33 protein-coding genes and 1 tRNA gene are annotated in these 45,818 nt (G+C 32.1%); 14 read left to right on the forward strand and 20 right to left on the reverse strand.

Annotated features, from left to right (window positions below; translation table 11 throughout):
* Positions 1–126 precede the first annotated feature (126 nt).
* Positions 127–759: a response regulator transcription factor gene (locus ABD766_RS14055; RefSeq protein WP_344817275.1), complete on the reverse strand. Its 633-nt coding sequence runs from the start codon at positions 757–759 to the stop codon at positions 127–129.
* A gap of 259 nt (positions 760–1,018) precedes the next feature.
* Here ABD766_RS14055 and ABD766_RS14060 point away from each other — a divergent pair, with 259 nt between their 5' ends.
* The gene (locus tag ABD766_RS14060) at positions 1,019–2,335 is read left to right on the forward strand and encodes an OmpA family protein (protein ID WP_344817276.1); all 1,317 of its coding nucleotides are present in this window, start codon (positions 1,019–1,021) and stop codon (positions 2,333–2,335) included.
* Between the two features lie 45 nt (positions 2,336–2,380).
* The gene (locus tag ABD766_RS14065) at positions 2,381–3,421 is read left to right on the forward strand and encodes a hypothetical protein (protein WP_344817277.1); all 1,041 of its coding nucleotides are present in this window, start codon (positions 2,381–2,383) and stop codon (positions 3,419–3,421) included.
* Positions 3,422–3,464: 43 nt separating this feature from the next.
* Here the strand turns inward: ABD766_RS14065 and ABD766_RS14070 are convergent, their stop codons facing one another.
* Positions 3,465–6,263 carry a choice-of-anchor D domain-containing protein gene (locus ABD766_RS14070; RefSeq protein ID WP_344817278.1) on the reverse strand — a complete coding sequence of 933 codons (2,799 nt, stop codon included), beginning with the start codon at positions 6,261–6,263 and terminating at the stop codon, positions 3,465–3,467.
* Between the two features lie 409 nt (positions 6,264–6,672).
* Between ABD766_RS14070 and ABD766_RS14075 the strand changes: the two genes are divergently transcribed.
* From ABD766_RS14075 to ABD766_RS14095, 5 genes are all read left to right on the forward strand, one after another.
* A complete protein-coding gene (locus tag ABD766_RS14075) occupies positions 6,673–6,975 on the forward strand; it encodes a hypothetical protein (RefSeq protein WP_344817279.1) in 303 nt (100 codons plus the stop codon).
* Between the two features lie 725 nt (positions 6,976–7,700).
* Positions 7,701–7,910, forward strand: coding sequence for a KTSC domain-containing protein (locus tag ABD766_RS14080; RefSeq protein ID WP_344817280.1), 210 nt, complete (start codon positions 7,701–7,703; stop codon positions 7,908–7,910).
* Positions 7,911–8,027: 117 nt separating this feature from the next.
* On the forward strand, positions 8,028–11,267 hold the full coding sequence (locus ABD766_RS14085; protein ID WP_344817281.1) for a type ISP restriction/modification enzyme: 3,240 nt from the start codon (positions 8,028–8,030) through the stop codon (positions 11,265–11,267).
* A 308-nt stretch (positions 11,268–11,575) separates the two neighbouring features.
* On the forward strand, positions 11,576–11,911 hold the full coding sequence (locus ABD766_RS14090) for a GIY-YIG nuclease family protein (protein WP_344817282.1): 336 nt from the start codon (positions 11,576–11,578) through the stop codon (positions 11,909–11,911).
* 482 nt (positions 11,912–12,393) lie between these two features.
* Complete coding sequence (locus tag ABD766_RS14095) at positions 12,394–12,729, forward strand: GIY-YIG nuclease family protein (protein ID WP_344817282.1); 336 nt, start codon at positions 12,394–12,396, stop codon at positions 12,727–12,729.
* Between the two features lie 380 nt (positions 12,730–13,109).
* Here the strand turns inward: ABD766_RS14095 and ABD766_RS14100 are convergent, their stop codons facing one another.
* From ABD766_RS14100 to ABD766_RS14110, 3 genes are all read right to left on the reverse strand, one after another.
* Positions 13,110–13,850 carry a hypothetical protein gene (locus ABD766_RS14100; protein ID WP_344817283.1) on the reverse strand — a complete coding sequence of 247 codons (741 nt, stop codon included), beginning with the start codon at positions 13,848–13,850 and terminating at the stop codon, positions 13,110–13,112.
* 370 nt (positions 13,851–14,220) lie between these two features.
* On the reverse strand, positions 14,221–14,469 hold the full coding sequence (locus ABD766_RS14105; protein WP_344817284.1) for a GIY-YIG nuclease family protein: 249 nt from the start codon (positions 14,467–14,469) through the stop codon (positions 14,221–14,223).
* Between the two features lie 48 nt (positions 14,470–14,517).
* Positions 14,518–14,597, reverse strand: a tRNA-Leu gene (locus ABD766_RS14110).
* Positions 14,598–14,876: 279 nt separating this feature from the next.
* Between ABD766_RS14110 and ABD766_RS14115 the strand changes: the two genes are divergently transcribed.
* Both ABD766_RS14115 and ABD766_RS14120 read left to right on the forward strand, forming a co-directional pair.
* Positions 14,877–15,818 carry a ribose-phosphate pyrophosphokinase gene (locus ABD766_RS14115; RefSeq protein ID WP_344817285.1) on the forward strand — a complete coding sequence of 314 codons (942 nt, stop codon included), beginning with the start codon at positions 14,877–14,879 and terminating at the stop codon, positions 15,816–15,818.
* Positions 15,819–15,848: 30 nt separating this feature from the next.
* Positions 15,849–16,457: a 50S ribosomal protein L25/general stress protein Ctc gene (locus ABD766_RS14120; RefSeq protein ID WP_344817286.1), complete on the forward strand. Its 609-nt coding sequence runs from the start codon at positions 15,849–15,851 to the stop codon at positions 16,455–16,457.
* A gap of 46 nt (positions 16,458–16,503) precedes the next feature.
* Here the strand turns inward: ABD766_RS14120 and ABD766_RS14125 are convergent, their stop codons facing one another.
* Positions 16,504–16,656 carry a hypothetical protein gene (locus ABD766_RS14125; RefSeq protein WP_344817287.1) on the reverse strand — a complete coding sequence of 51 codons (153 nt, stop codon included), beginning with the start codon at positions 16,654–16,656 and terminating at the stop codon, positions 16,504–16,506.
* A 49-nt stretch (positions 16,657–16,705) separates the two neighbouring features.
* Between ABD766_RS14125 and pth the strand changes: the two genes are divergently transcribed.
* Together pth and ABD766_RS14135 are read left to right on the forward strand one after the other, a co-directional pair.
* Complete coding sequence (gene pth / locus ABD766_RS14130) at positions 16,706–17,326, forward strand: aminoacyl-tRNA hydrolase (RefSeq protein ID WP_344817288.1); 621 nt, start codon at positions 16,706–16,708, stop codon at positions 17,324–17,326.
* A 44-nt stretch (positions 17,327–17,370) separates the two neighbouring features.
* Positions 17,371–17,901 carry a hypothetical protein gene (locus ABD766_RS14135; RefSeq protein ID WP_344817289.1) on the forward strand — a complete coding sequence of 177 codons (531 nt, stop codon included), beginning with the start codon at positions 17,371–17,373 and terminating at the stop codon, positions 17,899–17,901.
* Positions 17,902–17,945: 44 nt separating this feature from the next.
* Here ABD766_RS14135 and ABD766_RS14140 read toward each other — a convergent pair whose 3' ends face one another.
* The 3 genes from ABD766_RS14140 to ABD766_RS14150 form a co-directional block, all read right to left on the reverse strand.
* Positions 17,946–20,594: a reprolysin-like metallopeptidase gene (locus tag ABD766_RS14140; protein WP_344817290.1), complete on the reverse strand. Its 2,649-nt coding sequence runs from the start codon at positions 20,592–20,594 to the stop codon at positions 17,946–17,948.
* Between the two features lie 125 nt (positions 20,595–20,719).
* Positions 20,720–21,955 carry a M43 family zinc metalloprotease gene (locus tag ABD766_RS14145; protein WP_344817291.1) on the reverse strand — a complete coding sequence of 412 codons (1,236 nt, stop codon included), beginning with the start codon at positions 21,953–21,955 and terminating at the stop codon, positions 20,720–20,722.
* A gap of 79 nt (positions 21,956–22,034) precedes the next feature.
* Positions 22,035–25,400: a zinc-dependent metalloprotease gene (locus tag ABD766_RS14150; protein WP_344817292.1), complete on the reverse strand. Its 3,366-nt coding sequence runs from the start codon at positions 25,398–25,400 to the stop codon at positions 22,035–22,037.
* Between the two features lie 180 nt (positions 25,401–25,580).
* Between ABD766_RS14150 and ABD766_RS14155 the strand changes: the two genes are divergently transcribed.
* Together ABD766_RS14155 and bioB are read left to right on the forward strand one after the other, a co-directional pair.
* Positions 25,581–26,510, forward strand: a complete 930-nt coding sequence (locus ABD766_RS14155; RefSeq protein ID WP_344817293.1) for a bifunctional riboflavin kinase/FAD synthetase — start codon at positions 25,581–25,583, stop codon at positions 26,508–26,510.
* Positions 26,511–26,569: 59 nt separating this feature from the next.
* Positions 26,570–27,655, forward strand: coding sequence for a biotin synthase BioB (bioB, locus tag ABD766_RS14160; RefSeq protein WP_344817294.1), 1,086 nt, complete (start codon positions 26,570–26,572; stop codon positions 27,653–27,655).
* A gap of 69 nt (positions 27,656–27,724) precedes the next feature.
* Here the strand turns inward: bioB and ABD766_RS14165 are convergent, their stop codons facing one another.
* Positions 27,725–32,731 (reverse strand): T9SS sorting signal type C domain-containing protein, encoded by a 5,007-nt coding sequence (locus ABD766_RS14165; protein WP_344817295.1) that lies wholly within the window; start codon positions 32,729–32,731, stop codon positions 27,725–27,727.
* A 172-nt stretch (positions 32,732–32,903) separates the two neighbouring features.
* Between ABD766_RS14165 and ABD766_RS14170 the strand changes: the two genes are divergently transcribed.
* Entirely contained in the window at positions 32,904–33,332 is a 429-nt protein-coding gene (locus ABD766_RS14170) for a regulatory protein RecX (protein WP_344817296.1), read from the forward strand.
* A gap of 40 nt (positions 33,333–33,372) precedes the next feature.
* Here the strand turns inward: ABD766_RS14170 and ABD766_RS14175 are convergent, their stop codons facing one another.
* The 10 genes from ABD766_RS14175 to ABD766_RS14220 form a co-directional block, all read right to left on the reverse strand.
* Positions 33,373–34,533 carry a beta-ketoacyl synthase N-terminal-like domain-containing protein gene (locus tag ABD766_RS14175; protein WP_344817297.1) on the reverse strand — a complete coding sequence of 387 codons (1,161 nt, stop codon included), beginning with the start codon at positions 34,531–34,533 and terminating at the stop codon, positions 33,373–33,375.
* A gap of 97 nt (positions 34,534–34,630) precedes the next feature.
* On the reverse strand, positions 34,631–35,902 hold the full coding sequence (gene bioA, locus ABD766_RS14180) for an adenosylmethionine--8-amino-7-oxononanoate transaminase (RefSeq protein WP_344817298.1): 1,272 nt from the start codon (positions 35,900–35,902) through the stop codon (positions 34,631–34,633).
* A gap of 130 nt (positions 35,903–36,032) precedes the next feature.
* On the reverse strand, positions 36,033–36,650 hold the full coding sequence (gene bioD, locus ABD766_RS14185; protein WP_344817299.1) for a dethiobiotin synthase: 618 nt from the start codon (positions 36,648–36,650) through the stop codon (positions 36,033–36,035).
* Between the two features lie 85 nt (positions 36,651–36,735).
* Positions 36,736–37,893 carry an aminotransferase class I/II-fold pyridoxal phosphate-dependent enzyme gene (locus ABD766_RS14190; RefSeq protein WP_344817300.1) on the reverse strand — a complete coding sequence of 386 codons (1,158 nt, stop codon included), beginning with the start codon at positions 37,891–37,893 and terminating at the stop codon, positions 36,736–36,738.
* 102 nt (positions 37,894–37,995) lie between these two features.
* Positions 37,996–38,427 (reverse strand): hypothetical protein, encoded by a 432-nt coding sequence (locus ABD766_RS14195; RefSeq protein WP_344817301.1) that lies wholly within the window; start codon positions 38,425–38,427, stop codon positions 37,996–37,998.
* Between the two features lie 62 nt (positions 38,428–38,489).
* Positions 38,490–38,771, reverse strand: a complete 282-nt coding sequence (locus ABD766_RS14200; RefSeq protein WP_298307422.1) for a F0F1 ATP synthase subunit delta/epsilon — start codon at positions 38,769–38,771, stop codon at positions 38,490–38,492.
* An 85-nt stretch (positions 38,772–38,856) separates the two neighbouring features.
* On the reverse strand, positions 38,857–40,368 hold the full coding sequence (atpD, locus tag ABD766_RS14205) for a F0F1 ATP synthase subunit beta (RefSeq protein ID WP_298307419.1): 1,512 nt from the start codon (positions 40,366–40,368) through the stop codon (positions 38,857–38,859).
* A gap of 225 nt (positions 40,369–40,593) precedes the next feature.
* Positions 40,594–42,015, reverse strand: a complete 1,422-nt coding sequence (locus tag ABD766_RS14210) for an SGNH/GDSL hydrolase family protein (protein ID WP_344817302.1) — start codon at positions 42,013–42,015, stop codon at positions 40,594–40,596.
* Between the two features lie 35 nt (positions 42,016–42,050).
* Complete coding sequence (locus tag ABD766_RS14215) at positions 42,051–44,894, reverse strand: TonB-dependent receptor (protein WP_344817303.1); 2,844 nt, start codon at positions 44,892–44,894, stop codon at positions 42,051–42,053.
* A 281-nt stretch (positions 44,895–45,175) separates the two neighbouring features.
* A partial coding sequence (locus ABD766_RS14220; RefSeq protein ID WP_344817304.1) for an SIS domain-containing protein occupies positions 45,176–45,818 on the reverse strand: 643 nt, incomplete at its 5' end.

Raw genomic sequence — 45,818 nt, forward strand, 5'->3', positions numbered from 1 at the left:
TCTCAATAGTAAAAAAACAAAGAAAAATTAATCAAGCAAACTAAAATAAATTTAACCTTTATTAACAACAAGAATGCCCTAAAGAATTAGAAACTCTCTAGGGCATTTATATTTTATTATAAGAATTTATTGTAAAACACGAAGAAACTTTGCAATATCAATAACATTAGAAGAATTGGTCTTTTTAAATAATCGTTTTTTATAAGTGCTTATTGTACTTGGAACTATATTTAATTTATCAGAAATTTTAGTTGTAGAATAACCTTGTACCATTAACATTGCAATTTCAAATTCACGTTGTGAAAGAAGATTACTCTTTGATGACTCAACCTTCACTTTTTTAATTGTTTTTAGTTCGGGAATATTCAAACGCAAACCTTTTGAAAAGTAGGAATCCCCAAACAGAGCTAAATTTAAAGCCGCAACCAAATAAACCTCAGAACAATTCTTTGACAATAAAAAATCCACTTTTCCTTTTGAACATTGAATTTTAAAATCATCAGAATCTATTTCGCTAAAAACAAAAAGCTTTGATTGAGGTTGTAGCTTTTTTATTCTTTTTAAATCCTTAAGACTAGTAGTTTTAATATATTCAAAATCAAAAATCACAATATCATACCTTTTTTTACTACATTCTTCCAAAAAAATAATACTACTAAAAACTAAAAAAACATCAAAATCAGGAAAATTACTTTTTATAACAGCATGCAAACCTCTGGCATAAAAAAACTGACTTTCATAAATTAATATCTTTTTCATAATTCAAGAGTTCTAGTTTAATGTATTTATCAAGTTTGTTAAATTTTTCTTAAAAAATTAAACGCCCCGAAACAAAAATTAAACTTTCATAATTCTCTAATTAAACTAATGTAGTAAATGATGAAAATGATGTTATAAATGAAATCAAACTATTTCCAGTTGTGTATTATTTAAACCATTTATGAAATAAAATACACTGTTATTACTTAACATGTATGTGTATTTAAAGATTGAATAATTTTGTTCTAAATTTAGAAAAATGAAAAAAGCACTAGTACTCTTATCTTTAGTGAGTTCAATACTTTTATATAGTCAAAAAAACATAAAAGAAACAGACTCAACACAAACCACTTTTAATAAATGGACTTTAGAAATTTCAGCCGGTCAATTAAAAGGAACTACTCCATATGCCGATGGATATTATTCAAGTAATCCTGGGACATTTTTTGGATCTATCGATATAAATAGTTTTTCCATTGCAGGTAGATATTCTTTTGGATCAAAATTTGGTGTTAAAGTAGGTCTTCAATATGACCAATTAAAAAACTTAAGCACAAATAGTTTACCTTTCAATATGCAACAAATAGGGATTTCTATACAAGGAGTAACCAACCTAAATAGGTTATTCAACATAGAAAATAAATTGAATAGGTTTGGTATATTACTACATGGTGGTTTCAAAATTGACCAAATGAAATCAAAAACAGCTAACACCTTAACTAATGGTAATTACAATAAGAAGGAACTTAATGGCGGCTTAGTTGTTGGAATTACACCTCAATATAGGATATCAAATAGAATTTCAATCTTTGGTGATGTTACAGTACAAAACAATTTCAGACAACATTTTAATTGGGATGGTAGTTACTCTAATTTATCTTCAAATAACATGAAAGGACAATCTGTAGTAACATCTCTAGGCTTATCTTTTTCTATTGGAAAAAATAAAATGCATGGTGATTGGTCAATAATTAAACCAGAAGAAACAAAGAAAATTGAAGTAATAAATAACCGAATTGAGGAGATAGAAACCTTAATGAATGATACAGACAAAGACGGAGTAGCAGATTATTTAGATCAAGAAAACAACTCTGTAGCTGGAGTCGCTGTGGATTCAAGAGGAAAAATGGTGGATGTTAACCGCAATGGTGTACCAGATGAAATAGAAAGGTATATATCATCAAAAGTTGAAAAAGAAAAATCATCTGAAGATTTAAATAAAAGCACATTGCAAACATTAATTGATGATGAATATATAGCCGTGTTTTTTGAAACTAATAAAACTATTCCGACAAATGTATCTACAGAAGGTCTTAACTTTATCAGAAGTTATTTAAAATCAAATCCTAATGAATCAGTTTATGTTATTGGTCATGCAGATGAAATTGGAACTGAGGAGAAGAACAAAAAACTCTCAGAAGAACGAGCCAAAGCTACAAGAGAAATTTTAATAAAATCAGGCATCGATGGAAAAAGATTAATCATTCTTGCAGAAGGCGAAGACAATTCTGTAGATAAAGATTCAAAAAAATCTAGAGATTTAGTCCGAAAAGTTACTTTTAAAATTATTAAATAAATAAAAACCCTCTTTAATAGAGGGTTTTTTTTAATAGAAAATGATATGAAAAATTTAATTCGGCTTTTCGTACATTCTTTTTTACTGTTGAGTTTTTTTAATATAGCGGCACAAAATTACAGAAATCCAAAAGCATATATAAATGATTTTGGAAAATCTGAATTGTTTGTTAAAGAAGCTTTAATGGAATATTCAAAATCGATAATTGAGTCAAGTCCAGATGATAGAATTCAAACAACTATGGAACGCATATATATCAAACTTGAGGATATTAACAACAATTTATTAAAAAATGATACTGGAATTAATGGAGACACTACATTAAGAGATGAATTTATAAAATTAAATAGTAAAACGATTTTATTACTAAAAAATAAAGCTCTTAAGCTTAATGATTATATCGTTCAGAGTAACTCTGATTATGAAGATATTTTTAAAAATTTTTCTTATAAAGAAAAAGAAATTACTGTCTATTATTCTGATATACTATATTATGAAAAATTTAAAAAAGAGTTTGGTTTGAAATATAATATATTGATACGAAATTATACTAGTAAAAATGTATTTGAATATAATGCCTATCAAAATTTGATTTTTTATAAATTAAATGTTCTCGACGATAAATTAGTAACATTATTCACATTAAAAGATACAGAAAAAGTAAATGAATGCATTATTCATATGGATAATATCTTAAAAGAATCAGAATTTAAAACCCGTGAATTCAAAGGTGAATTTGACGATGAATCTTTAAATAATATCACCACTGAATTGATTTATTTTTTTCAGAATCAAAATGTATATCTAAAAGAGCTTTACTATAAATACATTGAGGAATACTTAACTTTTCAAGAAGCAAAAAAAAATGTTACTGAAAATGACGATGAAAAAACTATTGCAGAATATAACGAAAAAGTGCGAAAATTCAATAAATCTAAAAATGACTTTTTTGATTCATTATATGAAAACCAAATCGCAAAAAGAGATTTAATAAACAGATGGTATAAAACCAATAGCTTATTCTTAAAAAACAATATCGTTTTTGAAGACATTTACGATAACTTCATAAAACAAAAGGATAAATAAACTTTGCAACTATTTGGTAATAATTGAAACATAGCTAACACTTCTAAAAAATTATTTTCTTAGTTACCACAGATTCATTTATAAATTTCACACGAACAAGTAAACCTTGATTATTAGCAGCCAATTCTTTTATGTTTAGATTTTCAAGATTGATTTCTTTTTTATCAATCAAAACTCTTCCAAGTAAATCATATATAATAATTGAATCAATTAATTCTTTACTCTTTATAGATATTACATTATCCTGCGAATTGGCAGCGATATTAAAATCCCCATGAGTAAAATTGTTATTGAGTGACAAACTAGAATTTAGATATTTAATTAGAAAACGATTATTGTAAGTGCCTGAATTGGAGAAAAACTGATAAGGACTTTGTTTTAAATTGTGAGTAATGTTTAACAATGTATCTTGTATAAATATATCTTGATTACTTAGGAATAATCCGTCCAATGCACCGATAGCTATAGTATAATTTCCACTAGTTGGTATTGAAAAACCCAATGGTATCATATCGCTATTTTCAAATGGCAAAGGCCTTCCTTGAATGCAAACTTTTTGGTCATCTATCAATGTGTAAAAATTTTGATTACCATCTAGCTTAGTAAATGCATCATAGAGAACATCTTTCTGATACGTTGCATTATTCAAATATCCAATAACAGTTCTTGTAGGATTGCCAGAATCACTAACTAAATCAAGCCAAATTCTATGTTTCTCAATAGATGAAGATATGAATTGATTTCTGTAAAATTGTGTGTTAGAATTTAATGAATTCTCTCTCATGAAATTTTTAAAAGTTACTTGAGCATTGGCTTGATTTCCTTCATTCATTAAAACAAAAAATGATTGACATGAAGCTATAAATCCATTAAATCCGTTGGGACCAGAAAGTGTAGCAGTGCCGTTATGAGTTATGTAATCATTAGCTGTATAATTATATTGATAAGAACTGTAAAAAGGGTTAACACTACTTGAAGGCAAGGTTCCGTGTGTCCACAATCTAACTGAACCTTCAATCACAGGATTATCTATAGCGTTATAAAGTAAAAAAGAATCAACGTTAAGGGCACTTGGGTAAGGGTTTCCGATTAAATTCCAATTATCATCATAAACAGAAAAAGGAACACCATTCAAGCTTGTGAAACTAGACAATGATGTTGTTGTCATTGGTCCTCTTGCTATTGTGCAATTAATCAATCCATTATTAATAGTTGACCCAGAAAATATTGACGTAAAAACTTGAGGAGTAGTTCCAAATCCGTTTGGACCTCTAACAATGTAACCCTTTCCTACTTCCATTGTATCGCCTGCAGATGGCGACCAAAAACCAACACCTCCATTAGGATTATTTAAAATCGGATTCCATTTCCAAATAAGACTTGATGGTGTATTAGGCGATATTAAATTTACTGAAAATTGTTGCAATGGTGATGACCAATAAACATAATCAAGCTTTCTAATGTTGGCGTTTCGTTTAACTGTAGCATTACCTGTATTTAATGCATAATCATCGTTTTGGATAATGACTCCACTATCTTCAACAATTAAATCTCCAAAATTAGTAATGTCACTTTCTGAGGATAAATAGGAATTAGATCCAATAACTAATGATTTTCCCGAATTAATCTGGCAGTTACATGTAGTAATATTTCCATTTAACAAAGTATCATAATTTCCATCAATTATGGCTTTTGTGAAATTATTAGGAATTCCATTACTCCATGACGAACCATTCCAAACTGTTGATGCTTGTGTTTTTCCCTTTAATTGTATATCGTCTATTGCCCAAACTTCATTGATGTTATTGTTTACGATAGTAATCCGTATTCTAAGATCTGTAGTTTTTGGCAATCCATTTAAAGATATTTTACTATAACCGTCTGTGGTTAAAAACCCTGTAGCGGTTGGAATAAAATCAATGACAAAATCAGTTCCAGAATAATTAGACTGAGCTATTCCAGTACCGCTTAAAAAAGACCATTTTGCTTGACTACTGCCAGTTACTTTTATCTCATTTGACCATGAATTGCCTCCATTAGTGCTAATAGCAACCGAAACATAATCGCCATTTTCACTTCCTTCAGAAGGAGTTTTTGAAAATGAAGCCAATCTAAAATTAAATGAAGGATCTTTAACATTGATTGTATTGACTGAATCAAATAATAGAGTACAAAAAGAATTATTAACTTGTAAACTCTTTGTGCCAATAAATTTAGGAACAAATACAAGCGGTACGGCATTTTCAGCATAAGCAGTGCCTCCAGAAACTGTAGCAAAACCATTAGAAACTGAATAGCCTAAAATTGGTAAAGTAGACCCTGGTTCAAAATCTTGTTTGGCAATAACTTCACTAAACAAGTTATAACCACATTCAATATAATTTAAACCAGTACCTTGAATAGCAAAAGAATAAATAGGATTTGAAGGATCATCAGAGTTAATTTCGATAGTTGCTGTTCTTAAACCTACTGAACTTGGATCAAACAACACTGTAAAATAGGTGCTTTCTCCTGCAGCAATATTGGTAACTGGAAAACTTGAGATTTGAAAATCTGAGGCATTAATCCCACTTACCAAAATATTCGAAATGGTTAATGAAGTAGTACCATCATTAACTATCATGTAGGTTACAGCATTAGTTTCATTAATTATTTGACATGATGAAAAAATAGTATTATCAATTGACGAAGGATTTAAACTTCCATTTACAATAGGAATTAAATTTCCGTAAACAACCATTAATGGTCCATTACTTATTTCTGAACTTTTGTCGTTGAAGAATAAATAAGAATTAGTTCCAAAGGATATGTTGCACAGTATTAGTAAGAAATATTTTATCATATTAATAATATTTAATAAAACATATGGTAAATAACAAATAATAGTATCATTTGTATACGCAACTAAAATTATTTAATAAGATTATAAAATGTTCCATTTTAAAAGACAAAACAAACATTTCACCTAAAAAAAAAATTATAAAATGCAATAATGTAGAATTAATTCTACTTTATTTTTTTGTTTTTTGTGAAGTAAATAAAATAATTAGTATTTATTTTGTATAATGTTATTATTTGTGTAAATAATTTAACTAATTTTAAAAAAATATAAAATATATTTAACTTTCCTTAATAAGTTATTTAACCCTAATATTAAAAAAATATTTAATCTTAATTTTCTTATAAAAATTGTTACTTGAAAAACCTAATCACCATTAATTACGTAATTTGTTGAGTTTAAAAAAAAAATTATGAATACAGAAACATTTTTAAATAAAATATTAGTTTTATTAGACTCTACAGAAGAAATTGAGTACACACTATTAGAAAAAAACAAGTTGCTTGATTTTATAGTATTAACAAATAAAAAAATAATTTATACAAATTTAGATTTGTTCGAGAAAAATGTGTTCCATTTTTTTGATATTAAAAACAATAATACTCAAAATATTGTGAGATTAAAAAAGATGCTACAATCAGATGATTTTGAGATAAATACTATAATTTCAAAATATTTTAATTTAAGTACTGACGAGATTGAATCTGTAAGTTAGTTTTAATCTATAAAGAAGTCAAATACTTAGGATTAAAACTTTGTGGTTGGGAAGATTGATTTTTTATATTTTTTTTTATTAAAACAATAGTAAATGAATATGAATCTATTTCATTAACACGATTAAGTTTACTTTATCAATAGGCCTTTACTATTATTCCTTTTTTAAAGTTTTTACTGAATTTAATTTTCAACTTTTCTAATACATTTTACTTAATAGCTGTCCTTGAATTTTTATAAATCAAGGGATATCCTTAAAATTATGTCGCATAATTAATAAAAAAACAAAAACGTACTAATACGTTATTTTCTCTTTTATAAATGCTTCTAACCTACAAAGTAAACAAAAACCAAAATATTTCCTAAAGCAATTTGATATTCTATAAAAAAAGACTGTCAAAAGCAAATGCTATTCAAAATCTTTTGACAGATGTACTTACTAGAAGTAAATCATACACTATTTAATTTTTTTTAGCTACTTCAGAATTCAAAAAAAATCATTGTTTTGAATTAAAAAACACGTAAAACTACGTGTACATAAAAAAAATTTAATTATACTATTTTTGTTGTTTATCAGTCAACTACAACTTTTTATAGCAATAGCTATTCTCTTCAATCCCATAATCCTATTCATGACTACAAAAATCAATTTGGATGTAAGTAGACATGTTTACTGGATTTTTGTTTTTGATATATAGCTTTAAAGAAAAAATAAATATTTATATCATGAACAAATACCCAATAAACTCTGCTAATATCATTAATGTGGGATATGATGAAGTAAAACAAATTCTAGGAATAGAGTTCAAAATCAATGTAATTCACCTCTATTTTGAAGTGCCACTAGACGAGTTTGTAGATTTTATGAAAGTCGATGACGTCGAAGAATTTTATGTCAATTTAATCCATTGTAAATACCATTATGAAGTTTTTTAAACTTTTTTAGAAAGTGCAGACCACAAACGTAAATCCAGTTCAATAACTTAAAAATCACCTATTACAAGTATTTTATTACAAAAATCTATTTTATATTTACACAAACAATATATTGCAATGACTTTACAACAATACATTACCAAAATCGATACCTTATACAAAACTGGAAACGCAAGAGAACATTCTTATCGTGGCGACTTGCAAAACCTTATAATGGCAATTTTACCTGATGTATTAGTTACCAATGAACCTGCAAGAGTTGATTGTGGCGCACCTGATTATGTGTTGACTAGAAAAGATGTTCCAATAGGTTACATTGAAGCAAAAGATATTGGTGTTGACCTTGCAAGTAAAACTTTAAAAGAACAATTTGACCGATACAAAGCAGGTTTAACCAATCTAATTTTTACCGACTATTTAGATTTTCATTTTTATAAAGATGGCGTATTTGTTACCAAAATTGCAATTGCTCGCATAGAATTCTCCTCCTCTGGAGGAGTGTCCGAAGGACGAGGTGGCACTATAGTTCCTATTCCTGAAAACTTTGAGCAGTTTGCAAGTCTTATTGTGAATTTTGCTCAAACTATTTCTCAAACTATTAAATCGCCTACTAAATTGGCGCAAATGATGGCAGGAAAAGCCAAATTAATGGCTGATGTTATAGAAAAATCATTGAATAACGATGACTTGCAAGGCATACGCTCAAGTATTAAAAGTCAGATGTTATCGTTTCAACAAATGTTGATTCATGATATTGATAATAAATCATTTGCCGATATTTATGCTCAAACCATTGCTTACGGAATGTTTGCCGCACGTTACCATGACCCAACCTTACCAACTTTTTCACGACAAGAAGCTGCTGAATTAATTCCAAAAAGTAATCCATTTTTGCGAAAGCTTTTTCAAGATATTGCAGGTTATGATTTAGATAATCGTTTGGTTTGGATTGTAGAAGAATTGGTTTCTATATTCCTTGCAAGTGATGTTGCAATGATTATGAAAAACTTTGGTAAAAGCACCAAACAAGAAGACCCAGTAGTACATTTTTACGAAACCTTTCTAGGCGAATACAACCCAGCTTTGAGAAAAGCAAGAGGAGTTTGGTACACTCCACAACCAGTTGTGAATTTTATTGTTCGTGCCGTAGATGATATTTTAAAAACTGAATTTGGACTTAAAGAAGGTTTGGCAGATACAAGCAAAATTAAGATTAAGAAAAAAGCCGTAACTCAAACTTTAGGCAAAAACGCTAAACTAAAAGAAGTTGAAACCGATGTTGAAGTTCATAAAGTTCAAATTTTAGATCCTGCAACTGGAACTGGAACATTCTTAGCCGAAGTTGTAAAACACATTCACAAAAAATTTGAAGGACAACAAGGTATTTGGAGCAAATATGTAACCAATGATTTAATACCTAGATTAAATGGTTTTGAGCTATTAATGGCAAGTTATGCAATGGCACATTTAAAAATGGATATGCTATTGACTGAAACTGGTTACAAACCAACCGACGACCAACGTTTTAGAATTTTCTTGACCAATAGTTTAGAAGAAGCACATCCTGATACGCAAACGCTTTTTAGTTCATGGTTAAGTGATGAAGCCGACCAAGCCAACGCCATAAAACGTGATGCACCAGTTATGGTAGTAATGGGAAATCCTCCTTACAGTGGAATTTCTTCAAATAATGGCAAATGGATTTCTGATTTAATTGAAGATTATAAATATGTTGATGGAGAACATTTTAAAGAGCGCAAGCATTGGTTAAATGATGATTATGTAAAATTCATGCGTTTTGGACAGCATTTTATTGATAAAAATGGAAGTGGAATTTTAGCTTTTATCAATCCTCATGGGTTTTTAGACAATCCTACTTTTAGAGGTATGCGTTGGCATTTATTACAGAGTTTTGATAAAATTTATACTATAGATTTACACGGAAATAGCAAGAAAAATGAAACCGCACCTGATGGTTCTAGTGACCAAAATGTTTTTGACATCATGCAAGGTGTTTCAATAAATTTATTTTTAAAAACAGGAAAGAAAAAAAATGATAATCTTGCAGAAGTATTTCATTTTGATTTATTTGGAAAAAGAGAACATAAATATGATTTTTTAGTTCAAAATTCAATTAAATCTATCAAGTTTAATCAATTAAATCCACAAAAGCCAAATCTATTTTTTCTACCTAAAGACAATTTAGGGATAGAAGAATATCAGTTTGGATTCGAAATTGATAAATTATTTGACATCAATGTTACTGGAATAGTTACTGCAAGAGATGGATTTGTGATTGATATTGATAGAAATATTTTACAAAAAAGAATAGAAAATTTTACTGATGAAAAGTTAAGTGATGATACAATAAGAAATCTTTATTTTGGAAGTAAAAAAGATGGAAAATATTTAGCAGGAGATTCTAGAGGATGGAAATTAAGTGTTGCTAGAAAAAAGATAAAGAATTATAATCATTCAGAATTTATACAAAAAATAGCATACAGATTATTTGATGATAGATTCATTTATTATGATAATTCAATGGTTGATTGGGGTCGTGAAAAATACATGAAAAATTTTTTAGAAAAAGAAAATGTTGGATTAGATTTATGTAGACAACTTGTTTCCGATTCTTATTCTCATATATTTGTTACAAACAAAATTGTTGACGATTCTTTTGTATCTAACAAATCAAAAGAAAGAGGCTATGTTTTTCCACTATACCTTTATTCAGAAACAACCACTCAACATAGTTTATTAGACGAAGTAGTTCGCACTCCTAATTTAAACATGGAAATAGTCAATAAAATGGCTAATGATTTGGGTATGTTTTTTTCACCTGAAAAACCCGATTATAATAAACAAACAGCAGAAGCAGATATGCTTTGTCCAATTGATATTTTAGATTATATCTATGCCGTGTTACATTCGCCAAGTTACAGAGAAAAATATAAAGAGTTTTTAAAAATTGATTTCCCAAGAGTTCCTTATCCAAAAAACCAACGTCAATTTATTGATTTAGTAGATTTAGGTAGTCAATTGCGTGAAATCCATTTATTAGAAAGTGAAGTGGTAGATAAATTAATAACTCAATATCCTGAAGACGGAACTAATGTAGTTGCAAAACCAATTTACAAAGATGGTAACGTTTACATAAATGACTTGCAATACTTCGCCAACGTACCAGAAGTAGCATGGAATTTCTACATTGGTGGTTATCAACCTGCTCAAAAATGGTTAAAAGATAGAAAAGACAGAGAATTGAGTTATGAAGACATTCGCCACTATCAAAAAATAATCGTTGCATTGAAAGAAACTGATAGATTGATGAAAGAGATTGATAAGATAGAGATTTAAAAAGAAAAAGTTTGTCATTCTGCAGGAATCACACAAGCTAATCACACCTAACAATAAAAAGATAAACGCGTTAATTTTCAAATAACAATCGTTTGTACTTTGTCATTCCGCAGGAATCACACACGCTAATCACGCCTAACTATAAAAAAGATAAACGCGTTAATTTTCGAATAACAAAATGAAAGAAATCCATTGTGTGAGTGACGTGTGTGATTCCTGCGGAATGACAAATTGGGTGTGAGTGACGAGTGGAATTGCTTCTGAAAGACAAAATAAAAGTATAAATCATAAAATTTAAATTAAACGCCATGAACAATACTATGATTGAATATAATGAAGGACACTATACCTTTTATGTTTATATAATTACTAATAAACATAGATCAACTTACTACATTGGGATGACGAATAATTTGGGTGTAAGATTAAAACAGCATAAAGAGAATATTGAAAAAGAGATAAAGACTTTTGCTTCTAGATACAACCTTGAGTTTCTGGTTTATTATGAAAAGTTTACTTGGGTGCAACTTGCCATTGAGAGGGAAAAAGAATTGAAAAGTTGGAACAGAAATAGAAAATTGGAACTTATTCGCTCTTTTAATGAGAATTTTGAATTTTTAAATGATCGTTTTGTAAAAGAATAGTAGTCTTTTTTTGTCATTCCGCAGGAATCACACACACAAATCACACACAGCAATAAAAAAATAAACGCTATAATTTTCGAATAACAATCCTTTGTATTTAGTCATTCCGCAGGAATCACTCACGCAAATCACACAAAGCAATAAAAAAATAAACGCTATAATTTTCGAGTAACAATCCTTTGTATTTTGTCATTCCGCAGGAATCACACAAGCTAATCACACAAAGCAATAAAAAAATAAACGCTATAATTTTCGAGTAACAATCCTTTGTATTTTGTCATTCTGCAGGAATCACACAAGCTAATCACACCTAACAATAAAAAGATAAACGCGTTAATTTTCGAATAACAAAATGAAAGAAATCCATTGTGTGAGTGACGTGTGTGATTCCTGCGGAATGACAAATTGGGTGTGAGTGACGAGTGGAATTGCTTCTGAAAGACAAAATAAAAGTATAAATCATAAAATTTAAATTAAACGCCATGAACAATACTATGATTGAATATAATGAAGGACACTATACCTTTTATGTTTATATAATTACTAATAAACATAGATCAACTTACTACATTGGGATGACGAATAATTTGGGTGTAAGATTAAAACAGCATAAAGAGAATATTGAAAAAGAGATAAAGACTTTTGCTTCTAGATACAACCTTGAGTTTCTGGTTTATTATGAAAAGTTTACTTGGGTGCAACTTGCCATTGAGAGGGAAAAAGAATTGAAAAGTTGGAACAGAAATAGAAAATTGGAACTTATTCGCTCTTTTAATGAGAATTTTGAATTTTTAAATGATCGTTTTGTAAAAGAATAGTAGTCTTTTTTTGTCATTCCGCAGGAATCACACACGCAAATCACACACAGCAATAAAAAAATAAACGCTATAATTTTCGAATAACAATCCTTTGTATTTAGTCATTCCGCAGGAATCACACACGCAAATCACACAAAGCAATAAAAAAATAAACGCTATAATTTTCGAGTAACAATCCTTTGTATTTTGTCATTCCGCAGGAATCACACAAGCTAATCACACAAAGCAATAAAAAGAGAAATCCCACTGAGCGCGATTTTACAATCCGTGCACACAAAAAAAGCCAGCTCTAAGTCTCCTGACTTCGCAGCACAATGGCATTGGACACATTAAAAATCATACAATTTTAAAAAAAACCAGTCCGACAAAAGCTACAAACTTCAAGTCAAAACATCCAAAACACGCAATCCAAAACTTTTAGAATCATGCAGTGGGTACAATACACCATTCAGCTCCTGCACATAACTGTAAAACAATACAGGCAAGCGAAAACCACCAGCACTAGACAACGCATTTGGCGTTAAAGTAATTGAGTCTACAGCCGCACCTTTTGCCAACAACACAGAAGCACTCTTGTTTAAAGTTGCCGTCTTGTCATCCAAATTCAAATGCAATACACCCAAAAAAAGTTCCAAATGGGTAGCGCCTACAGGAAATTTAAACTCCGTTAAGGAAAAGGAAGGAAGTGTAAGTTCTAGAGTTGTACTAGCAACATCCATCGGTAACACAGGAAAGGACATAGCAGTAAAGTCAAAAGAAGTAAGCAAATGTTGTCCTGCAGCCGTTTGTAAACCCAAATTTATAGTGCGCTTACCACGCTCCGAAATAAAATCACAATCTTTAATACCTATAAACAAACGCATCAGACGAGAATGTAACGTAACATCTTTTCTATTTGCAAAATGAAAAAGCAAAACATCACTAAAAGCCTTCTTCACTTGCGAACAATGACCAAACTCCGTATTGTTTTCCCTAACCCGAACCATCGTAGCACTGTTTTTAATAGAAGCGCCATTAAATCCACCACCAGCCTTTCGGGCGATGGGCTTCCCTTTTCTAAAATAAAAATTAACCCCATCAATAGTGCCACGCAACCTAATCAATCCTTCTTGCTTTGCCATACGTTTCTCCTTTTTAATCCTAGTTACATTTATACAAAAGTAACATTTATATCGTATTTATATCGTATTTATAACGTATTTATAACGTATTATAATTTAAAATAGTATATACTTTACTAAGTTTACACTCTATCAATAAAAGAGAATATCGCACGGCAAAAACCAACAAACTTTTTGACATAACTAATTCATAGAAAGTTACAATGATAAAAAACAAAAAACTCACCACCTAAAAAGTGATGAGTTTCGATTAACGTACCCGGAGCCGGAGTCGAATCTACCTGTCGGTAGACAGGCCGGCACGGTTTCCCACAGGTGTTTGAGACCAGCGCGTCTAACAACCTGCCTGCCGGCAGGCAGGTTCCGCCTTTTATAAATAATTATCTCTGATAAGTCTTAATTTCTCCTTTCCAATTCCGCTTTTAAAATATTTCTCTTTGATTCTAGCTTCAATTCTGCTGCTACATTCTTCGAAATAAATGACTACGAAAGGAGAATAAGGTTTTGTCGTTTTATTTTTTCCCATATTATGCTCAGATAATCGTCTTTCAATGTTATCTGTTATACCAACATAAATATAGTTTCTCTCTAAACTTGAAATTGCATAAACATAATACATAAAAACAGTTTTAAAAATAAAAAGCCCTTCCTTACGGAAGAGCTTTCGTACCCGGAGCCGGAGTCGAACCGGCACGGTTTCCCACAGGTGTTTGAGACCAGCGCGTCTACCAATTCCGCCATCCGGGCTTAGCAGACAGAAATAACAACAGTCATTTCATCGCATTAAAATCGATTAAAAAAATCAATTTGTTTTAACACGTTGCAAATGTAAATAAATTTTAAACACATTTTCAAGAAAATAGTTAAAAATATCCTTTCAGACTCGGATTTTATTTCTAAATTTGCACCTCGTTAAAACGACACACAACTAACTAACTACATTCGAGGCATTTAAATTTTTCTGCTCTTATAAAATTGAGAACGAATTAGAATTAAAATAGTTCGAATTAAAACAACAAAAGTAAAATGTCACATTTAGAACCAGAAGCAAAAATATTTGCCTGTTCACAAAGTGTTCATTTAGCTGAAGAAATAGCTAAAAACTATGGTATTCCGCTAGGCAAAGTAACGTTCTCAAAATTTAGTGATGGAGAATTCCAACCTTCGTTTGAAGAATCTATAAGAGGATTACGCGTTTTTATTGTTTGCTCTACATTTCCAACAGCAGACAATTTGATGGAGTTATTATTAATGATTGATGCTGCAAAAAGAGCTTCAGCAAGACATATAACACCCGTAATTCCTTACTTTGGATACGCAAGACAAGACAGAAAAGACAAACCAAGAGTGCCAATTGGAGCAAAACTAGTAGCAAAATTACTAGAAACTGCAGGAGCAACTAGAATCATGACCATGGATTTACACGCCGATCAGATTCAAGGTTTCTTTGAAAAACCAGTTGACCATTTATTTGCTTCGACTATTTTCTTGCCTTATGTGAAAAGTTTAAATTTAGAAAATTTGACAATCGCATCTCCAGATATGGGAGGTTCAAAAAGAGCTTATGCTTATTCTAAATTTTTAGAATCAGACGTAGTTATTTGCTACAAGCAAAGAAAAGCCGCTAATGAAATTGGTTCAATGGAATTAATTGGCGATGTTAAAGGAAGAAATATTGTTCTTGTTGATGACATGATTGACACAGGAGGAACATTAGCAAAAGCGGCTGATTTAATGATTGAAAAAGGCGCTTTAAGTGTAAGAGCAATTTGTACACATGCAATTCTTTCAGGTGACGCATACGAGAAGATTGAAAATTCTAAATTATTAGAATTAATAGTTACCGATTCTATTCCGTTAAAGAAAGAATCAAACAAAATTAAAGTGGTGAGTTGTGCACCTCTTTTCGCAGAAGTTATGCACATGGTGCAACACAACAATTCCATCAGTGGAAAATTTTTAATGTAATTTATTATTTATTAACTATATATTTTTACAATGAAATCAATTTCGATTAAAGGATCAGAAAGAGAAAGCGTGGGCAAGGTAGCAACCAAAGCGGTACGTAATGCTGGAATGGTTCCTTGCGTAATTTACGGAGGAAGTCAACCAGTACATTTTCAAGCAGAAGCAAAAGCTTTCAAAAGTTTGGTTTACACTCCAAATGCGCACACAGTTGCCATTGATTTAGGAGGTAAAAAATTTAATGCAATTTTACAAGACATCCAATTTCACCCAGTAAGTGATGCAATTTTACACATTGACTTTTTCCAATTGTCAGATGATAAAGAAATCATCATGGAAGTGCCAGTAAAAATCACAGGAACTTCTCCAGGTGTACTTTTAGGTGGTGTTTTAAATTTAAATCAAAGAAGATTAAAAGTGAAAGCTTTACCAAAAAATCTTCCTGATTTCGTAGAAGCTAACATTTCTGAATTACAAATGGGTAACAAATTGTATGTAACTAAATTAGCTACAAACAATTTCAAATTAATGCACCCAGACAACACTGTAGTTTGTCAAGTGAAGATTTCACGTGCTGCTATGAAAGCTGCTCAAGAAGCTGCAAAAGCAGAAAAAGCTGCAACAAAAGGAAAGAAAAAATAATTTCATTCTTATTCAATACAAAAAGCATCAGGAAACTGGTGCTTTTTTATTTTAACCCAATTCCAAACTTTTTCAGGAACGAATCAGTAGTATTTATTGTGAACCTTGTTCCTGCTGTCCAATACAATAAAAAAATGGTGATTTCGAGAACCTCAACCACCATTTTTTTATTTCCATTCCCATCAGGGTTAGCTAGCAATCGTATTGAATGAATTTTAAGTTTCAAAACAATTAACTACTTTTACATCATGAATTGGTTTTCAAAATTATTTAAACAAAATATAAAAGAAGAAACAACTCCAATGAAGAAATTCCTTATTGTTGGCTTAGGTAATATTGGTGCCGAATATGTAAACACACGACACAATATTGGATTTAAAATATTAGATTATTTTGCAAGAAAAGAATCCATTTCATTTCAAACGGCAAAGCTTGGCGATGTCGCTGAATTTAAAACAAAAGGTCGTACTCTAATTTTACTTAAACCAAACACTTACATGAATCTAAGTGGAAAGGCGGTGAAGTATTGGATGGAAAAAGAAAACATTGAAAAAGAAAATATTTTAGTTATTACTGATGATTTAAACTTGTCTTTTGGAACAATCAGAATAAAAACTAAAGGAAGTGACGGTGGTCATAATGGATTAAAAAACATACAACTTTTATTAAATTCAACTGAATATCCTAGATTTAGATTTGGTATTAGTGATGAGTTTAAAAAAGGAAAACAGGTAGATTATGTATTAGGCGAATGGAATGAAGAAGAAAAAACAAAACTACCTGAACGACTAGAGTTGGGTAGCGAAATTATATCCTCTTTTGCTTTAGCAGGATTGGCAAACACTATGAATATTTATAATGGTAAATAATGGTATTCTTTTTGATTATCTTTATCTAATTAAATAAGTTAATAATGAAAAAACTATTCATAATCCCAACAGCAATTCTCTTTTCATTCTGTTGTACAAACAAAGAAATAATGAAAAAAGAAGAAGAAAATAAAGTCGTTACAAAAACAGAATCTCCTTGTCCTTCTGACGGAGTTTGTACCACAGAAATACTGAAGAACAAAAGTTTAGTTATTAAAACTGACGAATTTGGATCAACGTATACACAAATTATTGATAGTGAAACTACTTCTGTAATCGTTTATCAGTACAACAGAATCGTAAAAGGTGATTTACAAGACGCTGGTTACAGAGAAGAAATAATTTTTGAAATAAACAATAATGATACAGAACTAAATTTAACTAATAAGGAACTTCAACAAACAAAAATGCTTTTTGGAAGGTTTTGTTTCTGCAGAGGACAAACAGGTTATTATAAAGTAGAAGAAGGTAAATTAAATCTAAAGAAAACAAACGATACTATAACTTTAAATTTAGATTTTACTATTACTAAAGTTCCTCAAATAATTAAAACCATTACAACTTCTATAAACTAAAAAAGTCCCGATTTTATCGGGACTTTTTATTTATAATAGAATAATTATTCTACTACTATTTTCTTAACAATCTTTTTATCGCCATCTTGAATATTAACAAGATAAATTCCAGATTGTACATTGTCTAATTGAAGTGTTTGTTCAAACACACCATTATTTTGATATACATTATTGAAGATAGATCTTCCTCTCATATCATAAACTTCAACATTAATATCATTTCCTGTATTAGAATTAAACTTAACAGTAAAAGTTCCATCATTAGGATTTGGATATAATGAGAAGTTATCAAACCCAAAGCTTTCTGTTAATAATGTAACCGTTTGTGTACACACTTCAATGCCCCAAGAATTCAATGTTCCATTATCTCCAGTGTAAATATCATATACTCTCAATGTCCAATTACCTTGTGGATTTTGTCCTACGAAAGGAGCAAAACTCTCTCCTGGAGCAACATTTTGTAATGTAGTACCTCCAGCACCACAATCTAATGTTCCAGCACCGTCAAAAAATTTCATATTTAACGACGCATTACTATTTCCACAAAATCTATTAAAAACTTTTACGAAAGTAGTAGGATTTTGAGGACTACTGATGTCTGTAACAACATCTGATAAATAGGTATGAGTAATGTTATTGAAAACAGAAACTGAACTAATTGAACCAGTAATAGGTACATTTACAGTCCCTATTTGATTAGCAGGAATACCAGCTGCAGTTACAATTGGCAAAGAAGTACCATTATAAGTATTACAAGAATTTACAACGGCATAACCAATAGCAATATTTTTAGAAACTGCATAAAAAATATTTCCAACTGCTTCAATTAGAATTCTACCTGTTGTTGAAGCTGGACCAGGAACAACTATATCTTGTGTTCCATCATTAGGAGTATTAGCAACTAATGTTGTAAAAGTAACACCTCCATCATTAGAAATTAAAATATTTACATTAGCTGTGTTAATTCCATTAGCAGTTGTACCTGCAACATCCCATGTAATTGTTTGAGAAGAACCGATAGGCCATGAAACATCAGGAACACTTGGGCTAGTAATTGTAAAAGGTCCAACACTTGCAGTTGTAACTGTCATATCATCTCTATTTGTCATACCACCACCAGATCTATTATCTCTTACTGTTAAAGCAAAGTTCATAGTTCTTGCAACATTAGGTACTACTTCCCAAGTTGGTGCTAAATTACCATTCAAAACATCAGCAAATCTTGGCATATAACGATTTGGAGAAGTACTTGGAGAAACTGATTTGAAATTTGGTCCTGTTGTTGCAGTTTGAGTTGGTGGTTGTGTGCTTACTTGATTATTATATTGTTCCCAGCAGTATGTTAATGCATCACCGTTTGCATCAGTACTAGTTCCTTTTAAAATAAATGCAGTTCCTCTTGGTATAGTGTAATTTGGTCCTGCTTCAACTACTGGTGCAATATTACCATTTGAAGTTGCAATACCACATGAGGTTGAACCAACAACAAATGTAGTCATCTGTAAAATGCTTCTTGCATGGAAATAATCATTAGAATTTGTTTGAACATCTGGAGCACAAATACCTGCATAACCCATAATTGTACTTCCGCTTCCTGGCTCAAAAGAAGAGTCAGCAGAACGATTACAATTATTATTTTGTGTGTGAGACGCACCCCATTGATGACCCATTTCGTGCGCTGTATAATCAATATCAAAAGGATCACCAACTGGACTTAACTGACCTGTGATTCCTCTAGCTTTTCCTGAACCACAAACTGATGCAAGTTGCGCAATACCCGAATCTGTAGTGCAAAATCCATGCCCCATATCATAATTTGCAGAACCTATTGCTGCATCTACAATTGGCTGTATTTCATTTATCATTTGAGGTGAATTAGTGAAAGAATCTGAATCAATAAAAATAATTAAATCATTGTTAGCTACTAAATTCATTCTTAATGACATTTCTCTTTCGTAAACACCATTCAATCTTGTCATACTTACTACCATTGCAGATAATACAACCCCTTTTTTAACTGCTAAAGTTGCACTTGCTGGTGTTCCAGCTGCAGTTAAATGAAAAGCAGAATATTCTATAGTACATGCAATAGCTAAACGATATTGTCTAAACATTCCATCATTTACTCTATTACTTAAAACAGCTGCATCTATAGGAGAATTCCCATCATCACTCACCAAACATCCAAAATCTCTCGTCTTTTCGATATTCCTTTTACTATAAACGATATAATTATTTAAATCTTTAGTATAGGTATCAATATAGAATGTCCCAGACTTGCCTGAAAAAGACATTACATGAAGACCAAAATCAGTAATACTAAAGCGAATTGAAGAAGTTCCATCTTCACTTACTCCAGAATAAGACTTAATATTTGGATATTTATTTGCTAAACCTGCTTCCATCACTGGAGCATCAAAAATTTTATAACTAGCAAATTCTCCATTTTGATTTGGAAAGTCAACAATTACATTTGAAGTTCTTGCATTTTCAGAAGGAGCTTGTTGTAATTGTGCTTTTAAAGCATTGAAGTCAAGAGAAAATAATTGATATTCTCTTGGCATTGAAGCACGATCCATTTTGCTTAAATTTTTTACTCTTTCCTCTGTGGTTTTATTCCATAGAGAACCTTGACCAAAACTCGAAACAAAAATTAAAACCGCACTAAAAGTAAATAGTAAGTTTTTTTTCATAATGTTTTTATTATTAATTGTTCAAATTTATTAAAAAAATTGATAATTTCTCAATTTAGAATCAAAAAAAAAGAAGCCTCAAATGTTTATTAACATTTGAGGCAAAATATTTTAGCAAAAAAATATTACTTTTTAATTATCTTATCTGATTTCAAAAAGCTTTCTCCATTGTATATTCTTAAGTAATAAACTCCAGATTCTAAATCTTCGATATATACTTTATTATTAACTTCTTCAAGTTTTTGTGATTTTACCAACTGGCCATTTACATTATAAACCTCAACAAAATCAATAGAGGTGTGAGGAGATGTAATGATAAAATACTGAGAAACTGGATTAGGATAAACCGCAATAGCTTCAATTGCTCCTACTTCATCAAGACCAAGTGATGCACAACCATTTGAAGTTAACAAACTTGCTCTAGGTCCGTTCAATGCATTTCGCATTATTGTTTTTTGACCAGTAGTAAAAAATGCCATACAAGCATCATTAACATAATCCATATAGTTCATAAACATTGATCCATCTGATGTTGAAGTACAGGCATTAGTATTATCAGGAAAAGTAGGACATCCAAAATAAGGATTGTTTGTTTCATCCGTATCTGCAACTCCATCACTGTTTTCTGCTGTTCCACAAGCACTGCCATCATCTCCCCATGGATGTAACAAGCCAAAATAATGTCCTATCTCATGAGTTGCAGTTCTGCCTTTGTTAAAAGGAGCTGTCGCTGTACCTGTATTTCCAAAAAACTGATCTCCAATACATAAACCATCAAAAGCTTGACCTGCAGCTGATGGTAAATATGCAAAGCCTAACAACTGATTATTAGAAAATCTTCCTATCCAGATGTTTAAATATTTTGTTGGATCCCATGCGGTAAAACCGGCTGTTGTATAATAGCTGTTTTCAAAAACAAAAGACGAAGGAACTTGTTTTCTTTCAATACCAGTAGATGAATCTCCTGCAGGCGTTCTTGTTGCTTTGCAAAACAATATTTCTGTATCTGCACCCAAACCTTGAAAAGCGGCTGGTACAACTGAAGAAAAATCTGAATTTAATTTTCTAAAATCATTGTTCAAAATCGTTAATTGCGAATTGATTTGAGCATCACTAATATTCTGAATCGATGTTTTATACAAAACATGAAATACAACTGGAATTGTAACAACTACGTTAGCATTTTTATTAGATTGCGTTGTGTTGGGATTTTGTAAATAATCCATTGTTTCTTGATGATGAATAGCAAAAGAAGGATTATTTGCTTTAAGCTCGTTCATTTTTTCTGTAGTAGCACATGTTCGTTGCGAAAACGCATTTAACGAACTAATTGCTAATAAAATAAGAATAGTCTTTTTCATTTTTAAAATTTTTAAGATTCCAAAAGTAAATAAAAAAGGGAAGTAATTACTTCCCTTTAAAAAATATTTTTAATAATCGTTATTCAACTACTATTTTTTTAGTGATTTTCTTATCACCATCCTGAATATTAATTAGATAAACTCCAGATTGAAGATTGTCTAACTGTAATTTTTCGTTGAAAAATCCATTGTTTTGATACGATTTAGAAAAAACTTCTCTTCCTCTAATATCGTGAATTCCAATTAAAATAGAATTGTCAGATGATGAATTAAATTGAACAGTGAATGTTCCATTATTTGGGTTTGGATACAATGCAAAATTTTCAAATATGTTTTGATTCACTGCCAATGCTGTTGCTGTATTACATAAATTCAAGCTCCAAGAATTAATTGACCCTCCATCTTGTGCAAAAGAATCTAGTACTCTTAAAGTCCAAGTACCATTCATAGGTTCGCCATTAAATGCTGATAATGCTTGAGTAGGAATAACTACACCAGAAATTGCTGGATTGTTTCCGCAAACTATTGGAACACCTGCATCATCAAAAGTAGCTGTTATTCCGGCCAACGCTGCAACTGCACATGGTTGAGCTACCAATTGTACTTGCGTTCCTGATGGGCTTATTAATGTAATTGTCATATCATTTACCCAACTATGGGTAATATCAATTGTAACGTTTGCATCAGATATTGTATTGGTTTGTCCAGTAATATTCAATGTTGAATTAACTGTTGCATTTGCTGTTGTTGGTATTGTAACAGGAACATTTGTAGATGTAGCCGTTACACATGTAATAATACCTGTAACAAACTTATATTCTGAACTAAAATTACCTGTGCATGATGCACTTACTGGAGCAACTCTCCAAAAATAAGCTACACCTTGAGATAATCCATTTAAGTTGTAAACATTTGTAGTAACATTTGCAGAACTAATAATTGTATTAAAACCAGCGTCTGTAGCTACTTGAACATTATAAGAAGATGCACTAGGATTCACAGACCAAGTCAATGCAAGCGATGTATTTTGTGCTACTGCATTATTTGCTGGAGTCGATAATGTAACATCAGGTAAACCTAAATATAAGTGAAAAGGAACGGTTTTTACAACAGACCCAGAAGTTGCATTAACATTTATGTTATAAACTCCTGCTGGTGCAGTTAAAAGATTATCGATTGTCATTACAACAGTTCCATTTGAAGAACTTAAAGATGCTGGGCTAAAAGTTACATTTGTTCCAGCTGGATTTCCAGTTGCACTAAAAGTTGTTGTTCCTGTAAAACCAGCTAACGTCGCATAATCAAAATTATAAGTTATTGATGATACAGAACAAACTAATCTACTTTGTTCGCTCGATTGAGTTACAGCAAATGTTGATGTTGCAGCAGTAATTGTAAAGTTTGCATTAGAAATATCAAAGAAAATGTGTTGAAATCCTTTTACCATTATTCTATTACTATTTCCAACATTATTTGGAACAGTTACCACAGTACTTCCATTATTTGGAACTTTATTAGCTAATTGAATTGGGTAAGTTAAACCACCGTCAGTAGATAAAAATACATCAACAAAAGGAGAGTTAACTCCATTTCCTGTTGTCCCTGCCACATTCCAAGTAACCGTTTGGTTTGATCCTGCTATCCATGATACAGCAGTATTAGGAGTGTTTACAACAAATGGTCCTGCAGCAGCATTAACAGTAACTGTCATATCGGTAAAGGCTGTTTGACCAACTTTTATTGGAGCTGTTGAACTATATGGTGAATTATCTCTTACAGTCAATCTGAAATTTAATGTTCTAGAAACCGAACTTAAAGCTTCAATTAAGACTCCAGCGTCTCCAGTGATAGTTTCTGTAGTAGCAGAATTATCTATAACAGATGATAATGTAGGAAAATATCTAGTTGGACTTGCCGTAGGTAAAAAAGAAAGGAAATTTGGTCCTATAGTTTTTGTAGTACTTGCCACACTATTTGCTCCTGTAGAAGATCCTCCGTCGTCATTTTGTTCCCAACAATAAGTTAAAGCATCATTCACATCTGCATCTGTTGCGCTTCCTGTTAAAACAAAAGGAGTGCTTATTGGTATAGTATAGTTTTGAAAGGGAGCAACAACTGGTGTAGCATTTGTTCCTGTTAATGATGTTGTGATCGGACACAATCTCGTTGCTAAATTATTCTGAATTTGCTCAATTGTAGTTTGATGAAAAATGTCTATAGAATGATTTGCTGCATCTTGAGCTGTAATTCCAGCATATCCCATAATTGTTATACCAGAACCAACTTCCTTGTTAACTCCTGCTCCTTCGTTACTATTCGAAAAAGTATGGTTTCCTCCTAATTGGTGGCCAATTTCGTGAGCAACGTAGTCAATGTCAAAAGTATCTCCTTGTGGAACACCATCTGCTGGTGACGTTATCCCTCTTCCTTTTGTTGCTCCAGTTCCAGCTGCAGTACCATTAACGCAAACACAACCTATACAACCTGCGTTTCCACCACCACCACTTGCACCAAACATGTGACCAATATCATATGCCGCATTATTAACTGCCAAGGATGTACCTGGTCCTGTTAGTGTTGTATTAAGGGCTTGTTGTAATTGGGTATTCCAATTTCCCATTGTTGTATATGGGTCTGTAGCAGGATTGTAATAAATTACATTTGTTGAACTAGCTACTAAATTAAGATGAAGCGCTAAATCATTTTCGTAAATTCCATTACATCTTGTTAAAGTTGCATTGAATGCGGCAAGAACTAAACCTACTTGAGCAGCACTATTTGCACCAAAAAAATTTGAGTATTCTGCATTACATGATTGAGCTAAACGCATTGTTTTTAATTGCCCTGCGTTTGACAAAACCGTTGGATTTGTTGAAATTCTGTGATTTAAATCTTGAACTAATTTTTGTTCTTCAGTTGAACATGTCCAAGCTAATGCTCCTTTTTGTCTTTGAGATTTAAAAACTGCATAAGTTGTATGATCTTGAGAATAAGCTTCAATAAATTCACTTTCTTTATCAGCTCTAAAAACCATAGTTTGTATTCCTTGTGGTGAAATACTTAATTTTAAAGTTGCATATCTATCTGTAATACCTTTTCCTGAATAAGCTCTTATTTCAGGAAATTGTGCTTGCAAATCTGGTTCAAAATTAGAAGCTTCATAAACTTCAAATTCTTCAATACCTCCATCAGCATTTGGTAGAGATATAATAGTTGAACGAGAAGTTGCCGCATTCCCAACAATTGAAAACAATTGTTGTCTTAAAGGTGTAATGTTTAAATCAAATAATTTAAAATCTTTAGGAAAAGATAGTCTTTCAGCAGCTTTATCTTTATTGATTATTCTTTCGTTAGGATTATGAGAAATCCAAAATCGGTTAGACTGTGAATGCCCGATTGAAGTAAGTATAAGGGCAATAAAGGTTAATAGTGTAGTTTTTTTCATAAATTGAGTTAGTTAATAAGGTGGTAAATATATAAAAGGTTGTTTAATAAAAAAACTAAAAAACTAGATTTCATATATTTATGAATTAAAAAATTTTCAAAAAACACTATAGTAGCCTATTCACTTAATTTTTTTGTATCGATATAAATAAATTACCTTTGCAGCTAAAATTTATTTTTCTTGAAAACCTTTAGCAATATTAAAGAATATAATAATAAAAAATCGGTTGTTACCATCGGTACCTTTGATGGTGTACATATTGGTCATAAAAAAATTCTTGAAAGAATAATTTTTAACGCTAAAGAACTTAATTGTGAAAGTGTTGTTTTAACCTTTTTTCCTCATCCAAGAATGGTGCTACAAGATAATTCTGTTGTACAACTTCTAAATACTGTAGATGAAAAAACACTACTTTTAGAAAAAACAGGAATTGATAATTTAATCATTCATCCATTTAATCAAGAATTTTCAAGACTTACAGCCGAAGAATTTGTTAAAGAAATCTTGGTCAATCAACTTAATATTCGAAAAATAATTATTGGATATGACCATCGTTTTGGAAGAAACAGAACTGCTAATATCAATGATTTAATAGTTTTTGGTAAAGAATACGGATTTGAAGTAGAGCAAATTTCAGCTCAAGAAATAAATGATAATGCGGTAAGTTCTACCAAAATTAGAAATGCCATTTTAGAAGGAAACATAACTTTGGCCAATAACTATCTTGGTTATAATTATTTCTTTTCAGGAATTGTTGTAAAAGGAAAACAACTCGGTCGCACTATCGGATTTCCAACAGCTAACATTAAAATTAACGAAGATTATAAGTTGATTCCGAAAAACGGCGTTTATATTGTAAAAAGTAATTACGATAAAAAAACAATTTTCGGATTAATGAATATTGGCACAAGACCAACAGTTGATGGAACAAATCAAACTATTGAAGTCTTTTTTCTGGATTTTGATAAAACTATTTATGACAAAACCTTAACTATTGAAATTATTGAATTTATTAGAGAGGAACAAAAATTTGATTCTTTAAACGACTTAAAAAATCAAATAAATGAAGATAAAATTTTTGCTTTAAATTATATAAATACCCACTTTTAAATCATTGTTTGTTACAAAGTAATTAACTACTTTTGAAACATCATTAAATATCCTTATCAATGAGCATTACAAAACATAATTGGACTAAAGAAGAAATTATAGCGATATACAACAAACCCTTAATGGATTTAATGTATGAAGCAGCAACTATTCACAGAGAACATCATGATCCAAATGTAGTTCAAGTTTCTACATTATTATCTATAAAAACTGGTGGCTGTCCAGAAGATTGTGGTTATTGCCCTCAAGCAGCTAGATATCATACAGACATAGAAGGCAACGATTTAATGTCGGTTAGCCAAGTAAAAGCGCAAGCTCTAAGAGCAAAATCGAGTGGTTCATCAAGAGTTTGTATGGGTGCCGCTTGGAGAAATGTAAAAGACGGACCTGAATTTGACCAAGTTTTAGAAATGGTTCGTACCATTAATAAACTAGAAATGGAAGTGTGTTGCACTCTTGGAATGTTAACTGAAAATCAAGCACAACGTTTGGCAGAAGCTGGTTTGTATGCTTACAATCACAACTTAGATACTTCTGAAGAATATTATAAAGAGGTAATTTCAACTCGTGGATTTGAAGATAGATTACAAACAATAGACAACGTTCGTAAAACTAATGTTACGGTTTGTAGTGGTGGAATTATTGGAATGGGTGAATCTATAGAAGACAGAGCTGGAATGCTTGTAGCACTTTCAACATTAAACCCTCAACCAGAATCGGTTCCAATTAATGCACTTGTAGCTGTTGAAGGAACGCCAATGGAAAATGAAAAACCAGTTGAAATTTGGGAAATGATTCGAATGGTTGCCACTACAAGAATTATAATGCCAGAAACTCAAGTTAGACTTTCTGCTGGTAGAACTGAAATGTCTCGTGAAGGTCAAGCTATGTGTTTCTTTGCTGGTGCAAATTCAATTTTTGCTGGTGACAAACTTCTTACAACACCAAATCCTGATGTGAACGAAGACATGAAAATGTTTGAAACTCTTGGATTACTTCCTCAAAAACCTTTCATCAAATTGATGCAACCAAAAACTGTTGAAGCTGAAGATTCACAATTTCAAGCTTTGGGTGAAAAACCTAAATGGTCTCGTCCGGAACACAAAATTGAAAGAAATTTAGAAGCTTCTGGAAAAGGAAAATAATAAAATCTAAACCATAAAAAAAGTCCCAACCTTTAATAAGATTGGGACTTTTTAGTTTTAAGAAACTGACTAAAGAATTACTTTTCTAGTAACAACTTCACCATTTTCTAATTTTATTTTCACTATCAAAGCTTGATTTGTAGCTGTAATATTATTTAGTATTAAATCACTTGAAGCAATATTAGTCTTCTTTATAATTTCTCTTCCTAAAACATCATAAACTGATACTTCACTCAATGATTCATTTATAGATTTAATATTAATTTGTCCATCATTAGCTGACACAAATACAGAACTATCAATAGATTCAAAATCTTGGTTACTCAATGCTGCTGTTGTATATCTTAAAACAAATCGGTCATTGAAAGTTCCAACTGATGATGTAAAGTTATAAGGCGCTTGTCTTAAATCATGAATGATATTTAACTGTTTATCTTCTAAATAAATATCCTGATTTTGCTCAAATAAACCATCTACTTTCTTGATAGCTATAGTATGATTTCCTGCTGCAACAATTCTGATTCCCATTGGAACAAGATCAAAATTATTGAAAGGTAATGGTCGTCCTTGAATGATAAACGGCTCTGAATTGATAATAGAATACATACTCAATTCTGTTGTTGGTCTAAAAATACAGTCATACAAATGGTCAACATCTAGGGTTGAACTTGTTGAATATCCTAACAATGTTCTGTCCATTTGTCCAGAAGTAGTATTGATAATATCCAACCATATTCTGTGCTTTTCCTCAACAGGACCAACAGTATTTGTTGAAACACTTCTAAAGAAATCGGTATTATCATACTGAACCATTGAAGCATCACTTCTCATATTATTAGTAAAAGTTATGGTATTTGGAGTTGCAGTTGTATGAAGCATGTTCACCATAAATCCTTGTCCAGAAGCAATTTTTCCTGCAAAAGTATCTGGATCTGTTGAACCTAAACCATTGTATTTGATATAGTCTGAAGACGAATAATTGTACTGATAATTATTATAAAAAGGACTAACATTTGAAGTAGGATTCAAACCGTGTGTCCAAATCCATACAGCACCTTCTATTTTCGTTTGATTTTGAACCAAGAACTCTTCAGCATCAATTGCTGATGGATATGGATTTCCGACCAAATTCCAATTGTCATCAAATCTTGTTGTCCATACGTTATTCGGATTGGTTAAATCAGCATCATAGTCTGCTCCATCATAATTTCCTCTATAAATATCAAAATTGAATTGACCATTGTGAGGTTTTCCTGTAAAGATTGTACTTAATCCAACTGGTGTTGCAGAACCATTAGAAGCTCTAGCAATATATCCTTTTCCTTTAGTCATAGTTCCAGATGCTGTTGCCCAATTTCCTAATGTTCCATTAGCATTTGCAAATAAAGTATTCCATTCGTAACGATTATTAGTTGGAACGCCAGTAACTGCAAAATTTTCTGTTGGTGCACTCCAATAAACATAATCAAAATTCTTAGCTTGTGCAGTTCTTGTTAGTTGAAATTTAGTTCCAGTATAAACACCTGTGTTGTTATCAGTTTCGTCAACTTGAATAAATTGTCCGTTATTAGCTATTGACAAATCTCCATTGTGATTTAATCTATTATAAGCAAAAACAAATCCATTTGAATCAATATTTAAAGCTCTTGTTGCGTTAATTGTTAGATCACCTTGAGCAATTAAATCATTAGAAATAGCGGTATTAAAGTCATTATCTAAAACTACATTGTAGAATAATTCTGTTCCTCTTGGAGCAACATTATTTATTACTTGAGGAATACTTCCTTTAAAATGAATGGTGCTTTCGCCTTGATCAAAATTAGTTTCTGTACCATTATTATTCCAATTTCCATACAAATAAATTTGACCATCTGGCGTTCCGTTAGAACCATCATTCATGTCTAAAGTTCCAGAAGCTCCGATAGTAACATTTCCGTAAACTTCCAACTCATTATTAGGATTTCCTTGAATAGTTAATCTTCTTCCGTTGATGTTAAGATTGTTACAAACCGCCAAATCAGCATAAAAATCTGAATAGGTTGCTGTGTAATCTATTACTGAATTATTAATAGAAGTTACATTATCAATAACTACATCTACAGTTTCATCTGGAACAGTTAATCTACCCCAATTTGAACAATTGAACCAGTTGGTATCAAAATCACCAACCCATTGTCCAGAAGTTTCACTAGTTCCAATGATAAAGGTTTTTCCTGCTCTGTTTGTTGCGCTACTTGTCGCATCAATTGTATATCTAGTAGTACCTATAACCCAATTTGTTGTAATATTAGCAATTTCTCTAATTATATTTCTAATTGATGTACTACCGTGTTGAGCACTATTTCTATAATACCCACTGATTGTATTTGCAACTGCACTTTCAACATTAAAACAAGTTAATGCATTTGGTAAACGAGATTGTCTGTTACTTCCTCCACCATTCACACCACTACATGCCGATGTAAAAGGAACCCATCCAGTTTTGATGGTAAATCCGTGAAGCAATGTTCCTGTTAAGATATAATTAGCTTCATTTGTGTCTATAGTTCCATCTGAAACAAAACTACCTTGCAATAAATAGATTTGTTCTCCATCACCATTAGTTGTTGTGATATTAGGAGTTGATCCAACACCAAAAGGTTGCGTAATAGTAAAATCTGCTGTTCTATCTACTAATGTCGTTCCTGTAATTACTCCGACGTAATCAAAAATAGGACTCGTAGCAGAATTTGTATTTAAAACAAAAATAGAACCTGCAGCTATAGTAGTTGCACCATTATAGGTAAAATTAGTAATTCCAGGCGTTGCACTTGGGTCATCACCAGCGCCACCCCATTTATCAGTTCTTACATTAGCTGCTGCACCAGCTTCATATCTTGAATTAGCAATTGAAAAGGTTGTTCCCGGCAGAACATTAACCATAGTTGCTACCATATACTGATCAGCTGCACCTGTATTTAAATACTGTCCATCAAAACCAACGAATACTAATTCACCTGGTTTAAAAACGGTTGCCAAATTTGGTGTTAAACTAACCTCTACACCACTGCTCCACTCTAATCCATTTCTAACAAATATCTCAAAATAATAGGTAACGCCATTGGTCAATCCTGTAACAGTTACAAAGTTTCCAGCATTGTTAAAAACAATACTATTATTCCCTGCATAAACAGTATTGGGTAAATAAGCACTTCCGTTTCCTGATGGAGTAAATGTAATGCCTGGTGTTGTTGTTGCAACTACTAAAATCTCATTATAACATAGTGCGTTAGGCGTACTCCAAGTAATTGTACCAGAAGCATTTGCTGGAGAACTTCCTGCTGCTGAAACATTTGGTAAGTTTATGGTTTGATTTGTTGTTGTAGCTGAAGTTGAATAAATTGATGTTGCACCATCATTTTTATATGCATAAACTGCAAAAGTATAATTTACACCTTGGGTTAAACCAGTTATTGTAGCAGTTGTAGCGGTACCAATATATAAAACTCTCGACAAAATTGCTGTAGAACCATAGGTTGGCGCTAAAGTATAATTAGCATTAAATGTTTGAGAAGATGCTACTAATGATGTTACTGCGTGTGGTGTTGCAGCTTCTCTAACTACTAACATATAACCATCAAAAGTGCCAGTTGCAGGTGGCGACCACGATAAAGATTGAGTGGTATTAGTTGTACAAATTTCGGTTAAAGCAACTGGAGTATTTGGAGCAATAGGTCTAATGGTTTGAAGACCAGAAGCTGTTGTAGTGCCAAACTCACTTCCGCTTGATAAAACTACATTAGAAGCAGCAATAGGATTTACAGCCGTTGTTCCGATAGTATTTCCAATAGTTGCTGTTGCCGAAAAATCCGCAGTAATAAAAATATAACTTATTCCTATTGGCAAAGTTTGTGTAGTCAAACCAAATGTTTGATTTCCAGTTAATGTGGTTGTTTTTGTGCTTAAGGTTGCATCGCCAGCATCCAAAACATTGTCTGTAGAATATCTAATTTTAAAATTAACTATATCAGAAGCTACATAAGTTCCACCCATAACCAAATTTGAGATTCCTGTTAAATTAGTTGTTGAAGCACTGACATTAATTTGAAATGTATGTAAAATATGATTTAATGTTCCTTGCGAGACATTAGCCGCAATAACTTGTGTACCATTATTTGCGTATGAAACAACTGGAGTTGGGGTCAGAGTTGGAAATGAGCCTGTTAGTTCTACAAGATTATAACAAGTTACAATAGTATTGTATTCATATATTGCAAAATGATAAGTTGTACCAGAAGCCAAAGAAGTAAGATTAACGGTTGCTAAAGGACCATTATATACTACAAAATTTCCTGTTCCAATTTGAGAACCTGATCCAAATGCCGCATTAGCGGTATAAGTTGTTCCACTTACTGGATCAGTATTAACAGCGCTACCAGCTCTTGCTACTACCAAAACGTTATTACCATTACCTCTTGTCCAACCTATAGTTGCAGTGGTAGTGGTTATTGCAGAACTCGTAAAAGTTGATGCTTGGGTTGATGGTGAAGTACAAGCAGCTGTTACTGTACCATTAAATGTAAAATCATTTATACTAAATGTTCCTCCAGCAGCAGATGCACCCCAACCATATATTCTAAAAGTTATACCAGATGTAATATTTTGATATGATGATGAAGCTAATGAAATAGTAGTTCCTGTAATAGTAGCAGTTCCAATATCAGAAGTATATGAATCTATACTTGAGCGAAATGCAGTAGCTGTTGGACCTGTACCTGAGGCTTGTCCAGTATAAACAAAACTTGTTAGATTTATTTGATAACCTGAATTAGGCGTTAATGTGAATTCATAATAATCATTAACATCAATAATTGCAGAATTCCAACCTGTTGCACTGTACCTATTTAAGGCAGCAGAACCAGCAATTCCTGTACCTCTAACAATACCTGAAACTGTAATATTAGGATCAACTGTTTGACCTGCTGTATAAGGACTAGACTGAACTGCAGAAGCAAAAGTTAATGGATTATCAAAAATTGACTGCCCAAACGAAAAACAACTAATAAACAGCGCAACAATAAGTATTTTAAATTTCATAAAATGAATTTAGTTTTTTTTTAATTTTTCAATAACAATTTGGGACTACAAAATTACTTCTAATTCACACAATTTCAATACATTTGCGTTATTAAATTATTAACAAATTTCATGCCTTTTTAACGTTTTGAACTCAAAATCAATCAGTTCTTTAGAGGATATTCTACAAAAGATGGAATATTACTGTTCTTACCAAGAAAGATGTCACATTGAGGTGTCAGAAAAATTGCGCTCGTTTGTTTTGAATCAGCAAGAAAAAGACCGAATAATTGTGCATTTAATTGAAAGTAATTTCCTAAACGAAGAACGTTTTGCGTTGGTTTTTTCAATTAGTAAATTTCATCAGAAAAAATGGGGCAAAATTCGAATCAAAAACGAATTGAAGGCTAGAAAAATTTCAGATTATTTAGTTACCAAAGCACTAAAAGAAATCCCAGCAGAAGAATATGAAATGACTTTCGAAACTTTAGCAGAAAAACATTGGGAATCCATTACAGAAAAAAACGAATTGAAAAAACGTAAAAAATTCTGCGATTACTTACTTCGTAAAGGATGGGAAAGCGAACGGATTTATAAAAAAGTGAAAGAGCTTGAGAAATAGTGTTCAGTTTTCAGTCGCAGTTGGCAGATGATTCCTTTAACTAAAACTCTTTTGACAAAAGAATACTTACTGCGTTTCCTCCAAAACCTACTGCATTAATTAATACTTTTTTAATTTCTTTTCTTATGGTTTGCTTTTCAGCAAATGGCACTTCGATGAATTGATTGTGTTGCATCATCATAATTGCCATTTCCATATTTAACATTCCAGATGCTCCAAAAGTGTGTCCAACTTTCCATTTGTTTGTGGTAAGCATTGGCATATTTTGATTGAATGTTTTTTGGATTGCTTTATACTCAGAAGTATCACCTTTCAAAGTTCCTGGTGCGTGCATTACTATGGCATCAACATCTTCTAATTTGGTGTTTTGCAACGCCATTTTCATGGATTTTTGAAAACAATTGGCTTCGTCTGAAATCGAAATATTGTGTTCAATATCATCAGTTGCATAACCAATTCCTTCTATGTAAGCTAAAGCGTTTTCTTTTTGGCCAATTTCTAAACAAGCAACTGCCGCACCTTCACCAAGAACCATAGTGTTTTTGGTTTTTGTAAAATCGAAAGCACGACAAGGATATTCGGAAGTTTCTTTAGAATAAATTTTTAAAGCGTGCATCTGAGCAATAGTGAAATCGGTCAATGGTGCTTCGCTTCCGCCTACTAAAAACTTGTTTGCCATTCCTGATTGTAACCAGGCTACGGCATTTAAAACCGCGTGTAAAGCTGTTGAACACGTTATAGAATGGGATATTTCTGGTCCGTTGTTTTTTAAATCGTGTGCTACCCAAGAAGAAATATTTCCAAGTGTTGTGGTTGGTGATGCTAAGGTTGACGTTTTTCCGGTTTCGAGAAATTCTTTGTGGTGTTTTTCAAATAATTGTGTAGCGCCACGAGAAGAACCAATGTTGATTCCGAAGTCGTCACCATTTTTCCAACCTGCATTTTTTATGGCTTGACGTGAAACTAAAATAGAAAGCAAAACGGTTTCGTCTAAAGCTTTGTACTTAATTTCACTCTTTTTTAATTCTTCAATTTCATTTCTAATTTCTTGAGGAATTGTGGCTACAAATTGTGGTTTTCCGTTAAAGTCTTTGGTTGAGATTAAGGTTTCATTTGAAAGATAATTGCGCCAAATAGCCTCAGGATTTTTTCCTAATGGTGAAATGGATGCTAAGGATGTTATGGCAATTTTTTCTTTCATGTTAAATAACACAGAGATTCTCAGAGGAATCACAGAGTTTTAAATAAAAATAAAGTCTTTGAATATTGCTTTGAATATTTGTTTAACGAATGCAAATTTAAACTATTTCCAAAGCATTTTCGATGGTTTGATAGACTTTTTGTAATTGATTTTCGGCGATGATGTAGGGTGGCAAAATGTAAACTATATTTCCAACAGGTCTTAAAATTACTCCGTTTTCGATAAAGAAATTGTAGAGTTTGTTGCGCATGGTTCCGTAGTAACTTTCTTGGGTTTCTGTTTTGATTTCTAGGGCAAAAATCACTCCGAGCACTCGAGTGGTTTTTACTTTTGGATGGTTTTTTATTTTGGATTGAAATGCTAAATGCGATTGATGAACCGTTTGAATATTTTGCTGGATTTCATCGGTTTGTAATAGTGAAATACTGGCTAAAGCTGCAGCGCAACCTGTAGGATTTGCTGTAAACGTATGTCCGTGAAACAGCGCTTTGTCGGTGTCATCATGGTAAAATCCTTCGAAGATTTCTTGAGAGAATGTCGTGATTGCCATTGGAATTGTTCCGCCAGTTAATGCTTTAGACAAGCACATCATATCAGGTTTGTTTTCAAGATAATCACTAGCGAATGTTTTACCTGTTTTGCCAAAACCTGTCATAACTTCGTCAGCAATAGTGAACACGTTATTTTGGTTACAAATGCTAATTAATTTATCCAAAACTTCTGCTGAATACATTACCATTCCTGCCGCTCCAAGCACTAATGGCTCAAAAATGAACGCTGCAAATTCATTGGTTTTTACAAGATTTTCTAAAGTTTTTATAGTTTGCTCTTCGTTGCCTGCTGTTGGAACTGGAATGCGAACAACTTCTAAAAGCGAACCTTTGAAAGCTTCTGTAAAAAAGGTAATTCCACTGGCAGCCATAGCTCCAAAAGTGTCTCCGTGAAAAGCGTCTTCAAAAGCGATGACTTTAGTTTTTTTGATTCCTTTATTATAATTGTATTGCAAAGCAACTTTGATAGCCACTTCAACGGCGGTGGAACCATTATCTGAATAGAAAATTTTCTGTTGATTGGAAGGCAGAATTTCCATTAGTTTTTCAGATAATTCTACTGCTTTATTGTGAGTAAATCCTCCAAACAACACATGTTCTAAAGTAGTTAATTGCTCATAAATAGCATCCGCCATAACTTTGTTGGAATGTCCGAAAGGATTCACCCACCAAGAAGCGATGGCATCGATATATTCTTTACCGTTTTCATCCCACAACAATGCGTCTTTTCCTTTAACGATTGCAGGAAAATCAGGTACAGTTTTGTGTTGTGTGTACGGATGCCAATTGTGTTTTTTGTCTCTTTGTGAAAAGTTCATTTTACTAGAATATAGAAAATAGAGAACAGAACATAGACTTGTCTCTAAATATTTTTGCAAAGATAGGTAAGTCTATTTTAACTTCGTTCAGTTCGATAAATCTCGGGTCTTTATTCTATTTTCTATTCTCTTATAATGTTAAAAGATTCTCTCTAAATTTATCAGCGTAATATTGTATTACATTTTGATCGAAATAAGGTTCGTTGTCAATTCTTCCAATGAATTTGGCTTTGGTTTTATTCAGAATAATTTCTTCGGTTGCTTTATTTTCATCACCTGAAAAAATAATTCCTGATACTTTCAAATTTCTACTTTTTAAAGCTTCAAAAGATAGTAAGGTGTGATTGATGCTACCAAGATAATGGCGTGAAACTAGAATTATTTTATAATCGGGTTGGATTAAATCGATAATGGTATCGTTGTCGTTTAACGGAACTAATAATCCGCCTGCGCCTTCTATTACTAAATGATTATCTGTAGATGGAACTTTAATCTGTTTCAAATCTATTGTAATTCCGTCTATTGCAGCTGCTAAATGTGGACTTGCTGGTGTGTTCAGTTTATAGCTATTTTCGTGAATGATGGTTTTATCATTACAAATATAACGTTGAATTTTATGACTATCAGAATTGTCTAAATCGCCTGCTTGAATAGGTTTCCAATAATCGGATTCTAGTGCTTGAGTTACAATGGCTGATGTTATGGTTTTACCTACATCGGTGCCGATTCCTGTGATGAATAGTTTCATAGTTTTTTTCACTGAGATTCACAGAGAAAAGGAGATTTAGGAGCTAAAAACTCTGTGTAAATACTCTGTGAATCTCTGTGTAAAATTAAAACACAAAAGTACTCAACAATTTCAATACTTCCGAGATTTCTTTTTCAGAATTGTAGGAATGCAAACAAAAACGAAGTCGCTCTTGACCTTCTGGAACTGTTGGCGAGAGAATGGCTTTTACATCAAATCCATTTTCTTGTAATTGATTGGCGATTGATTTTACATTTTCGTTTCCTGGAATTATAGCACATTGAATAGCTGATTTACTATAAACAAACATTGGTTTCAAACCCATTTGCAATTTCTCTTGATTGAAAAATTGAATGTTGCTTTTAAGTTTTTGAATAGCTTCTTTTTCAGATTTTAAATACTGATAAGCAATCAAAATTGTAGCAACTGAATGTGGAGAAAGTCCAGTTGTGTATATAAAACTTCGTGCAAAATTGACTAAATACGATTTCAATTCTTGACTTCCTAAAATGGCTGCACCATGACATCCTAATCCTTTTCCGAAAGTCATGATTCTTGCAAAAACTTTATCTTGTAGTCCTTGATATTGAATTAATCCTTCGCCTAAATTTCCGAAAACGCCTAATGCGTGTGCTTCGTCAATGACCAAATAGCAATTGTATTTTTCGCAAAGGTTTACTAATTCTTCTAGATTTGGTGAATCACCATCCATGGAAAAGACAGATTCGGTAACAACGTAGAAAGTTTCGGGTTTCGAGTTTCGAGTTTCGAGTTGTGAAATTATTACTTTCTCTAAATGATTGAAATCATTGTGCTGAAATTTATACGATTTGGAATTACTCATCTGGATTCCATCACGAATAGAGGCATGACATAATTCGTCGTAAAGAATGATATCATTACGTTGTGGTACCGAACTAAAAAAACCCACATTAGCATCGTATCCCGAATTGAAAATTAATGCGGTTTCTGATTGATGGAAATTAGCAATAAAATCCTCTGCAATTTGATATAAATTGTGGTTTCCTGAAATTAATCGTGAACCTGTTGCGCCATTTATTTTGATATTATTCTCTAAAAGATAATCATGTGTTTGATTGAAAATTTCCTCAGAATTTGCAAAACCCAGATAATCATTGGAAGCAAAATCAATTAAATTATTAGAAACTGGCAATTTTCGCAAGGCATTGTTTTGCTCACGTAATTGCAATTTTTGGGTTAATGATTTTGGGAAGTTTTTCATGATTTAGTTTTGTCAATCCATTTGAAATTACCTTTTTCGGTTGCGTCTAATAAATCTATATTTAATTTATTAGAGAATAATAAACCAAAACTCATTGCTTCATTAATGTTTTTCATAATTATAAACGTTGAAATGTTTATTTTTGCCGTACCATAAATTAACTTCGATAAAATCACTATTCGGATTTTTAAAAACAGAAACATATTTTAACTCAGGAACTTCTGAGTGGTAATTAACCTTAATGTTTCCAACAGAAAACTGTGTTTTTAATTTTTGCTTTTCAGTATTAATAAAAATAGTCTTGTAAACTGAAAAGTGTAAACCTCCTAAAAATGCATAAATTGATAATGAAAAAAAACTAACGTTTCCTTTAATTACTTTAGTGTTCGCTTCATGCAAACCCATTAGATAAAATTTATAAAACCCATAAAAAAGGAAAAAAAAAGATAAAGTAAATAATAATGATGCTATAATTATTTGCCAAAAAGGTCTTTTACCTTGACTAACGACTATTTCTTTTTTATCTAAATCCATTCTCCAAAAATAAAAAAAGCCAAACAAAAATGCTTGGCTTTCTTACTTTATTTTAAATTGTCTTAGTCGGCTAAAACAATTACTTTATTATCTTTCATTTCAATAGTTCCTGAAGAGATTTCAAGAGTGTAGTTTTGATCGTTTACTTTTGTAAATTTATCTTCTACTTCTTTTTCAAATTTAAAGCTCGTTGCAGTAACTTTTACTGTTCCTTGTTTTAAAATAGAAACTATTGGAGCGTGATTGTTCAATATTTGAAATGAACCATCTACACCTGGTAAAGAAACCGAAGTAACTTCTCCTTTAAATAATGTAGCTTCCGGTGATACTATTTCTAAAATCATTTTTTTTTATTTAGGATTCTGGATTTAGGATTTGGGATTTTAGGAATATTTAAATCCTAACTCTTCGATTCCTCAATCCTAATTCTTATGCTTCTGCTAACATTTTTTGTCCTGCTTCGATAGCGTCTTCGATTGTTCCTTTAAGGTTGAAAGCTGCTTCTGGCAAGTGGTCTAATTCACCATCGATAATCATGTTGAATCCTTTGATAGTATCTTTAATATCAACCAATACTCCAGGAATACCAGTAAATTGCTCTGCTACGTGGAATGGTTGAGATAAGAAACGTTGAACTCTACGAGCTCTAGATACAGCTAATTTATCTTCTTCTGACAACTCTTCCATACCAAGGATAGCGATGATATCTTGAAGTTGTTTGTATTTTTGAAGAATTTCTTTTACTCTTTGAGCACAATTATAGTGGTCATCACCTAAAATAAGTGGTGTTAAGATACGAGATGTTGAATCTAGTGGATCTACCGCTGGATAGATACCAAGCTCAGCAATTTTACGAGACAATACTGTTGTTGCATCTAAGTGAGCAAACGTTGTTGCTGGTGCCGGGTCAGTTAAGTCATCCGCAGGAACGTAAACCGCTTGTACCGATGTAATAGAACCTTTTTTAGTAGACGTAATTCTTTCTTGCATCGCACCCATTTCTGTTGCTAAAGTTGGTTGGTAACCTACCGCAGATGGCATACGACCTAAAAGTGCTGATACCTCTGAACCTGCTTGTGTAAAACGGAAGATATTATCAACGAAGAAAAGTACGTCTTTACCTTGGTCTGAACCTGCTCCATCACGGAAATATTCTGCGATAGATAATCCTGATAAAGCAACACGTGCTCTAGCTCCAGGTGGCTCATTCATTTGTCCGAAAACGAAAGTAGCTTTCGAATCTCTCATTCCTGGCTTATCAACCTTAGTTAAATCCCAACCTCCATTTTCCATAGAGTGCATGAATTCTTCACCGTATTTAATAATTCCAGACTCTAACATCTCACGAAGTAAGTCGTTTCCTTCACGAGTTCTTTCACCTACTCCTGCGAATACAGAAAGACCACCGTGACCTTTTGCAATATTGTTAATCAACTCCTGAATCAATACTGTTTTACCAACTCCAGCACCACCGAACAATCCAATTTTACCTCCTTTTGCATAAGGCTCGATAAGATCGATTACTTTGATACCTGTAAATAAAACTTCAGAAGATGTAGATAAATCTTCAAATTTTGGTGCTTGACGGTGAATTGACATTCCGTTTTCACCTGTTTTTGGTAAATTTCCTAAACCATCAATGGCATCACCAATTACGTTAAACAAACGTCCGTAAACATCTGCACCGATTGGCATTTGAATTGGGTTTCCAGTAGAAACTACATCTGTACCTCTACTTAAACCATCTGTAGAATCCATAGAGATAGTACGTACGGTATCTTCTCCGATATGAGATTGTACTTCAAGTACAAGTAAAGTACCATCTTTCTTAGTGATTTCTAATGAATCATAAATTTTTGGTAATTCAGCATCTTTAGTGTTGAATACTACGTCAACTACTGGTCCGATGATTTGAGAAACTTTTCCTATTGCTTTTGACATTGCTTATGTATTTATTTAATAGCGTTTTAGAAATGAAAAAATGATGTCTTTTTTCAGAGTGCAAAGATAAATTTTCTAAATAGAAAATCAATAGCAAAAAGCTATTTTTTTATGCATTTTTTGATTTTTTTTCTATTTGAAGATTAAATCATAGAGAAATCAATATTCAATAAACAAAAAAACCACCAACCGAAGTTGATGGTTTTGTATAAATTAATTTAATTCTTACAAAGATGGAGGAAATAATATTCTATAATCACCAAAACTAACAGGCGCCATATTAGAACCATATTTTGCATTAATTGCAGCAGTAAAGCTATTTGCAATTAATGCATATCCTCTTGGAGAAGGATGAACACCATCTAAAGAAAATGCTCCTCCAAAAATAAATTGTGATTTTAAAGTAAATCCATTCGCAGATATACCTGTTGGAGAAATTAATCCATTCATTACAGATTTTAAATCTGCAAATGCTAAACCTTTTGCAGTAGCTGCAGCTTCAATGGTAATGTTATAAGCATCGGTTGCTACTTTGATTTCGTTAGCCTCACCAGCACTTAAAACCCATTTATCTGCTAATGGAGTAGATGTACCGCCACCAGCTTGTAGATGTGCTTGAGTTGAAGCTCCTCCTGCGCTTAATAATAAATAATCTGCTGCAGTAGCTTGACGCATTTTAACTAAAGCAGGATTTAAAACTGTCAAATCTGTTGCTAAAAACTCATCAATAATAACTGGTGCATTTTGTCCTACTACAAATGTTATAGTTCTTGCAGTTTTTTCTGCTGGTGTCATTAATCCTAAACCAACTGCTGCAGTTAAAGCATTATTATATGCTGCATACCCACTATTTAAAGCAGTTACCTGAGCAGCATTTAATGGAATTGCATTAAACGGAACGGTTGTAAAAAAAGGCAATGTGTTTACATAAGGTAAATTTCCTACTACACCTTTTCTTCCATTAGTTGTTAATTTATTAATCAATCCATCATATTTAGATTGAAAAACTGCCGGCGATGTTGGTCCTGCTCCGGTTCCTCCTGCTGTTGCATATCCTAAAACATCATTTCCTCCAATATACAGTGAGAAAAATGTTGGATTTTGTGCAACTGCATCATCTACAATTGTTGCCATAGGTGTTGATGCAAATCTTGTGAAATAAGGATTTCCTAATGGACTTCCATATCCTGGCAAGTCTAAATCGCCAACTTTTGCGCCAGGCACACCCATATTATTGAATGAACCTGTAAGTTTCGCAGTTATTGAAGTTGTAGAAGGACCAGCAACTAATGCCAAAGGCGATGCTGCATTACCAGTGAAATATAATCTTGGACCATAAGTTGTACTTCCAGCAAATCCACCAACATTATCTGCCATGAATGGGTTTGTAAATGCTCCACCACCAACAGTTGCAAATTGTTGAGCCATTATATTTGGATAAGAAGTTTTTTGCCCTTCTATAAAAAGCGCATTATCACTAAATCCAGCAGCAAAAGAATCACCTAAAGCAACATACTTTGCAAAATCTGCACTACCTGCCGTAAGAGGCAAACCATCAGATGAATTTGGCTTTGTAGTAACTTCGTCATCACTACAAGCTATAAAGGTTAACGAAACCAAGAATAGCCATTTGAAATTTTTTATCATAATCTTATAATATTATAAATTGTATTAAAAATAAATTATGGAGTTATTGTCCAAGAAGCAAAATATTGTTGACCTATTAGACCTGCTCCAAGAACTTGTCGGTATTCTTGACCACCAAGATTTGCAGCACCAACTTTGATTATAGATTTTAATTTTGGAATACTATAATTGATTTGCGCATCAATAACCGTTGCAGCATCGATCATACCATCAGCAAATGTAGATTCCCATTTGTACTCGTCATTCCATCTAGCGCTTAAATTGAATCCAAAGTTTTTGAATAATTTATCATTACTAATAGAACCTTTAACTCTATGTTTAGGCGTGTTGAAACTAGCTTCAAAACTTGGGTCTAGAGATTGATCAAAATCAAATTGTGCATAGTTATAGTTTGCACTGATTTCAAAATTTCTAGGCAATTTGTATGCAAGACCTGCTCCGAAACCTATCGATTTAATTTCGATATTAGTATTTGTATAAAGTTGGAAGGCTCTTGTATTTCCAGTAGAAATTGCATCTACAGATTGAACTCCAGCGTTTGTTGGTCCTAATAAAAGATTTGGCGCATCTTGAGCTGTACCATAAGTTGGAGCAACAACAGTAATATTTCCAATAAAGTCATTGTAGATATTATAGTACCCATTTAAATCATAAGATAACTTTTTAACTTGTCCTCTGTATCCTAATTCGAATGCTTTAACAGTTTCTGGTTTAACAAGACCAACATTAGTTCTCCTTAATAAAGCCGCTGCCGCAACTGGGTTAGTTCCTGCTAATGCAGCAAATTGTTGAACTGACGCAGCTGTATATGAGTTATAGTATGCATTATTACCATTTATAGTAGTTGAAGTACCTCCAACAACTGCTTGACCTAATGGTGAAGTTACTGGTAAAGTTTCAGAATATCTTATTAAGTTATCTGGTGCAGAACCAAGTAAAACAGCATTACCAACATTAAAACCAATATATTGATCTTGAGTAGTAGGATTACGGAAACCTGTTTGGAATGAACCTCTAAAAGTATGTGCTTTTTGAGCACCAGCTGAATATACAGCAGAAATTCTTGGAGAGAAATTACCATCAAAGTTTTTAGCTTTATCATAACGAATAGAACCTGTTAACTTCAATCTATCATCCATTAATTTCTTTTGAATTTGAGTATATGCTCCGTATTCGTTATAGTTAATTTGGCTTGTATAATCTGTATAGATTCTTCCAAAAGAATTTAACTCATATAATCTGAATGAACCTCCCACTTGAATTTCAGCAAATTTTATTAAGTCTTTGAAGTTGTAATTTGCATCTGAATGATACATATAAGAGTTATCTACTAATTTTGAACCTGTCAGTACATTTGGATCAGCAATTACTCTATTGAAAGCATTTTTGAAAGCATCTGTACCAGGAACTAATCTACCTGTATCAGCAGTATTTCTTGCAATAGCATGTGCTTGAGCTGGTGTCGCTCCACCTAATAAAGTTGATTGAATGTATGCACCAGCGTATTCTCCAAACCATTGATTATCAGATTTCCATTGTCTATTGATATTTAATCCTGTAAACAACATGTCATAAGAATTTCCACCATCTTCAGTTGTGAAATAACCTCTAACGAAGAAATTTTTACCTTTAACTTCTAGTTTATGCTGTTGCATGAAGAATCCGTTCAAATAATATCTGTTAGCTCCTTGATAAACGGTGTTACCAAAACCAAATTTACTTTGCCAAATAATTTCTGTGTCATTTGCCCATGGCTTGAAATGTAACGAGAAATCAATTTTAGCATTTTGTACTTTATTATCTGTTAAATCAACTTCATTATATCCTGTTCTACTAACATTATAGTTAGGTAAAACTGATGCTTGTGCAGGTGTAATAACTCCCAACCCTACAAGTGCATTACCTACACCTCTTAGATTCGTAGAAGCCTCGTCACCATAAACATTCATACCATTATAGTTATGAAAACTTCTATCTAGACCTACATTGTTTACTAAATCTTTATCTCTGTAATCTGTAGCAAACCAATCTGTTCCATTCATAAATGTGAAATTGGCTTTAGCAGCAAAATGTTTAGTAAAAGCATGTGCAACTCTAACTCCATAATCATAATACAAGTTGTTTCCAGCTGCATTTTGACTTGTCATACCATACTTTGCATATGCTGTTACTCCTTGCTTATCAAAAGGACTTTGACTTGTCATGAATAAAATACCATTAAAAGCATTTGCTCCATATAATGCAGAAGATGCTCCAGGAAGTAACTCAACACTTTGAACATCGATTTCAGAAATACCAATAAGGTTTCCTAAAACGAAGTTTAATAATGGTGATGAATTATCCATACCATCAACTAATTGCATGAATCTTGTGTTAGCTACAGTAGCAAAACCTCTTGTATTGATAGACTTAAATGACATACTACTTGTATTCATTTGAACCTCTTTTAGATTTTCAAGACCGTCATAGAAAGAAGGCGAAGCCGTTTTCTTGATGTCTTTAATGGTCATCCTTTCAATTGTAACTGGAGATTCTTTAATTCTCTCAGGAGCTCTAGAAGCTGCAACTACAATCTCATCCAATTGTGTGTCTTGATTTTCTAACTTTACTTCAACTTTTTGGGACGCTGAAGTAACTTCAATTTTTTGAGTAGCAAATCCAATACTTGACACCTCAATTGTAAAAGGTGGTTTTTTGGTGACTTTGACAATGAACTTACCGTCTCCGTCTGTAACAGTTCCTGAAGGCTCGCCAACAACTTTAACGTTTGCGCCAGGAATTGGTTCGTTTTTACTGTCTTTTACCGAACCTGAAATTGTGCTTTGAGCAAATGAAATGCTGCAAAAAAACAACGTCAAAATAAAATAATAAATCTTCATTAGGTTTGATTTTTGTTGGTTTAAGTAGCCAAAATACAAATAATTTTTATATTATTAAAAAAAGTAAAGATTATTTTAATAATTGTCATTTTTTTTAACTCTTTTCGATTAATCCGCAATCAAAAATCTTTATGTTTTTATTAACTTATTGTGAATATTACTAAAAAAAATAGTATGCGTACATAATAAATAGTGTGTTTTTTTAAATTAATCATAAAAATGTTAAAATAAAAAAGCGAGAAAAATATTTTCTCGCTTTTTTTATCAAATTCTTATATTATTTACTCAACTGTTACCGATTTTGCTAAATTTCTAGGTTGATCAACATTACATCCTCTCAATACAGCAATATGGTAAGATAAAAGTTGTAATGGAATTGTAGTTAAAAGCGGTGAAAGTGCATCTGAAGTTTCAGGAATTTCAATTACATGGTCTGCTAGACCTTTTACTTGAACATCACCTTTGGTAACAATGGCAATAATTTTACCACTTCTAGATTTGATTTCTTGTATATTACTTACCACTTTATCGTAATGTCCTTGCTTAGGAGCAATTACAACTACTGGCATTTTTTCGTCAATTAATGCAATCGGTCCGTGTTTCATTTCTGCAGCCGGATAGCCTTCTGCATGAATATAAGATATCTCTTTTAACTTTAAAGCTCCTTCTAAAGCAACTGGAAAATTATATCCTCTACCTAAGTATAAACAATTTGGAGCATCTTTATAAATAGAAGCAATTTCTTTAGCAATTTCATTTGTAGAAGACAAGGCTTCAGCTACCTTTTCTGGAATAAGTTCTAATTCTTGTAAATATCTATGGAAGTCAGAATTTGACATAGTTCCTTTGGCTTTTGCAAGTCGAAGAGCAATCATTGTCAAAACTGTGATTTGAGTTGTAAATGCTTTTGTTGATGCAACACCA

It is taken from the genome of Flavobacterium cheonanense (genome assembly GCF_039539185.1).
Classification (GTDB): Bacteria; Bacteroidota; Bacteroidia; order Flavobacteriales; family Flavobacteriaceae; genus Flavobacterium; species Flavobacterium cheonanense.

Coding starts and splice junctions, on each gene's coding strand:
- ABD766_RS14055 (WP_344817275.1), bottom strand. CDS start 759: ATGAAAAAGATATTAATTTATGAAAGTCAGTTTTTTTATGCCAGAGGT.
- ABD766_RS14060 (WP_344817276.1), top strand. CDS start 1,019: ATGAAAAAAGCACTAGTACTCTTATCTTTAGTGAGTTCAATACTTTTA.
- ABD766_RS14065 (WP_344817277.1), top strand. CDS start 2,381: ATGAAAAATTTAATTCGGCTTTTCGTACATTCTTTTTTACTGTTGAGT.
- ABD766_RS14070 (WP_344817278.1), bottom strand. CDS start 6,263: ATGATAAAATATTTCTTACTAATACTGTGCAACATATCCTTTGGAACT.
- ABD766_RS14075 (WP_344817279.1), top strand. CDS start 6,673: ATGAATACAGAAACATTTTTAAATAAAATATTAGTTTTATTAGACTCT.
- ABD766_RS14080 (WP_344817280.1), top strand. CDS start 7,701: ATGAACAAATACCCAATAAACTCTGCTAATATCATTAATGTGGGATAT.
- ABD766_RS14085 (WP_344817281.1), top strand. CDS start 8,028: ATGACTTTACAACAATACATTACCAAAATCGATACCTTATACAAAACT.
- ABD766_RS14090 (WP_344817282.1), top strand. CDS start 11,576: ATGAACAATACTATGATTGAATATAATGAAGGACACTATACCTTTTAT.
- ABD766_RS14095 (WP_344817282.1), top strand. CDS start 12,394: ATGAACAATACTATGATTGAATATAATGAAGGACACTATACCTTTTAT.
- ABD766_RS14100 (WP_344817283.1), bottom strand. CDS start 13,850: ATGGCAAAGCAAGAAGGATTGATTAGGTTGCGTGGCACTATTGATGGG.
- ABD766_RS14105 (WP_344817284.1), bottom strand. CDS start 14,469: ATGTATTATGTTTATGCAATTTCAAGTTTAGAGAGAAACTATATTTAT.
- ABD766_RS14115 (WP_344817285.1), top strand. CDS start 14,877: ATGTCACATTTAGAACCAGAAGCAAAAATATTTGCCTGTTCACAAAGT.
- ABD766_RS14120 (WP_344817286.1), top strand. CDS start 15,849: ATGAAATCAATTTCGATTAAAGGATCAGAAAGAGAAAGCGTGGGCAAG.
- pth (WP_344817288.1), top strand. CDS start 16,706: ATGAATTGGTTTTCAAAATTATTTAAACAAAATATAAAAGAAGAAACA.
- ABD766_RS14135 (WP_344817289.1), top strand. CDS start 17,371: ATGAAAAAACTATTCATAATCCCAACAGCAATTCTCTTTTCATTCTGT.
- ABD766_RS14140 (WP_344817290.1), bottom strand. CDS start 20,594: ATGAAAAAAAACTTACTATTTACTTTTAGTGCGGTTTTAATTTTTGTT.
- ABD766_RS14145 (WP_344817291.1), bottom strand. CDS start 21,955: ATGAAAAAGACTATTCTTATTTTATTAGCAATTAGTTCGTTAAATGCG.
- ABD766_RS14150 (WP_344817292.1), bottom strand. CDS start 25,400: ATGAAAAAAACTACACTATTAACCTTTATTGCCCTTATACTTACTTCA.
- bioB (WP_344817294.1), top strand. CDS start 26,570: ATGAGCATTACAAAACATAATTGGACTAAAGAAGAAATTATAGCGATA.
- ABD766_RS14165 (WP_344817295.1), bottom strand. CDS start 32,731: ATGAAATTTAAAATACTTATTGTTGCGCTGTTTATTAGTTGTTTTTCG.
- ABD766_RS14170 (WP_344817296.1), top strand. CDS start 32,904: ATGGAATATTACTGTTCTTACCAAGAAAGATGTCACATTGAGGTGTCA.
- ABD766_RS14175 (WP_344817297.1), bottom strand. CDS start 34,533: ATGAAAGAAAAAATTGCCATAACATCCTTAGCATCCATTTCACCATTA.
- bioA (WP_344817298.1), bottom strand. CDS start 35,902: ATGAACTTTTCACAAAGAGACAAAAAACACAATTGGCATCCGTACACA.
- bioD (WP_344817299.1), bottom strand. CDS start 36,650: ATGAAACTATTCATCACAGGAATCGGCACCGATGTAGGTAAAACCATA.
- ABD766_RS14190 (WP_344817300.1), bottom strand. CDS start 37,893: ATGAAAAACTTCCCAAAATCATTAACCCAAAAATTGCAATTACGTGAG.
- ABD766_RS14195 (WP_344817301.1), bottom strand. CDS start 38,427: ATGGATTTAGATAAAAAAGAAATAGTCGTTAGTCAAGGTAAAAGACCT.
- ABD766_RS14200 (WP_298307422.1), bottom strand. CDS start 38,771: ATGATTTTAGAAATAGTATCACCGGAAGCTACATTATTTAAAGGAGAA.
- atpD (WP_298307419.1), bottom strand. CDS start 40,368: ATGTCAAAAGCAATAGGAAAAGTTTCTCAAATCATCGGACCAGTAGTT.
- ABD766_RS14210 (WP_344817302.1), bottom strand. CDS start 42,015: ATGATAAAAAATTTCAAATGGCTATTCTTGGTTTCGTTAACCTTTATA.
- ABD766_RS14215 (WP_344817303.1), bottom strand. CDS start 44,894: ATGAAGATTTATTATTTTATTTTGACGTTGTTTTTTTGCAGCATTTCA.